The following is a 56,124-nucleotide window of genomic DNA, read 5'->3' as shown; positions in this document are numbered from 1 at the left end:
ATTTGGTCAATGAATATCCCATCTGGATGGTTTCGGCGCGAAATTCCGCCGTGTCGCGCGAAGCGATGAAACGCTCGCTCCAGCGCTGCACGGCGCACAAATCCTGCTGCTCGAACGCCTGCATCAAGCGCCAGCACAGCGGCGCTTCCCAGCGCGCCACCACCAAGGTCAGATGCTGGGCGATCCACGCGCGCGCCGTGGCCGCGTCGTGCACCAGGCTTGACTCCAGCGCCGCTTCCAGCCCCTGCGAATAGCTGTAGGCGCCGATCGGCAGGGCCGGGCTGGCGAACTGCAGCAGATGCAGCAGGGCCGAGGCCTGCATCATGCAGTGTCACCAGGGCGGTGGATTTTCTGCCGCAGCGGCACGGGTGCCAGCAAATGCTGGCCGTGGCCGTCGTGGTGACCATGGCCGCCGCCATACGCGCCCGCCTCCGGTTCGAACGGCGCGCTTTCCTCCGTCACCATCGCCTGCAAGCCTTGCAGCATTTCTTTTAAAACGGGGTCTGTGCGGATGCGCAAAAAGCCGTCGCCCACCTGCGCCTGCGTGTGGCGGTTCCCCAAATGGAAAGCGCAGCGCAGCAGGGTGTGCGCATCCGCGCAGCGCACCAGGTAGGTCGGTTCGCGCGCGGCGACGATCCGCACCACCTGCCCTTCCGGCCCCGTCATGCGCTCGCCGTCGCGCAGCACCGTGCCGCGCACGGTGAACACGGCCACCTCGTCGCCATTCGACAGCACGGCGCGCAGCCGGCATTTTTCGCGCTGGTCGTAGGGCAGCACCAGTTGGGCAACGGCGGCGCGAGTATCGTCAGCCGCCAGTTTGGTATGCAATGTGAGCATGATGTCTCCTGCTTAAAATAGAAAATAGCGCTGCGCCATGGGCAGCACGGTGGCCGCCTCGCACACGAGCAGTTGGCCGTCGGCGCGCACGGCGTAGGTTTCCGGGTCCACCTCCATGTGCGGCGTGGCGCTGTTATGGATCATGTCGTGCTTGCGCAAGCCGCGCATGTTTTTCACGGCGATGACGGATTTATTGAGTTTGAGCTGGTGCCCGATATCGAGGTCGTAGGCCGCCTGCGAGACAAACGTGAACGACTTTTTCAGGCCGCCGCCGAAGGCGCCGAACATCATGCGGTAATGCACGGGCTGCGGCGTGGGAATCGAGGCGTTCGGGTCGCCCATCTGCGCGGCGGCGATCATGCCGCCCTTGAGTATCATTGATGGTTTGACGCCGAAGAAGGCCGGCTTCCACAGCACGAGGTCGGCGATCTTGCCCGCCTCGATGGAACCGACCACGTGGGAAATCCCATGCGTGATGGCCGGGTTGATCGTGTACTTGGCGATATAGCGTTTGGCGCGGAAATTGTCGCTGCGCGCCGTGTCGGGCGCCAGCGGCCCCCGCTGCACCTTCATCTTGTGCGCCGTCTGCCAGGTGCGCATGATCACCTCGCCCACCCGCCCCATCGCTTGCGAGTCGGACGACATCATCGAGATGGCGCCGATATCGTGCAAAATATCCTCGGCGGCGATGGTCTCGCGGCGGATGCGCGACTCGGCAAACGCCACGTCTTCCGCGATGGCCGGGTCCAGGTGGTGGCACACCATCAGCATGTCCAGGTGCTCGTCGAGCGTGTTGACGGTAAACGGGCGCGTCGGGTTGGTCGACGACGGCAGTACGTTCGACTGCCCCACGGCGGCGATGATGTCGGGCGCATGGCCGCCGCCCGCCCCTTCCGTGTGAAACGTGTGGATGGTGCGGTCCTTGAAGGCGGCCAGCGTGTGTTCCAAAAATCCCCCTTCATTGAGGGTGTCGCTGTGCAGCGCCACCTGCACGTCCATGCGGTCCGCGACGGACAGGCAGTTGTCGATGGCGGCCGGCGTGCTGCCCCAGTCCTCGTGCAGTTTCAGGCCGATGGCGCCCGCCCGCACCTGTTCTTCCAGCGGCAGCGGCAGGCTGACGTTACCCTTGCCCATGAAGCCCAGGTTCATCGGGAAGGCGTCGGCGGCCGCCAGCATGGCGTGCAAGTGCCACGGTCCCGGCGTGCAGGTGGTGGCGGCCGTGCCCACGGCCGGTCCCGTGCCGCCGCCCAGCATGGTGGTCACGCCGCTCATCAGCGCTTCCTCGATCTGCTGCGGGCAGATGAAGTGGATGTGCGTGTCGACGCCGCCGGCCGTGACGATCAGGCCTTCGCCGGCAATGATCTCGGTGGCGCCGCCGATGGCCAAGGTCACGCCGGGCTGGATGTCCGGGTTGCCCGCCTTGCCGATGCCGAAGATCAGGCCATTTTTCAGGCCGATGTCGGCCTTCACGATGCCCCAGTGGTCGAGGATGACGGCATTCGTGATGACGGTATCCATCACCTCGGCCGCGCAGCGCTGCGACTGGCCCATGCCGTCGCGGATCACCTTGCCGCCGCCGAATTTCACTTCTTCGCCGTAGATCGCATAGTCATGCTCGATCTCGATGAACAGTTCCGTGTCGGCCAGGCGGATGCGGTCGCCCGTGGTGGGGCCGAACATCTCGGCATACGCGCTGCGGGGAATGCTGGCCATCTCAATCCTTTCCCGGGGGTGTGTCTTGCAGGTCGCCCATCACTGCGCCATTGAAGCCGTAGACCTTGCGTTCGCCCGCCAGCGCCACCAGTTCCACCGTGCGCTGCTGGCCAGGTTCGAAGCGCACGGCCGTGCCGGCAGTGATGTTCAGGCGCATGCCGTAGGCGCGCCAGCGCTCGAAAGCCAGCGCGGGATTGACTTCAAAAAAGTGAAAGTGCGAGCCCACCTGGATCGGCCGGTCGCCACGGTTGGCCACCACCACGGTGGCCGTGGCGCGGCCCGCATTGAGGCTGATTTCGCCTTCTTCCAATTTGTATTCGCCTGGGGTCATGAGCGGCTCCTGTCAATGTCGCTTGTGTGCTTACGGTATCGGATGGTGTACGGTCACCAGCTTGCTGCCATCGGGGAAGGTCGCTTCCACCTGGATATCGGGGATCATCTCGGCGATGCCGTCCATGACGTCGGCGCGCGAGAGTATTTTTGTACCGTCCGACATCAGCTGCGCCACCGACTTGCCATCGCGCGCGCCTTCCATGATGGCGGCGCTGATCAGGGCCACCGCTTCCGGATAATTCAATTTCAAACCGCGCGCCAGGCGCCGTTCGGCCAGCAGCGCGGCCGTAAAAATGAGCAGCTTGTCTTTTTCGCGGGGAGTCAGGTCCATGGTTTTCCTTGTGCGTCTTTCCTGTTCAAGTGTTCCAGATGCGGGGCACGACGGCGTCGCGTCCCAGCATGGCGGGGCGCAGCAGCAGCCAGGCGGCCAGCATGATGCGGCGCGCCGCCTCGCTGTCGCCGCACAGCAGGCGCACCACCACCAGCGCTTTCATGTGCGTGGCGCCAAACGCGGCGCCGGCAGGCACGGCGATCCCGCGCACGGCTGCCAGTACTGATGGAGAAACCGGTGTGCCGACGGCGATCAGGGTGGCGCATACCGTGTGGCCCCCCAGCCCCAGCGGGCTGGCCATCAGCGCGCCGCCGGCAGCCAGCACGCCCTGCTCCCACCACAGCAGCTTGCCGCCGCGGCGGATCCGCACTTGCTGGCTGATGCTGCCAGTGTTAAAAATTTCGCCCGAGGCGCTGCGGCCCAGGCAGACGATGTCGCAGCCGATGTAGCCGGCGTCCGGCGCCAGTTCCACCTCGTGGCGCAGGCGTACGCAAGCCTGGTCGAAGAAAATGCTTTCCTGCGGCAGCCACTCGATGGCGGCGCCGCTACCAGCGCGCAGCACGATGTGCTGACCCGAGACGTGACCATTCGCGCGGTACCACTTGGCCGCGCCCGGCGAGGTCAGCAAGGCGTGCGCGCCTGCGCCCACCGTGGCGTCGACGGCCAGCTGGTCGCCGCCCACCACGCCGCCGGGCGGATGGATGATGATGGCGTGGCAGACGGCATCGCCTTCCGGGTACAGGGGCTTTTGCACGCGCAAAGGGCCGCGATGCGTGCGTTCGACGAGGCGGCTGACGCCGTCGTGCAGTGCAAAGCCCAGGCGCAAATGCGCCTGCCAGGCGCCGTGCGCGCTGGGCTGTGAAGGCATGACTGGGTGGGTACTGTCTGGCATGCGGGGCAATCGCGTAAATAAGCGATTACCTAAGCAGGATATGTGCCAGCGTCAGGGGAAGGAAAGGTGAGAATCGCGCACCACGCTGCCGCGGACGCACCGGCATGGTGCATCGGCCGCACCGCGGCGTGTATGCTCAGGCCACGGCCAGGGTGCGCCGTTCGCGCAGCAAGACAGTGAATGGTGCGGCAGCCAGGGGCCGGCTGAAATAATAACCCTGCATTTCGTCGCAGCCGTGCTCCGTCAGGAAGTCCACCTGCTCGCGCGTTTCCACGCCTTCGGCGATGACGCGCATGTCCAGGTTGTGTGCCAGCGAGATGACGGAACGGGCGATGGCCGCGTCGCTGCTGCTGGTGGTGACGTCGTCGACGAAGGATTTGTCGATCTTCAGCACGTCGATGGGAAAGCGCTTCAGGTAGCCCAGGCTGGAATAGCCGGTGCCGAAGTCGTCGAGCGAAATGCCCACGCCGATATCCTTCAGGCGCGTCAGCGCCGCCACGGCCTTGTCCGGGTCGCCCATCACCGTGCTTTCCGTGATCTCGATGCCGAGGCAGGCGGGCGCGATGCCGTATTTGCGCAATACCGCCTCGACGAACGGCACCGTGCGGTCCTGCGCGAACTGTTTACCAGACAGGTTGACGGCCACCTTGATGCTGCCCAGGCCCGCGTCGTGCCAGGCGCGGATCTGCGCGCAGACGCTTTCCAGCACCCATTCGCCGATGGCCGTGATCAAGCCGTATTCCTCGGCCAGCGCGATGAACAGGCCGGGCGGCACCTTGCCCAGCACCGGGTTATCCCAGCGCAGCAAGGCTTCCGCGCCCAGCAAGGCGCCCGTGCGCAAACACATCTGCGGCTGGTAATGCACGGTGAATTCATCGCGGCCGATGGCGCCGCGCAGCTGCTGCTGCATGGCCAGGCGGGCGCGGATATCGCTGCCCATGCGCTCTGTGAAGAAGGCGTAATGGTCGCGCCCCATTTCCTTGGCGCGCACCAGGGCCGTGTCGGCGTGGCGCAGCACGTCGTCCAGGCTGTCGCCGTCGGCCGGGCACATGGCGATGCCGATGCTGGTGGTCAGCGCCAGGCGCTCGCCATCGACGCTGAGCTCTTCGCGCAAGCCGGCCAGGATGGTTTGCGCCAGCGCCAGCGTGCGCCCCAGCAGGGCATCGTCCTGCAGCAGGATCTGGAATTCGTCGCCGCCCTGGCGCACCACCGTGTCACCCTCGCGCACGCAGCCGGACAGGAAACGCGCCACCACTTGCAGCGCCTTGTCGCCCACGGCCTGGCCGTGCGAATCGTTGATGTTCTTGAAGCGGTCCAGGTCCAGGCACATCAGCACCACCTGCTGGCTGTCGCGCAGGGCATTCGCGCGCGCCTGTTCGAAGCGCTCGCGCAGCAGCACCCGGTTCGGCAAGCCCGTCAGCGCGTCGTGGTAGGAGAGGAAGTCGATCAGGTGCTGCTCGGCCTTGCGCTCGCTGATATCGAGGAAGACGCCCACGTAGTTGACGACGCCGCCGTCCGGGCCATGCACGGTGGAGACGCTGAGCAAACAGGGATAGGTGTCGCCGCTCTTGCGCCGCGTCTGTACTTCGCCCGACCAGCAGCCGCTGCTGCGCAAGCCCTGGCGCAGGGCCAGCAGCACCGCTTCGCCCGTGTATTCGGCGTGCAGGCGCATGATGTCCGTGCCCACCACTTCCTGCGCCGCGTAGCCGGTGATGCGTGTAAAGGCGGGATTGGCCGTGACGATGACGCCGGCCGGATCCGTGATCAGGATGGCGTCCTGGGTGGCTTCGAAGACCTGGCCGGACAGGCGCAGCAATTCCTCGTTGGCGCGGCGGATCTGCACTTCGCGCGCCAGGGTGCTGGCCACCTGTTCCAGTTCGGCCGTGCGTTCGGCCACGCGCCGTTCCAGGTTGGCGCGCTCCTGCGCCAGCTGCAGCTGCGCCCGCGCCAGGCGCACATGCGCATCGGTGCGGGCGAGGATTTCCTCGGCCTGGAAGGGTTTGGCGATGAAATCGACGGCGCCCAGCGCAAAGCCGCGCACCTTGTCGTCCGTATCGTACTGGGCCGACAGGAAAATCACCGGCACCTGGCGCAGGGACGGTATCTCCTTCAGGCGGCGGCACACTTCAAAGCCGTCGAGACCCGGCATGCGCACGTCGAGCAGGATCAGCTCCGGTGGGCGCGCCTGGGCCGTCCACAGAGCAAGTTCACCGTTCGGCGCCTGGCGCACCGCATAGCCGGCGCCGCCCAGCAAGTCGCTCAACAGCTTCAGTGAAGCCGGCGTATCTTCAACGATCAGTACTTCGCCCTTCGAATTCACTTCCGAAAAATCGCGGTGCATGTAGCAGTTCTCTCAGCTTTGGATGAGGCGCGGCGGTCGGTTGCCACGCTGGACAAGACATTTCTTTGCGATGAACTACGTACTATCATCATAATCTTTATTGCAATTTGGCACCATCCATCCACGGCACTTAGTCCGCCTTTTCATCGAATTCGATGTTGTCAGCCCACACTTTCATATATGCGCCAGCGCGCCCTCATTCTCCAGCAAGTCGCACAGCTGGCGGTACTGGTGCTGCTCGAGCATCGCCTGCAGCGGCACCAGCAACGGTGCAGCCGCCGCCGGCAAGGCCGCCAGCAGTTGCGCCACCCTGGCCAGGTTCAATTCGCGCAGCGCCACCAGCAAGGCGGCGCGCTCTGCCCCGGCCAGCAGCAGCAAGTCTTGCGCCTGCAGCGCCGGCGGCACTGCCGCCTGCGCCGACATGGCCGCTGGCACGGGGGCCGGCACTGGCGCCTGCGCCGCCTGCGCGGGTATGCTGAAACGGAAGGTGGCGCCCTGCCCCGGCAAGGACTCCAGCGTCAGCTCGCCTTTCATCAGCCGCACGAATTCGCGCGAGATGGCCAGGCCCAGGCCGGTGCCGTCCTTCGGTCCCGCGCTGTCGGCCTGCACGAAGGGTTCGAAGATGCGCTGCTGATCTTCCAGCGCGATGCCGATGCCCGTGTCGCTGACGGCGAACGACAGGCGCCATGTGGCGTCATCGCGCCGCTCGCCGCGCACGCGCAAGGTGACTTCGCCGCCGCCGGCGAACTTGACGGCATTCGACATCAGGTTCAGCAGCACCTGGCGCAGTCGCGTCGCGTCGAGCAGCACCGCCGCCGGCAGGTCCGCGCAATCGAGGCGCAGGGCCAGTCCCTGCTGCTCGGCGCGCATGCCCAGCATGTCCATCACTTCCTGCAACAGCGGTGCCAGCGCCACCACGGTCGCCTGCGCCTGCAAGCGCCCCGCCTCGCCCTTCGACAGTTCGAGGATTTCATTGATCAGGGTGAGCAAATGATTGCCGGAGCGGTGGATGATGGCCAGGTTGCGCTTTTCATCGTCCTGCATGTTGGGCGAGGCGGCCATCAGGCGCGAAAAGCCGATCACGGAATTCAAGGGCGTGCGCAGTTCATGGCTCATGTTGGCCAGGAAGGTGCTCTTGGCGCGGTTCGCCGCCTGCGCCTGGCTGACGGCCACCGACAGGGCGCTCGTGCGCTCGGCCACCAATTCTTCCAGGTGGTGACGGTGGCGCAGCAGTTCCATTTCAGCCTCGCGGTGCGCCGTGATATCGTAGTTCGAGCCTACCAGGCGCATGGGCTGGCCCCGCCCGTCGCGGAAGATCACGGCATCGGCCTTGATGTAGCGGATGGCGCCATCGGGCCACAGGATGCGGTACTCGTGCGTGAACGCCTGGCCGGCGCCCAGCGCGGCGCGCAGGGCCTCCTTGGTGGCCGGCACGTCGTCCGGCATCAGCGCCGCGCGCCAGATCGCCGCCGGCGACATGGTGCTGGCCGCATCGACCTTGAACTGCGCGTACATCTGTTCATCCCACTGCAAGGCGTCGCTGCTGACGTTCCAGTCCCAGATGCCGATGCTGGCCGCGCCGGTGGCCATCTGCACGCGCTCCTCGCTGCGCTGCAGGGCGCGGTAACGGCTGTCGAGCAGCGCCACCATGTCGCGGATGGAGCGGTACAGGGTGCGCAGCTCGCCCAGGAACCACGCTTTCGGCGGCGTGCCGAACGCTTCGCCCTGCCCCGCCTTGACGCCGGCCGCGTACTGGCCGATGGCCTTCAACGGCTTGAGCATCAGACACCACATGAGCAGCCAGATGCTGGCCACCAGGATCACGTCGAGCGCCACGATCATGGCGCCGATGCCCAGCGCGCGCTGCCGCAGCTGCGCGTCCAGCAGGGCCGGCGTCGCATACACGGCAACGCTGCCGATGACTTGTCCGCCCATCGTCACGGGGCGCCGCTGCACCAGCCAGCCCGGTTCGGCCGATAGCGCGGAGAGGCTGTCGATGGCGCCGTCCGCAGTCCGGCGCAGTACCAGCGCCTCCTTGCCGATGCCCGGCGTGAGGGAGCTGGCCACCAGGTCGCGCTTGCCCAGCATGCTGCGCATGATGGCCTGCATCTGCTTTTCATCCAGGTTCCACAATGGCAGTTCGATGGCCACGGCCAGCTGGTCCGCGCTGACGGCCAGGCTGCGATGCAGGTGCTGCCAGCGCTGCTCGCGTTCGGACTGGTAAAACAGCACGGCAAACGCCAGCAGCAGCACGGTGACGACACAGGTCAGCGCCACGCTGACGGCCAGCACGATGGACACGCCGCCCAGGCGGTCGCCTTTCGGTGCGTGAAAAATCATGCGTCTTCGCCCTGCGGTTCGCTGGCCAGCTGCGTCAGCAAGGCGCACAGCGGCTGGTATTGATGCTGTTCCAGCATGGCGGCGATGTGGGCGGACAGCTGCGGCAGGCCGGTCGCCACGCCGGCCAGCACGATGGCGCTGCGCCGCAAATCGAGGGCCTGCACGGATTCGAGCAGCGCCTGCCGTTCGGCCGCGCCCAGCTGGCCCAGCGCCTGCGACAGGTCAAAGGCTGGCGCCGGCACGCGCGGCGGCGCGCCGGCGGTGCGCTGAAAGCGCACGCCCAGTTGCTGCTCCAGCATGGCGAACAGGTGTTCCTGTTCGATCGGCTTGCGCAGGAAGCCGTCGGCGCCGGCCGCCAGCGCCTCCTGCTTTTCTTCTTCGAAGGCGGAAGCGGTCATGATCACCAGGCGCGGTTGCACCAGCGCCGGCTGCGCGCGCAGCCAGCGCGTCAGCGCCAGGCCATCCATGTCCGGCATGCGCCAGTCGCTCAGCACCATGTCATAGCGCTGCGCCGCCAGCATGGCTTGCGCCTGCGCGCCGCCCGCCGCTTCCCGCAGCTGGAAGCCCAGCGGCGCCAGCAAGCCGGCCAGCAGCTTGCGGCAGTTGTCGTCATCGTCGACCAGCAGCACCATGCGTCCGCGCTGGCCCGGCGGCAGGCGCGCCACGCGGCCCGGCGCCAGCGCCGCGATGGCCGGCTGCTGCAGCACCGGCGCGCGCAGGTCGAAACGGAATACGGAGCCCGCTCCCAAGGTGGAATCGACGCGCAGCTCGCCGCCCATCAGGCGCACGAATTCGCGCGAAATGGTCAGCCCCAGTCCCGTGCCGGCCTGCGCCACGGCGCTGTCGGCCTGCACGAACGGTTCAAAGATGCGTTCCAGATCCGCTTGCGCGATGCCGCTGCCCGTATCGCGCACGGCAAACGCCAGCGCCATCTGCCCACCTTCCGCCGCCTGGCACGCCAGCGACAGGGTCACGCTGCCCTGCTCGATGAACTTGAGCGCGTTCGACAGCAAATTGAGCAGCACCTGGCGCAGCTTGGCGCCATCGAGGCGCACCAGCGGCGGCACGCCGGAACGTTCGATCTGCAGCGCGATGCCCTGGTCGCTCGAGCGCATGCGCACCATTTCGAGCACTTCGTCGAGCAAGCCATTCAAGTCCACGGGTCCCGTTTGCAGCTGCATGCGGCCCGCTTCGATTTTCGACAATTCGAGGATGTCGTTGATCAAGGTCAGCAAATGATGGCCGGCGCGGTTGATGATGGCCAGGTTGTGCTTTTCTTCCTCGAACATGCTGCTCGAATCGGCCATCATCTGCGAAAAATCGATCACGGAATTCAAGGGCGTGCGCAATTCGTGGCTCATGTTGGCCAGGAAGACGCTTTTCGCGCGGTTCGCCGATTCGGCCTCGGTGACGGCCACCGACAGGGCCGCCGTGCGCTGCTGCACCAGTTCTTCCAGGTGGTCGCGGTAGCCGAGCAATTCCTGCTCGCTGTGCTTGCGCTCGGAGATGTCGACGATACCGCTGCGCACCAGGCGCCGCCCCTCCATGGGCAACTTGACCAGCCGCACCTCGCAGGGAAAAATGCTGCCGTCGGCACGCCGCACATTGCGTTCCACCAGGACAGGCTCGCCCAGCATGGCGCGGCGCAGATGCTCTTCCATCATCAGCCCCAGCGGCAAGCCATCGGGCTGCTTGCCGGCATACAGGTCGAACGGCCCGCGCGCCAGCAGCGCTGCGCGCGACAGGCCCAGCATGCGCTGCGCGCTGCTGTTGGCGTCGACGAAGCGGTCCAGGTCCAGGTCGTACACCAGGATGGCTTCCGGCGCATGCTCGACGAGGATGCGGAAGCGCTGCTCGCTCTCGCGCGCCTCGCTCTCGGCGCGCCGCAAACGCCGCCGCTGCAGCAGCAAGGCGCTCAGCAAGCCGGCCATCACGATGAAGACGCCGCCCACCAGCAGCACGGCAACGCGGTGCTCGTGCCACAGTTGCGGTGGCCGGTTGAAGAACAGCGTGTGCGGCGGCAGGCGGCTGATGTCGGCATCCCAGCGCTGCAACTGTTCCCAGTCATACATGGGCACCGGGCGAACCGGCGGCAGCAAGGCTCCCGGCGCGGCGGGCGCCTTGCCGTCCAACACGGCCAGCGACATCTGCGCCACCTGCTGCGCGGCCCGTTCGATGTGCAGGATGGAGCCACCGAGGATGCCCTTGCCGACCGTCGCGTTGTACATGCCAAAGGTGGGCACATTCGCCAGCCGCGCCAGCTGTACGGAAAACTGCACGGGCGTGGCGATATTGCCGGCCACGTCGCGGTTGACATTGCCCGCCACCAGCACGGTATCGGCGGGCAGGCGCGCCACCGCCGCGCGCATCTGCTCCAGGGTCAGGTCATCGAGGTAGCGCATGGCCACCTTGCCCTGCCATGCCAGCGCCGCCTGCTGCATGCTGCGCTTCAAGACCTGGTCGGCCTCGCTGGTGCCGACGGCCATGACGATGGTCTTGGTTTCCGGGAACAGCGCCATGGCTTGCGCAAGCGTGCCGGGAAAGTCGACATTCGCCTTTTGCTGCCAGATGGCAGGCGGACTGCCGGCAGGCAAGACCATGCCCGAGGTGTTAATCGCCAGCACGGGCACGCCGCGCGCCAGCGGCGCCAGGTCCGACAGCAAAAAATCGAGCGCCGGCTGCTGCATGGCGATGATCAGGTCGGCCTTGCGCCCCATCATCTGGGTGTATCTTAAAAGCAACAAATCGCGCATTTCGTTGCGCAGCGCCGGGTCGCCCTGGGTATTCAGGTTCAGGTGCTCGACCATGATGTCTTCGCTGGCCAGGCCCGCGGCGACCATGGCGGTCACATAGGTGCGCGTGTACGATTCCACGCCGGCGCGGCCATAGTCGTAGGCGTTCAGGAACAGCACGCGCTGGCCCTCGTGCGGCGGCGCGACGGCCGCTGCCGCTGCCGGCGATGCGGCGCAGGGCGCGGCGATACACAACGCCAGCAGCAATGCGCGGCAGCAGCGGCGCACCGCTGCCCTGCCCTGCCCACCGCCCGGCACATCACGCATCATTCGTCATGCCCACTCCCGCCTGTCACCATGTTTTACCCATGCGCTGGCTGATCAGCCACCGACACTTACAAAAACATGATAACGTCAACTGCAGGGGCAAGTCTATTCCTTAGGGCAATCTTTTGACAATCCACCCGCTCGCCACGCCACGCATCGTTACGCGGCGGTACCGCTGATACCGAACAATTCCAGCTTCAGCCCTTTTATGCCAGACGGCACATAAATCGCAATCGCCTGGGCCTTGATCATGCTGTCATAAATACTGCCCTTGCCATCGATGGAAAAATAATATGTGTTCGGCCGCACCGGCACTTCAGCAGGAACCTGGGCCATATGACGCAACTCGGCACCCGGAAGTGCCCGGCCCAGCAATAGTTCGATATTGTCCGGAGATGAAATCTTGAACTGCAACGGCACCGTGGCGACCAGTTCCAGCGCCGGCATATCGGCGTTTACGGCAAGACAGAGTTCGGTCTGACGGTCAATCCGCTTGGCATCGAGCAAGCCGTAATAGTGGGTGTTTTGTTGCGCGTCGTTGGACAGCGCAATCGGGAAGTAACGCGACAGGAGCACCGTATCGATCAGGTCGCGAATAATGCCATCGAGCTTGCCGAAACCGGGAGCCGCATCATCGTGGGAATAAGCCGGCAAGTCGCTCAACGTGTATTTTTTCGAAAACGTCATCAAGCCACCGGCCAACGCCATCAATTTTTCAAACAAATACACGGGATGGTGGCGCCGGTAACTGGCGCAATGACTGAGCGTGGCGCTGGCCGTGCTCAATGTATTGAGCATCCAGAACGAGGAAACATCGCCGCCATGAAATTCCACCGTATTGTTACCGGGCTGACGGTGGCGGCTGTACAGCGCTTCAATTTTCGCGCCCATGCGGTCGATCAGCGACTCGAGCATTTTCTGCAGCGAAGACTCGGCGCTGATGGTCAGGCCAGGTGGCATGAAGGAAGTATCGACTTCGAAGCCGCCGTTGCCGGCACGGTACAAACGAATCACCGGGATGGCAAGGTAATCATTCAGGGGGTCGAGTTGCGACAGCAGGTACACGCGCTTCTTCAAATAAGCCACCTCGATGCTGACTGCCTCGCTGTACAGATCCGGGGTCTCGATATCCGCCTGGACATAGCGCGCGCCTGCGGAGCTCACATTGCCGCCATGTGCCTGCAGCGCCGGCAGCGCGGCATAAAAAGTAAAACTATGTTCGCTGGAAGGCAGCTTGGACAGATCCACGGCACTGGGCAATACATCGCCAAGCGGCGCCTCAAACAGTTCTCCATCCTGAAAGACGAGCGACATGGCGTCCGCCCGCAAGCTATTGTTGGCCAGTGCATCCGCATTCCAGCTGACGCCATGCACGCCCCATAAATGGGGATTAATCAACGAGGCCAGACGTTGCAGGCGCGCTTCATGGTAGCGGTCCAGCTGCTGGAATTGCTGGGGGCCGATGGCCAGGCCTTCGGACCAAAGTAATTTGGATGGCAATGTCATGGCGTTCTCCATGTTGACCGTTGGAATCTTGCTGCTTTGCCAGTCTGATGTTGTTAGCGTGGAAGCCCTTGATGTCGCGCAGCACCCTGTTCAATTATTTGCGCAAACGCAATTTACCTTTGAGAAAACGCTCGGATACTGGCCATTCCGCCGCAAAGACACAGGAAAAGAAAGATGGAGGATTTGCTGCCGTATTTCGAGCGCGAGCTGGTGATGCTGCGGCGACATTGCCGTGAGTTTGCCGAGCGCTATCCGAGAGTCGCCGGAAAACTGCACATGTCCGGCGAAGCTTGCGAAGATCCGCACGTCGAACACCTGATCGAATCGGTGGCCATGCTGGCGGCACGTATTTCAAAACGGCTCGATGACGACTATCCGCAATTTACCGAAGCCTTGTTCGAAGCCCTGTTCCCCCATTATCTACGCCCCTTTCCATCGTGCAGCATCGTGCGCCAGCCCACCCCGGCGGCTGGCGCAGGCGTATCGCACCTGCCGGCCGGCAGTGAAATGGACGCAACGCCCGTGCGCGGCGTGCGCTGCCGTTTCAAGACGATCTACGATATGACGACAGGAGCATCGGTACTGGACAGCGCCGTTTACGATGCCATGATCAAGGCGCCGCCAGGCGTGCGCCTGCCAGCATCGGCAACTTCCTCGCTGAACATCGGCATCCGGCATCTCGACGCGGCGCCAGCATCGCTGCGCGTTTTCATCGATGGCGAAGCTTCTTTTTCCGCCGCATTGCGCGATGCCTTGTTCAGGCATACGGTCTGCGCTTTTGTGTCGATCGACGCGCTGCAATGGATGGCCTTGCCTGCCGTGCCTGTGACGCCCGTCGGCTTCGCCGACACGGATGCCTTGATACCGTTCGGTGCTCGCTCGCAGCCCGCGTACCGCATCCTGAGCGAGTATTTTGCGTATCCGGAAAAATTCAATTTCTTTGACATCGATATCGCGGCGCTGAGCGCGGCCCTGCCGCCTGGCAGCCAGCGCTTTACCCTGCATCTGTGCATGGCCGGCTTGCGGCCCGATTCCGCTGCGGCGCGCATGTTGTCCAGCATTTCCAGCGAAAACTTAAAGTTAGGCTGCAGTCCTGCGGTCAATCTCTTCCGCCAGGAAGGCGTGCCGATTTCCGTCACCCGGCAAAAAACCGACTACTCCGTGCTGGCCCATGCCACGCATGCGCATGGCTACGAAGTCGTTTCCGTCGATGCGGTGCGCTTGCTGCGCCAACGGGGAGGCGAAAGCACGCTGAGCGAATTTCGCCCCCTGTACAGCCTGCGCCATGGCGAGGGCACGGCGCAACAAGGCCATTACTGGGTCATGCGCCACGATACGGCGTTGGCCATCAACAGTCCTGGTCACGAAAAGAAAATCACGCTGGTCGACAGCGACTTCAATCCCTTGATCCATGAAAAGGCCAGCTTGTCGCTGTCGCTGACATGCAGCAACCGCGATCTTCCCCTTGCCCTCAAATACGGCCAGCCGCAAGGAGACCTGCAGCCATGCGCTGGCGGACCCGCGCTGCACATGCTGCGACGCCCCAGCCAGCCGCGCCGCTTTTCGCCGGGCGCGGGCCTGCACTGGCGCCTCATTTCGCACCTGGCGCTGAATCATCACGCGCTGGTCCAGGAAGGCCTGCCGGCGCTGCGCGAAATGCTGACGCTGTATGACCTGTCCCAATCGGCAAGCTCGCAACGCCAGATCGGCGGCATCGCCGCGCTGGCGCACGCGCCGACCACGACATGGCTGCGGCACAAGCGCGGAACCTCGCTGGCGCATGGCGTGGAGGTGCGCATCACGCTGGACGAGGAAGCGTTCGTCGGCAGCGGCATGCACCTGTTTGTGCAGGTGATCGATCACTTCCTTGGGCTGTATGTGCAAATCAACAGTTTCATCGAACTGGTGGTGCTGTCACAGCAAAGCGGAGAGGAGCTGATCCGATGCAAACCAAGAAGCGGACTGCAGAATCTGGTGTGATGCACCACTTGCTGGCCGAGCCATACCGCTACCAGTTCATCCAGGCGGTGCGTATTCTGCTGTGCTGGCTACGTCAGCAGAACGTGTCCCATGCACAAGCCTTCAGCCAGGTATTGCGCTTCAAAAACAGCTTGTCCTTGAGTTTTCCCGCCAGTGAAATCGAACAGCTCTCGCTCGACGAGCATGAACAACTGATCCTGACACCGACGTTCATGCGTTTTCTGGGCGTCGGCGGCACTTTGCCCTTGCATCACTCGGAACGCATCGCCGCCTACCGCTTGTCGAGCAAGGATGCCGGCGTCTCGGCCTTTCTCGATATCTTTTCGCACCGCATGGTCGCGCTGTATTACCAGACGTGGGAAAAGTATCGGCTGGAATCGACGCTCCAGACCCAGGCAAAAGATGCACAATTGCCTTTGCTGCTGGCACTGGGCGGCGTGCGGCGCACTGCGCTGCCGTCGAAGGCCGCACCGGATGCCGTGACGCAGGACGTCGCGGCCTGGTACGCGGGTCTGCTGCGCTGCCGTCCCGTCTCCGCGCAAGCGATTGGCCGCGTGCTGGCCGAATACTGCGGCGTACCCGTCACCTTGCAACAATTTGTCGGTGGCTGGGACTATCTGGAAAAAAACCGGCGCAGCCTGCTAGGCAGTGTCAACTTTACGCTGGCGCGCGGCGCAACCCTGGGCCTGCGGCTGTGGCGCCAGGACATGCGCATCTGCCTGCATATCGGCCCGCTGGATCCCGCCGGCCTGCAACGCTTCCTGCCACGCAGCGCGGGGGCGGCGGCACTGGCAAAGATGCTGACGCTGTTTGGCGTGCCGGACTTGCAATATGAAGTGCGGCTGATACTGAGTCCGCCATGCATTACCCCCCTGCTCCTGAGTGCCAATCCGTCAGAAAGACGACGCCTTGGCTGGACGACGTTCTTGCAAACCGCACAAGGCAAGGTACGCGGCGCCGAAGTGCGTTATCTGCTGCAACTGGCTTGAGCAACTCATCCATGGAAAGCGAGGCAAGCATGAAACATGCGGGACGCGGCGTTATCCGGCTCGGAGACGCAACCGATCATGGCGGCAAGGTCACCAGCGCATCATCCGGCACTACCGTGATGGGGAAGACGGCGGCGCTGGCCGATGACATGACTTTCTGCCCCAAATGCAAGGGCAACTTTCCCATCACGCCGGACGGCGCCGGCGCAAAACACCTGGGCAAGCCGTATGCCTATGACGGCGATGCCACCGCCTGCGGCGCCCACCTGATCACATCGCTATAACGGAGGCAGGCCATGCATGCAAGCATCCAGGCGGCACTATCGGCCTTCGACCTCGCCGCGCAAGAGCGGCGCTTGCTGAAGATCGAGTTCCCCCATGACGATGGCCCGGCCGGCGCCATCCTGCTGGTCAATTCGCTCACTGCCAGGGAAGAGGTATCGCGCGACTTCCGTTTCGAAGCCGAATTGCTGTCCGATGACGCGCACATTGCGCTCAAGGCCATGATGGGCCGCATGGTGAGCATTTCCATGCTGCGCGACGATGGCACGCTGCGCTACTTTAACGGCTATGTGGGCGAGTTTTGCCTGCTGCGCGCCGATGGCGGCTTTGCGTGGTACCGCATGGTGCTGCAACCGTGGCTGGCCTTTGCCCGGCTGCGCCAGGACAATGTGTCCTTTCATGGCCAAAGCGTGATACAGCTGACCGAAACAACGTTCGCGCACTACGGGCAGCGCGACTGGCAAACCAGCATCCATGGCGACGATCCACAGATCACTTGCGCCAACCAGCACAATGAAACCGACTACAACCACCTGCACCGGCGCTGGGAGGCGCTGGGCTGGCATTACTGGTACGCGCACCGCGCCGATGGGCATACGCTTTGGCTCGCGGACAACAGCATCCTGGCGGACATGATCGCCACGGCATCCGGCGACGGCGCCATGCGTTTTCACTCCGAGTCGGGTTCCATGGAAGACGATGGCTTGCAACAGTGGCAAGCCGTGCGCCGGATCGGCTCCGGGCAGCTGACCTTGGCCAGTTTCGACTATAAGAATCCGCAGCCACGCCTTGCCAGCGGCCACTCCCTGAATCGCCAGGGCGATGTATTTGCCCACGAACTGTACGAAAACACGGGCGCCTATGGCTACAGGAATGTCGATGATGGGGAATCGCTGGCACAACGCCGCATGGAAGAAAGCGACCATCTGCGCCAGTATTTCGAGGCGGCCGGCAATCATCGTGGCGCACAGCCCGGCCTTTGCTTCCGGCTCGATGGGCATTTCAGCGCCGAGGAAAAACACTACCAGCCTGGCCAGGAGCGCCCTGACAGTATTGCCGAACGCGAATACCTGATCCTGTCAGTGGTGCATAGCGCCAGCAATAATTATCAGGTTGGCCCCAGCGCGCCCTCCCACTATGTCAACAATATGGTGTGCGTGCGCCGGGACATCCGTTGGCGGCCGGGCCGTGGCTACAACAGCACGCCATGCATCGTTGCCGGCGTGCAGACGGCGCTGGTGGTCGGGCCGGCCGGGGAGGAAATCCATACCGATGCCCTGGGACGCATCCGCCTGCAATTTCACTGGGACCGCCTGGGCACATTCGATGAGCGCAGCTCGCCGTGGATAAGGGTCATGATGCCGATGGCGGGCCCGCAAATGGGGCAAATCGCCTTGCCCCGTGTAGGCCAGGAAGTCGTCGTGCAATTCCAGGACGGCAATATCGACCATCCCATCGTCATCGGCGTGGTCTACAACAGCGCCAATCCGCCGCCATGGCAACTGCCTCAGCAGCGTGCCCTGTCCGGCTTGCGCAGCCGCGAACTGGGCGCCCGCAGCGCCAACCACCTGGTGCTCGACGACACCAAGGGCTCGATCCAGGCACAGCTGCGCAGCGAGCACCAGGATAGCCGTCTGTCATTGGGCAACATCACCCGCATCGACGACAACGCCGGCCGCAAGGAGGCGCGCGGCGTGGGCTTTGAATTGGCCAGCAACGCCTGGGGCGCCCTGCGTGCCGCCAAAGGCATGCTGATCACCACCGAAACATCAACAGGAACGGGATCAGTCAAACAGCTCGACGAAACACAAGCTCGCCTGGCGCAGGCGCGCCAACTGCAAGAGGGACTGGCCGGCATGGCTGTCGACGCGGGTGCGCAAGACAGCGCCGCTCAACAGGGCGGCGTGGCCGAATCCATCCAGCGGCAAAACGCCGCCATCAAGGGCGCCGGCGGCGATTTCCCGGAGCTGTCCGAACCACATTTGCTGCTGGCCAGCCCGGCCGGCATCGAGCTGAGCACGGCCCAGTCCATCCACCTGGCCGCCAGCGAGCATGTGGCGCTCACCAGCAGCAAGCATATTTCACTCGCCAGCGGCGACAGCATGTTTGCCAGCATCGCCAGGAGCTTCAGCCTGTTCGTGCACAAGGCCGGCATGAAGCTGATCGCCGCCAGCGGCAAGGTGTCCATCCAGGCCCACAGCGACGAGGTGGAAATTCTCGCCCGGAAAGTCTTGTCGCAGATCAGCGAAGCGGACTGGGTCAACATCAAGGGCAAGAAAGGCATCCGCCTGCACGGCGCCAACCACATGCTGGAAATCAGCGACAAGGTGCAGTTCTTCACCTCATCCCCGGTGCTCTTCAACGGCAACCTGGAGACCCTGGCGCCGAAGAGCGTGTCGCAGGAATTTAATGAACGGCCACACAGCAGTTTTGATCAGGAAGTCTTGCTGGTGAATGTCGACGATACGCCAGCCGTCGGCGTTGCTTTTGAAATCCTGCGCGATGACGGCAACATGGCCGGCAAAAGCGCGGAAGACGGTTCCACGCAACTACAAAAATCCACCGGCATGGACAGCTACATCATTCGTTATAAGGGAGAACTGCCATGAGCAAATGTGAGGACTTGAATAACCGCGGCAATCATCCTGAAAAATTTAGTCAGGGCGTAGGAGGTTGGGCGGAACTCGCCGTTTCGATGACGGAAACAAAAGATACCGCGCGACATGACGTCACCCTACCGCCAGGCAAGGTAATTCCTGTCATTTTCCTGCCAGGCGTGATGGGCAGCAATCTACGGATGAGCAAGGTGCGCCAGGAAGAATTGGGCCGTCCAGACAATCGGGCTTGGCGGCCAGACGATATGATGGGTGCGGGAGGCAAGGCGGCTGTCCTCACAAACAATGGTTTGGGTGGCTGGTTCAAAGATGCGTCGCCACGGCAGCGTCAATTGGTGTTTGATCCCAATGAAACCGAAGTCGAGTACTACCATTACACCGAAAGCAACAGCCGCTTCGATCCAGACGGTGCGGAAACCAGAGCCGCAGATGCACGACATCAAAATGTGCCCGACAGCTTTACACCCATTCCTCCTTTAATGGGAACTAACAGGATCGCGACAACAACACGTCCGAATCAAGGTAAAGCCTGCTCCTACCAAAGCCCAGCACAAATAGCACGTTGGCGAGGATGGAGTGAAGTGTTATTTGCTGGTGCATACGGAACAATGTTGCGGGCTGCCGAACTGCATCTCAATAACATGATTTCCGACGGTAAGCCACATCCTGTCTGGCGTCAAACGAGTGGCCTTGGCGCACTGCTTTTGCAAGATCCAGAAAATTTTGGCGCGTCATCGGGCAAAGCCATTAGCGTCGGCGATTTAAAGAAAATTTCTCCTTGCTGGTATCCAGTGCATGCGATGGGTTACAACTTTATCAAGAGCAATGGGGTATCCGCCGTCACTATTGCAGAGCGACTGCGCGGTCTGGTCAAAGGCTACCAGCAACGCGGATTCAAATGCAACGAAGTCATCATCGTCACGCATAGCATGGGGGGCTTGCTGGCCCGTGCATTGATACACCCCAGCTATGGAAAGATGCTTGATGATAAAGATGTGAAAATTCTGGGAATTTATCACAACGTGATGCCAACCATTGGAGCCGCAGGGGCATATAAACGCATGCGTTTTGGCTTTCAGGAAAGAGAAGGTTCTATAGCAGAAATAGAAGCCAAAATTCTGGGCATCGACGGTATGCATGCTACCGCCATTCTGGCTAACGCACCAGCGCCACTGGAAATGTTGCCAGGTGCGGCATATGGCCAGAATTGGCTGAAAATTGTAGATGCACAGGATAAAGTTTTATGGAGCTGGCCTCGCGATAAGGCCACTGCACTGGAAAGCATTTACCTTCAACCCGCCAATGCGTGGTGGAGGCTAATCAACCCAAAATGGGTAAACCCCGCTGACCTCCCTCGTGAAAAAGGTGGCGGTATAGAAGAAACAATGAAGCGCATAAGAAAAGCCTCAGAATTTTTATCATCCATAGAGAAAACGTTTCACCCAAACACTTATGCAAGCTATTGCGCATCGAGGAATTTTTTAAGTTATGGCGATGTCGTATTTAAATTAATTAACGGTCTTCACAGCGGATCTAACGATCCATGGAATAAATTTGAGCCGCTACCTGAAAAATGGAAATTACTTGAAGATGATAGCAAGGGACAACTCCTCGTCCAAGCCGGAGGGAAAAACTTAAAATTAAAGCTACAGTCAGCCAGTGCACGCGGTGATGGGACGGTACCGTCAGACCGTTCTGCACGGCACATCACAGGCACACTGTTCATACATGGCATGGCGGAAGCGAACGGTTATGACCACCAGAACAGCTATGCCGATACAAATGTAATGGCATCCATGCTGTATTCCATCGTACAAATTGCCAAGACGGCAAAATGGGATTAAGCCATGAATAATAAGATAAAGAAAACAATTTTCCTCACGATCACAGTTATTGCGATGGCTTTCCTATCCGCCCACGCGAAAAAAAATGCAGACAAGGAGACCATAATGCTTGGGAATTTCAAACTTAGCAAACGTCTGGAAGTTCTCTTTTTAAAAACAAAAATTGTATGCTTCGGGCGCTATGCCCTGGAGGTTCCACAAGAAGCACAACTCATATCAGGAGGAACAACAATTCTTTCGGAAATCAAGAGCATACCAGGTGGAATAACAGAAAAAAAACGAACGCATTGAAGAAGAAATTGAAAAAATAAGAAAAAATGACCCAAACTCTGAAATTATATACAATGAAAAAGGTCCAGTAGAAAATAGCTGGCAACTTCAATATTACGATGGGAAATTTTCCAAGGAAGATGGCGATCTATTCTTCAAGACCTACGTTATAAAAGGAAACCACATATTTATTCTTGATGGATCAAAAAGAAAAGATGAAACAATAGCAGACTCCAAACGAAATCAAATGGTCCGCGCCAACAACTTACGTCTGCGCGATGAAAATGAAGTTCCCAAGGAACCTGGCTATTGCGTCAAAAATGGTTTCATGAGCGACAACAAATATAATAGTCAGGAAATGGCGGATGCAGGCTTGTATTTCCCCAGCTTTCCAGACGTGACTTTTTCCATCACTGCGAATAAAAATGCCTACGGTGACTATCCTCCTGCCGAATATGATGCAAAAGTACGTGGAAAATTATCATTACTTGCTCGTATCCAGGAAGCAAAAGACCAACAAGGCAAGAATTATCCCCCTCGTACTCTGCTACGCGAGGGCAAGCGTGACGTGCAGCACTGGCATGGCGAGGAATCGTTGATACGGCGTACCGATGGCGTGCATGATTTTGAATGGACACTGGTCGGTACGCCGCGCGATATCGCCTATCCAGCGGTATTGGAAGCATCCATGTACACCAAAGTCGCCCACAACATGGTCGGCGCCGCCGAAGCCGCATCGCTGACGGACGAAGAGGCCATTGCCTTGTGGGACAAGCTGCTGTCCGGCCTGAAGTTCCGGGTGAAAGTGCCGGGTGCGCCGCCTGGCTCGTACTACATCGATCCGGACAAGCCGGCGCAGTGACAAAAAGGCATGCTGGCGCAGTGCAAGCCATTGCGCTAGCATGGCCTTTTGCCCGGAAATCCCCCATGCCCATCACCGTGCGCCCCGCGCTGCCCTTCGACATCCACGCCCTGTGGGCCTTGCGCACGGTGGCCGTGCGCGTCGGTTGCGCCACGCACTATGCGCCGGAACAGATCGCCGTATGGACGGCCTCGCCCGTGCCGGACTCGTATGCCGCCATGCTGGCTGCCGGTGGCGGCATCGTGGCGCTGCAGGGAGATATCATTGCCGGCTACGCCATGCTCGATGCGGACAAGCAGGAAGTCGATGCCGTATTCGTCGATCCGGCCCGCGCGGGCCTGGGCATCGGCAAGCGCCTGCTGGCGGCGCTGGAGCAGCAGGCGCGCCAGCGCGGCATTGCGCGCCTGCACCTGTCCGCGTCGCTCAATGCGGAGCCGTTTTACGCTGCCGCCGGCTTCATCGCCTTGCGCGAGGAAGCGTATGCGCATCCCAGCGGCATCAGCCTGGCCAGCGTGGCGATGGAAAAGGCGCTGGCGGCCGCCTGAGCCGTCAGTCGTCTGTCGCAGCAGCTTCGGACTCGGCCAGGCAGTGCTGCAGCTTCGCGATCAGCGCGCGCACTTCGTCGTCGCTCAGGTCCAGCGGGTCGCCGTGCGCACCGACGGCGATCAGGCAGATGGCCGAGCCGTCGTACCAGGCGTCCAGGCGTTCATCTTGATGATTCATATGACTTGGTCGTCCCATACCCGCAGCTGCGGCGTGCACCAGCCTGTCACCATGTCGAGGGCATCCAGTATCACGTCTTCCAGCGGGCCCTCCTGCGTGGCTGGACGCAGTTCCTGCAGCAAGCCGGCCACCTGCGCCGCCGTCACGCCGCTGGCCTTGTAGCGCAGCAGGATGGCGCGCAGCGTCAATAAACCTGCCCTGGCGTCCAGCGCGGCCACCAGTTCACTGTCGATGTCGGCGATGATCGTTTGCGTGGTTTGCGGCATCTCAATCCGCCTCCCACGCGATGGCGGCCGGCCGCGCGCCGCCTGTCCTGAAAAACGCGACGAAGGCGCGCTGGCATTGCTCCACCTCCACGCACCAGGCTTCGGGATACTCATCCACCTGGCCATTCGACAGCAGGTAGCTGCAAACGCCGTCCGCCTCCTCGTCGCCCAGCGTATGAAAACTCAGCTCATCCTGCCCCGACAGATACATCAGCCAGGCGTTGCCGCCGTTGCGCAGCATGCACAGGGCCGGGCCCTGCTCCGCCTCGGTGGCCAGGGTCAGCCACAGCTCGCACTGCGCCAGCGCGCGCGCCTCCCGCAGCGCCTGTTCCAGCGCAGCGATGCTGTCAACGGCGCGTGCCTCGCCGTGCAGATTCAGTTCCATGTTCACGCGTTTCCCCCACTTAAATCAGCCGTCGCCAGCGCCGTGCTCAGGTACAGCTTGCCGCTCAGGTCATGCAGCAGGCTGCTCTGGCGCAGGCGGTCCATCACGGGGCCCTTCACTTCGGCCAGGTTCAGGCTGATGCCGCGCTTGGCCAGCGCGCTGTTGAGTTCGATCAAGCCCAGCAGGGCCGTGCTGTCGATCTGGTTAACGGCCGACAACACCAGCACCAGGTGGCGCGCCGTCGGGTGACCGCGCAATTCGTCTTCCACGCGCTCGGTGACGGCTTCCACATTGCCGAAGAACAGGCCCGCATCTATGCGCAGCAGCAAGACGTCCGGCAAGGTTTGCGCCTCGTAGCGCTCCACGTTGCGGAAGTGCTCGCTATTCGGGATACGCCCCAGCACGGCGATGTGCGGACGGCTGGCGCGCCAGATCAGGGTCCCCATCGACAGCAGCACGCCGATCACCACGCCCGCTTCCACGCCCAGCACCAGCACGCCGGCCGTGGTCGCCAGCAGGGCCAGCGCATCGCTGCGGTCGTAGCGCCACGACAGTTTCAAGGTATCCCAGTCCAGCAGGCTGGCCACGGCAAAGATGATGGTGGCCGCCAGGACCGGCAGCGGCAGCAGGGCCAGCCAGCCCGTGGGCGCCACCAGCGCCAGCGCCAGCAAGCCCGCCGTGATGATGCTGGCCAGCGGCGTGTTGGCGCCCGCCTGGAAATTGACGGCCGAGCGCGAGATGGAGCCGGTGACGGGAAAGCCGCCCGACAGCGCGCTGGCCACGTTGGCCGCGCCCAAGCCCAGCAGTTCACGGTTCGTGTGCAGTTTTTCACCGCGTTTTTGCGCCAGGGTCTGGGCGGCGGACATGCTCATCAAAAAGATGATGAAGGCGATCAGCAGCGCCGGCGACAGCAAGGTGCGCCAATGGGCGCCCGAGGTGGCCAGGTTCAGGCCCGGCAAGCCGCTGGGCACGTGGCCCGTCGTCTGCACGCCCATCGCGTCCAGGCCGCCATAGGCGACGAGCGCGATGCCGGCCAGCACCAGCGCCATCGGCGCCAGGCGCGCGCCCACATCGGCCGCCACCTGGTTCAAGCCGCAACGCTGCAGCAGGCGCGACGCGTAGCGTTTGGCCAGCCACAGGAACAGCAGGCCGGACAGCCCCAGCACGAGGCTGGGCGTATGCCAGTGGGGAATGCTGGCACCGAGCAAGGGCGTGATCTGGCCCCAGATGATCAGGATCGCGGCGCCATTGCTGAAGCCGCTAATCACGGGACGCGATAAAAAGCTGGCCATGAAGCCCAGGCGCAGCACGCCGCACAGCAGCAGGACCAGGCCGCTGATGAAGGCCAGCTGGGCGGCCAGCACGATATACAAGGAGGAGCCGGGGTCGGCCAGCGGTGCCAGGGCTGCGGCCGTCATCAGGGAAACGATGGCCATGGGCCCCACCGATTGCGTCATGCTGCTGCCGAACAAGGCGTACAGCACGGGCGGCAGGATGCTGGCATAGATGCCCACCACGGGCGGCAAGCCCGCCACCAGCGCGTAGGCCATGCCTTGCGGCACCATCATCATGGCGACAACGATACCGGCGGTGATGTCTCCGGCCAACAGAGGACGCCGGTATTGCCTGAGCCAGAGCAGCATGAATGATCCCGAAATCTGAAAACCGAAGCCTATCATGCGACGCGGCCGGCTGACAGGGGGATATGCTCAGTCTGGCAGCAATTGCGCCTTCACGGCCTCAAGGATTTCCGCCGACAGCGCCTCGTCATCGACGGAACGGGCCAGCACCATGGCGCCCACCATGGCGGCAAACGTGGCGATGGCCTGCTGGCGCCGCTCTTCTGGCCTGCCGTCCGGCAGCAAGCCTTCCAGCAGCGCAAACTGCTGCCGCGTCGCCTGCGCAAAGGCGGGACGCGCGCCGGGCGACATGCGCGCCACGTCGACGCCCATGGCCGCCGCCGGGCAGCCTGTGCCAGGCTGGTCGCGGTGGCGGGTGGTCAGGTAGCTATCGATGATGGCCGGCAGCGCCCGCTGCGGGTCGCTGGCGACCTTCGCCCGCCAGCCTTCCAGCGACTTATGCAAGGCATGCTGGCACGCTTCGATCATCAAATCTTCCTTGGACGCAAAATGGCCATAGAAGCCGCCATGCGTGAGGCCCGCGTTCTTCATCAGGTCGGCCACGCCGATGCCGTCGTAACCCTTCTCGCGGAACAATCTGGCCGCCACGTCGACGATGCGCTCGCGGTTCAGCGCCGCCTGCTCCCTGCTCACTTTCATGCTGCCTCCACTATGATGTCAATCATCATCTAATCTTACACCCGTTTGCGCCACTCTGTTAGCAAGCGCACCGTTTGATGGGGGTGCCGCGCCGATACTGGATCTTCGTTTCCACGGAGGCCAGCATGAACGAGAACAAGGACCAGTCCGCCGGTAACTTGCAGCGCGCCGTCCAGCCGGAGCAGCGCGATGCCGCCAAACCCGGCAGCGAAGCACAGATGCCATTGAAACCCCGCTTCCTGGCGCCCGACTACTGCGGCAGCGGCAAGCTGGCCGGCATGGTGGCCATCATCACGGGCGGTGATTCGGGCATCGGCCGCGCCGTGGCCGTGCTGTATGCGCGCGAAGGGGCCGATGTCGTCATCATTTACCTGAACGAACATGCGGACGCCAACGAAACGAAACGCTATGTGGAAGCGGAAGGCCAAAGCTGCCTGTTGATACCCGGCGACGTGCGCGAGCAGGGCTTTTGCCAGCAAGCCGTCAATCAGGTGCTGGAACGGTTCACGCACATCGACATACTGGTCAACAACGCCGCCTTCCAGGAACACGCCGCATCCTTGCTGGACCTGAGCGAGGAGCGCTTCGACCTCACCATGAAAACCAATGTCTACGGTTACTTTCACATGGCCAAGGCCGTGTTGCCCCATCTGCAGCGCGGTGCCTCCATCATCAACACGGGGTCCGTGACGGGTTTGCAAGGCTCGAAGTACTTGCTCGATTATTCCACCACCAAGGGCGCCATCCATGCGTTTACCATGGCACTGGCCGGCAACCTGCTGGACAAGGGCATCCGCGTCAACGCCATCGCGCCGGGACCCGTCTGGACGCCCCTCAACCCGGCCGACAAGTCGCCCGAGGACATCGCAAAATTCGGCGCCGACACCGACATGCGCCGCCCGGCCCAGCCCGAGGAACTGTCGCCCGCCTACGTCTTCCTGGCCTCGCCCGCCTGTTCCAGCTACATCACGGGCATCGTCCTGCCCGTCACCGGCAGCGTGGGGAACTAGGCCATGGCGCGCGCATTGTGGAAAGGCGCCATCAGCTTCGGCCTCGTGCACATCCCCGTCGAGCTGATTTCAGCCAGTCTCGACCATGAATTGGACTTATCCATGCTGGACCGGCGCGACTTCGCACCCATCGGCTACAAACGCTACAACAAGCAGACGGGCAAGGAAGTCGAGTGGGACGACATCATCAAGGGCTATGAATACAAGACGGACGAATACGTGGTGCTGTCCGACGAAGATTTGAGGCAGGCGAACGTGAAGGCCACGCAAACCATAGCCATATTGACCTTTGTCGATGCGACGGAAGTGCCGCTGACCTTTTACGCGCACCCGTATTACCTGCTGCCCGCCAAGGGCGGCGAGAAAGTCTATGCGCTGCTGCGCGAAACCTTGCGCAAGGCCGATAAAGTGGCTATCGCCAGCGTAGTCATGCGCACCAAGCAACATTTGTGCGCGCTCGCCTGCGTCGGCGACGCCATCGTGCTCAACACCCTGCGCTACGCCGATGAAATCCGCCCCACGGACGACCTGGACTTGCCCGCCAGCACCCTGAAGGGGGCGGGCATTACCGACAAGGAACTCAAAATGGCCCTGTCGCTGGTGGAGGGCATGAGCGAAACGTGGGAACCGGGGCAATACCACGACAGCTATCGCGAAGACGTGCTGGCGCTGGTCAAGAAAAAAATCAAGGCGAAACAGACCAAGACCATCACCGCGCCCGAGCCGGAAGCAGAGCACGGCAGCAACGTGATCGACCTGGTCGCCCTGCTGCAGCAAAGCCTGGGCAAGAAGGCGCGCGCGGCCTCGTCCGCCTCCCGCAAACCACCGCCCGCCAGGCGCAAGACGGCCTGATGCTCGCAGTCCGCCGCGGATAATCTTCAATAATATAAATGCATTGACTTTGATCAAGCTTCTCGCTAGCGTATGCACACAGCCTGCCGTCCGGCAAGCCCTGTCATGCGTGCGGGAAAACAATGGATGCCGAGTTAGATCAGCTTATCCTCAGCGGCGCCCCTGGCGGCGTTGTCATCACGAATGAAGACCATGTCGTCGTGCGCTGGACGATCGGCGCGCAGCGCATCTTCGGCTATGCCAGCGATGAGGCGCTGGGCCACCCGCTGTGGGAACTGATCTCGCTGCCGGGACAGGCCGAAGCAGCCCCGCTGATCGACGAGAAACTGGCGCTGCATGGCAGCTATGACCGCGAATCGATGCGGCGGCGCAAGGATGGCGAACTCATCTACATCGATGTGGCCTGCCAGTCCGCACGCGCCACGCCGGATGCCCCCTGCTACCTGATTTCCACCATGAAGGACACGACCTTGCTGAAAGCGGCGCGCGACGCCCAGTTTGTCGACGTGCGCTACCGGGTGCTGTTCGAATCGACGCCGGACAGCGTCATCATGGTCAACGCCACGGGCGCCATCGTGCTGGCCAACCAGCAGGCGCAGCGCCTGTTCGGCTATGCGGAAGGAGAATTGAGCGGCAGGCAAATCGATACCCTGTTGCCGCAACGCCTGCGCCACGCGCACGTGGGACACCGCGCGCGCTATTTCGACCAGCCCCGCACGCGCACCATGGGCGCCGACCTGGAATTGCTGGGTTTGCGCAAGGACAACGTCGAGTTCCCCGTCGAAATCAGCCTCTCGCCCATCCAGACGGAGATCGGCACCTTCGTCATCAGCGCCATCCGCGACGTCAGCGACCGGCGCCGGGCCGAGCAAAAGTTCCGCGGCCTGCTCGAATCGGCGCCGGACGCCATCGTCATCGTCAATGGTGATGGCGAGATCGTGCTCGTCAACTCGCAAACGGAACGCCTGTTCGGCTATTCGCGCGCGGAGCTGCTGGGACGCAATGTGGAAGTGCTGATCCCGGCCCGCTACGCGCATGATCATCCGCACCACCGGCAAGCCTTTTCCAAAGCGCCACGCGCCCGCTCCATGGGTGCGGGCCTGGAACTGTACGGCTTGCGCCGCGACGGCACCGAGTTTCCCGTCGAAATCAGCCTGTCGCCGCTGGAGACGGACGAAGGCGTGCTGGTTTCGTCAGCCATCCGCGACATCACGGAACGCAAGCGCATCGAACACACGCTCAATGAACAGAAAATCGAACTGGAGCGGGCCAGCCAGGCAAAGGACCGCTTTCTCACCAGCATGTCGCACGAATTGCGCACGCCGCTCAATGCCATCCTCGGCTTTGCCCAGCTGCTGGCCAACGAATCGTTGCCCGCGACCGTGCAGCAAAAACGCGCCTTCGTGCAAAACATCGTCACCTCGGGCCGCCACCTGCTCACCCTGATCAATGAAATCCTCGACCTGGCGAAGATCGAGTCAGGCAGCCTGAGCCTGTCGATCGAGGCGGTGGCGCTGCCCGCGCTGATCGAGGAAGTGCGCGTGATGGTGGAAGAACAGGCGCAGCAGCGCCAGCTCGAGATGGTCTTTTCGGTCTGCGGGCCGCTGACAGTCAGGGCCGACCATACGCGCCTCAAGCAAGTGCTGTTGAACCTGCTGTCGAACGCCATCAAGTACAACCGCCCGGCCGGCAAGGTGGCGCTGGAAATCTCGCAACCGGCTGCGCAGCGCGTGCGCATCGCCATCCGCGACACGGGCAAGGGCCTGGACGACACGCAGATGGCGGAACTGTTCCAGCCGTTTAACCGCCTGGGCCAAGAGGCGGGCAGCGAGGAAGGCACGGGCATCGGCCTGGTCGTCACCAAGCGCTTGATCGAGCTGATGGGCGGTGCCATGGGCGTGCACAGCTGCGTCGGCGTGGGCAGCGTCTTCTGGATCGAACTCGACACCATGGCCACGCCGCCCGCCAGGATGCCGCTGGACACGGAGGGGCTGGCCGAACCTGCTGGCGACGCCGCCGACGATGCCGGCGGCCAGGCCCTGCTGCTGTACGTGGAAGACAATCCGGCCAGCCTGCGGCTGGTGGAAGACATCATCAGCTTCCTGCCCCATCTGCGCATGATCTCGGCCACCGACGCGCGCCATGGCATCGCGCTGGCGCTGGAGCGCCGCCCCGATGTGATCTTGATGGATATCAACCTGCCCGGCATGAATGGCAACCAGGCGCAGCGCATCCTGCGCAACGATCCGCGCACGGCGCACATCCCCGTCATCGCGCTGACGGCCAATGCCATGAAAGGCGACATCCATCACGGCCTGGCCGCGGGCTTTTTCCGCTACCTGACCAAACCCGTCGAGATTCCCCAGCTCAACGTTGCCATCGACGAAGCCCTGCAACTGGTGCGCGCCAGCCTGCCGCTCAAGCCGCCGCAGTGAAACCCAGTTTCTGCATGGCCCCATCGATGCCCCTGGCGCTGCGCGCATAGCCAGCCCACGGCGCATTGCCCACGTCGAGGCGGCTGTGGACGTTGTTCACCGTCCATTGATCGCCCGCCTTCAGCTGCTCGAGTTCCTCCCAGGCCAGCGGCACGGAAATGCCCAGCCCGGAGCGCGTGCGGGCCGACCACGCGCACACGGTGGTGGCGCCCCGTCCGTTGCGCAAATAATCGATGAAGATCTTGCCGACGCGGTTAGCCGGCCCGCTCTTGACGACAAAACGCGCCGGTATATGCTGCGCCATGTGCGCCACGATGGCTTGCGAAAACGCCTTGACCGTATCCCAGTCGTGTTTCGGGCGGATCGGCACGACTACGTGCAAGCCCTTGCCGCCGCTGGTTTTCAACCAGGCGGGCAGCCCCAGCTCCGTCAGGAAGGCGCGCAGCAGCACGGCCGCTTCGCGAATGGCGGGCCAGGCCACGCCCTTGCCCGGGTCCAGGTCGAACACCAGGCGGTTCGGCGTGTCGTAGGCGCTGGCCAGCGCGTTTTGCGTATGAAACTCCACCACATTCCACTGCGCCGCCGATAACAGGCCCTGTACGCTGGCCACTTCCAGCATGGAAGCATGCTCGGGATCGAGGCCGGGATCGAGCTCTCTGACGCCGGGCATGGTCGACGTATCCGCATGCTTCTGGAAAAACAGCTCGCCGCCCACGCCGCCCGGCGCACGCACCAGCGACACGGGCCGGCCCCGCAAATGCACGAGCATCAGCTTGCCCACGAGCGCGTAATAGCGCACCAGGTCGATCTTGCGCGCGCCGCTGTCCTGGTCGATCACCCGGTCCGCATGGCTGACCTTGAAACTGGCCGGCAAGACGCCGTCCGGCGTGGCTTGATTTTGCATCGTCTTCTCCCTGTCGATCCGCTGTGCCCGCTCGCGCACGATGGCGACCGGTTTTTTATCATTGCGCAAGCCGTGAAACACGGCATGGCGCACGGCGCCGCCACGGGTCCATTGCGCAAAACCAACCTCGGCCACCAGTTGCGGCTGGACCCAGATGGGCTGGCGCACGCCGCCCGCCTTGCCTGCGAACGGGCTGGCATCAACGGCCAACGCATCGAGGCGGCGCCGCAAGTCGCGCAGGACCGCATCGTCAAAGCCGCTGCCCACATTGCCCGCGTAGCGCAGCTTGCCCTGCTCATCGTGCACGCCCAGCAGCAGCGACCCGATCCCCTCGCGCGCGCCCTGCGGCGCCGTATAGCCGCCGATGACGAATTCCTGGCGCAGCCCGCATTTGAGCTTGATCCAGTCGCCGGAGCGCCGCGTGACGTAGGGCGAGCCGCGCCGCTTGCCGATCACCCCTTCCAGCCCCAGGCGGCAGGCGTGGGCCAGCAGTTGCCGGGGTTCGGCGTCGAGCGCGCCGCTGAAACGCACCAGCGGCGAGGCGGGCAATTGTTCCAGCAGCCCCTGCAGCAGAGCGCTGCGCGCCTCGACGGGCTGGCCCCGTAGATCATGGCCGTCGAAATACGGCACGTCGAACAAGTAATACACGATCGCGCTGGTGCTGTCCGCATCGAACGCGCGCTGCAAGGCACCGAAGTCAGGGTGGCCGCCGGCATCGTTGACGACGATTTCACCGTCATACCAGCCTGGCGGCAAGCCCATCTGTTCCAGCGCCTGCCGCAGCGGCGGCAATTTGGCCGTCCAGTCATTGCCATTGCGCGTGATCAGGGCGACCTGATCGCCATCGCAACGCGCGAGCAGGCGGTAACCGTCGAATTTCGCCTCGAAAATCCAGTCTTGCGCGGCTGGCGGCGGCGTATCGACCAGGGTGGCCAGCTGGGGCGACAGGGTGGAGGGCAAAGCGGCATCGGGCGGTGCGGCAGCCAACTTGCGCGCGGACAAGGCCTTGTGCTTGACGCTGCCGGGGAACTCGTCGACAACGGAAAATTCGGCGGCCGGCCGGGCAAACGCGTCTTTTTCCTTGATCAGCAGCCAGGCCGGTTTCTTTTCATCCTTGCCCTGCATGCGCACCAGCACACAGTTGCCCTGCATCTTGTGGCCACGCACAGTGAATTTCAGTTCGCCGGCCGCCAGCGCGGCGCGCGCATCGGGCGTGGCTGGCTGCGGCTGCCACGTTCCTTTATCCCAGATGATGACCTTGCCCGCGCCATACTGTTTTTCCGGGATCGTGCCTTCAAAACTGGCGTAGGCCAGGGGATGGTCTTCCACCTGCACGGCCATGCGCTTGTCGCGCGGGTCGTAGCTGGGGCCTTTCGGCACGGCCCAGCTTTTCAGCGTGCCATCGAGTTCCAGGCGAAAATCATAGTGCAAACGACTGGCCCAATGCTTCTGGATGACGAAGGTGAGCACCTCGCCCGCGTCCTCGCCGCCGCCTGCCGGCTCGGGCGTGACGGCGAAATTGCGCTTGGCCTGATAGGTTTTCAAAGCGGTTTTCAAGTCGGCTTTCATGGCGGACCCATGCGGTGAGGATGGCATCGAGTCTAGGCCGCCAGGGGCTGGCGCGCGGTACGCCAGCTAACAGAGTGCGTCGACGCGCGCAGGCCGTGCGGCAAGGTGCTTACGCGGCAAGTGTAAGTATTTGTAATGGCGTGTCAACGCAATTGCCGCACGGCGCGTTTTTGGCTCAGTGACAGGGGAAATGCATCTCCTGAACTACAACCCACTTCTCGAGGAACTGCACCATGAAAAAAGTAATCGCTACTCTGATCGCCGGCTTGTTCGCTACCGCAGCCTTTGCTCAAACCCCAGCACCAGCAGCGCCGGCCAAGGCCGAAGCCAAGCACACCAAGGAAGTGGCCAAAGCAGAAGCAAAAGAAACCAAGGCCGTCGTGAAAGCCGATGCGAAAGAAGCCGTCGTCGCTGCAGACGCCAAAGCCGATGTCGCCAGCGCCAAGGCTGACGCCAAAGCCACCAAGGCCAAAGCCCATCACAAAGCGAAAAAAGCCAAGGCCAAGGCTGACGAAGCCAAAACTGAAGCGACCGCGGCAGCAGCCAAATAATCGCTTCCGCGCGTTTTCCGCGCCACAAGAAAAGACAGCTTCGGCTGTCTTTTTTCGTTTTCACCACCACATCATGCAGCAACATCTTTTAAAAAACCTGATTGTAAGAAAGTGTAAACAAGGTCAACGGTAAGCTTCCGGGGCGCGTTTTATGCTCAGTGACACGGGAATCATCCCGGCACCCACAGACATACCAGACAAACCACCACCGAGGACTGCACCATGAAAAAAGCAATTGTTACCCTGATCGCCGGCCTGTTCGCTACCGCTGCCTTTGCCCAAACGCCTGCAGCGCCAGCAGCCTCGGTTCCTGCCAAAGTGGAAGCGGCCCACACCAAGGCCGTCGTGAAAGCGGACGCCAAGGAAGCGCAAGCCGTCGTGAAAGCCGATGCGAAAGAAGCGAAAGCCGTCGTCGCCGCGAAAACGGACGTGGCCAGCGCCAAAACGGAAGCGGCCAGCACGAAAGCCAAGGCCCACCACAAGGCCAAGCACACCAAGGCCAAGGCCGATGCAAAACTGGCTTCGGCCACCGCTGAAGCGGCACCAGCAGCCGCCAAGTAATCCTCGACACACCATCACTTACCACTTGCCAGGAAAATAAAATGAAAAAAGTTATCGCCACCCTCGTCGCCAGCCTGTTCGCTACCGCAGCCTTCGCCCAAACCCCTGCAGCCCCGGCTCCGGCCAAGGCGGAAGCGGCCCACACGAAAGCCGTGGTCAAGGCGGAAGCCAAGGAAACCAAGGCTGTCGTGAAAGCCGATGCCAAGGAAGCGGTCGTCGCCGCCGATGCGAAAGCCGATGTCGCCAGCGCCAAGGCCGATGCCAAAGCCACCAAGGCCAAGGCCCATCACAAGGCCAGCAAGGCCAAAGTGAAAGCGGATGCAGCGAAAGCGGCAGAAACCGTTCCGGCAACGCCAGCACCAGCGAAGTAATCGCGAACACAGTCACGGGAGCGCGTCCGCCGGGTCTGCGCTAACGTGGCCAATTCGCCTGCAATACCAGGGACAGCTTCGGCTGTCCTTTTTGCATGTTGCCTCTTGCACTGCGCCTTCATGCAAACTTCATCGAACAGGCCAGCTTGTGCGCGACAAAGCGGCGCACATGAGGGACACTGGCAATCCCACCATCGCCGCGAAGCCTATCCCATGCGTCACCTGCCCTTGCTCCTGCTTGCCGCCCTGTCCCTGCCCTGCGCCGCCAATGCGCAAGACGCCCCCGCCACCCTGGAACAAGTCCTGCAAGCCCGGGACCGCGACAGCCATGGCGACTTGCGCGCCGTCGTCGTGCTGCGCGATGGCGTTATCGTGGCCGAACGCTATTACAACGGCGAGACGGCCGACACCCTGCACGACATCCGCTCGGCCGGCAAGAGCATCACCGCTCTGCTGGTGGGCGCCGCCGTGGCGCGGGAACAACTGGCGACAACAAAAACCGTGGGCGATTACTGGCCCGAAATCGCTGGCAGCCCCGCCGGCAAGGTCGTCCTCGACGACTTGCTGACCATGCGCTCGGGCCTGGCCGCCTTCGACGAAGACGAGCAGTCGCCCGGCAATGAAGACAAGCTCGATGCCGCGTCCGACCCCGCCGCCTTCGTGCGCGGCGTGCCGGCGGCAACAAAGCCGGGCAGCACCTATCGCTACAACTCGTTGGGTTCGTACATTGCCGGACGCGTGGTGGAAAACGCCAGCGGCACCGACCTCGAAGATTTCGCCGCCAAGGTGCTGTTCGCGCCGCTGGGCATCACGCGCTGGAGCTGGGGCCGCGACGTGGCACACCACCCGAAAGGACAGGGCAATCTGTCGCTGCGCGCACGCGATACGGCGAAAATCGGCCAGATGGTGCTCGACGACGGCGTGTTTGATGGGCGGAGAGTGATCGACGCCGCCTGGCTGCAAGCCGCGCTGGCGCCGCGCGTGGCCATCGGCGCCGTCGACCGCTACGCCGACAGCTACGGTTATTTCTGGTATGCGAAGACGCAGGACATCGACGGACAGCAGATTGCCGTGCATTTCGCCTCGGGCAATGGCGGCAACAAGATCTATGTGATACCGGCGCGTCGCATGGTCGTCAGCATCGCATCGAGCGCCTACGGCAAGGCGCATGGGCAGCGCCGTTCGGAAGACATCCTCAAAGCCATCCTGAAGGCGGATGCAACGCAGATGTAAGCGTTTGTAATGACCGTCAACGCAAGCGTCCCGGAGCGCGTTTTATGCTCAGTGACACGGGAATCATCCCGGCACCAACAGACTTACCAGACAAACCACCACTGAGGACTGCACCATGAAAAAAGTTATCGCTACCCTGATCGCCGGCCTGTTCGCAACTGCAGCCTTCGCCCAAACGCCTGCAGCTCCGGCAGCACATGCTACCGCAGCAGCCTCGGTTCCCGCCAAAGTGGAAGCGGCCCACACCAAGGCCGTCGTGAAAGCGGACGCCAAGGAAGCGCAAACGGTCGTCAAAGCGGACGCGAAAGAAGCGAAAGCAGTCGTCGCCGCGAAAACGGACGTCGCCAGCGCCAAAGCGGAAGCGGCCACCACCAAGGCCAAGGCCCACCACAAAGCCAAGAAAACCAAGGCCAAGGCTGACGAAAAGCTGGCATCGGCCACCGCCGAAGCGGCTCCAGCCAAGTAATTCCGACACACGTTACTGACCACACATACCAAGGATATTAAAATGAAAAAAGTTATCGCCACCCTGATCGCCAGCCTGTTCGCCACCGCCGCTTTCGCCCAGACGCCAGCCGTCGCGCCAGTCGCACCAGTGGCACCGATTCCTGTCGTCGCCCCTGTCGTCAAGGCCGAAGCGCCGGCAGCCGCCGTCAAGCCGGCAACGCACAAGAAAGCCAAGCATCACAAGGCAAAGAAAGCCGCACCGGCAACGCCAGCAGCTCCGGCCGCGGCAGCAGCTTCCGCACCGGCAGCAGCGCCAGCCAAGTAATCAAGGCCGCGCAAGCCAAAAAGACAGGGTTTTCCCTGTCTTTTTTTTCGTCCGCTTTTTCGTGTCTTTATTTCGGCATCAGTACCGTGTCGATCACATTGATCACGCCATTCGACTGGTACACATCATAGGTGCTGATGTTGGCGCTGTTGCCGCCCTCGTCCATCACCACGATATTGTGCATGCCATTCATGGCGAACATCAGCTTGCCCCCGCTGGCCGTGGGCAAAGTGGCTTTACCATCATGCATCTTGATTTCCCTGGCCAGCGCCTTGAAGTCGTATTTGCCGGGAACCACGTGGTAGGTGAGGATTTTCGTCAGCGTCGCCTTGCTTTCCGGCTTGACCAGGGTCTCGACGGTGCCGGCCGGCAGTTTGCCAAACGCCGCATTCGTCGGCGCGAACACGGTAAACGGCCCCTTGCCTTTCAGGGTATCGACCAGACCGGCTGCCTTGACGGCGGCGACCAGGGTCGTGTGGTCGGCCGAATTGACGGCGTTATCGACGATGTCCCTGGACGGATACATGCTCTGGCCACCCACCATGGTCGTCATGTCGGCGGAAAAAGAGGTGCTGGCGGCCAGCATGGAAGTGAGGAACAATGCTGCGGGGATGAAGGTGCGCATGATGATATCTCCTGGATGACTGCGTTTGCGTGATTGCAGGAGTACTTACGCGGTCTGTCCGCAAACGGATTCAACTGATTGTCTACGCAAGCTATAAAAAAACGGCGCCGTGCAAGCGCACGACGCCGTTCCCGATATGCATCCCTTGCCGCGGGCCGGACACTCCAGCCCGCGGTGCCGGGAAACTAGTTGGCCGCGACCTGCGGCTCCGTCTCGCCCCAGCCGCCGCCCAGGGCGCGGATCAGCGCCACCGTGGTGACGGCGCGGTTGCCACGCAGTTGCACGGCATTGCGCTCGATGGCAGCCAGGTTGCGCTGCGCGTCGAGCAGATCGAGGTAGCTGGAACGGCCCGCGTCGTACAGCTTTTGCGCCAGGTCGGCCGAACGGCGCGCCGAGACGACGGCTTCGTCGATCTGCTGCGTCTGGCCCGACAGGATGCGCAGGCCGGCCAGGTTGTCTTCCACCTCGGCGAAGGCCACCAGCACGCTCTGGCGATACGTCGCCACCGACTCTTCCAGCTGCGCTTCGCTGCGACTCACGGCAGCTTTATTACGTCCGCCGTCGATGATCGGCATCGACATCAGGGCGCCCAGCAGCCAGGAGCGGCTGCTCCACTTGAAGATGTCCGAGAAGGTATCGGACGCGCCGCCGCCGGAAGCGTTCAGGCTCAAGGCGGGGAACATGGCCGATTTCGCCACGCCGATGCGCGCATTCGACGCTTCCATGGTGCGCTGCGCCGACGCGATGTCGGGACGGCGCTCCAGCAGGGACGACGGCATGCCGGCCGGGATCACGGGCAGGAAGCCGCTGTCCTGCAGCGGGTTGACGCTCGCCGTGAAGCTGGCGGCCGGTTTGCCCAGCAGGACGGCCAGCGCATGCTCGCCGGTGGCGCGCTGGCGCTGCAGGCCGATGGCTTCGGCGCGCACGGTCGACAGCTCCGTGCGGGCACGCGACAAATCGAATTCGCCGATGTCGCCCAGGTCGTAGCGGCGCTGGTTCACATGCACGCTCTCCTCGCGCAGGCGCACCGTCTGTTCCAGGGTCGCCAGCTCGGCATCCGTGGCCCGCAGCTGGAAGTAGGTTTGCGCCACGTCGGCCTGCAGCGACAACAGCACGGAACGGTACGTCGCTTCCACGGCCAGCGCATCGCTGCGCGAGGCGCTGACGTTAGCCGCCACCCTGCCGAACAGATCGACTTCGTAGCTGGCCGTCAGGCTGGCCTGGTAGACGTTGGTGGCCGCCACCGGCGCGCCGTTCGGCAAGCCGAGCGACACGGCCGAAGCGCGGTTGCGCTGGCCGCCCACGTTCACGCCCACCTGCGGAATGCGGTCCGCTTCGGCGATGCCGGCAATCGCCCTCGCCTGCTTGACGCGGGCGGCGGCCACCGCCAGGTTGGCATTCGCCTGCGTGGCTTCGTTGATCAGGCTGGTCAGGGCCGGATCATTGAACGCCAGCCACCATTCGCCGCGCGCCTGGCGCTCGGCGGGCACGCCCTGCTTCCAGCGCGTGCCGTCGGCCGCCGTCTGCACGGCAGGCGCTGGCGCTTCCTTGAACGCCGTGGGCGTCTCGATCTGCGGCTGCTTGAACTCGGGCGCCGCGCAGGCGGCCAGCAGGACTGCGGCGGCCATGGCGCTCAAGACGGGCGCCGCGCGCCGGATGATTGCATTGGTTTTCAATATATATCTCCTTCCAGGTCCAGCGCTGGCGCAGCGCTTGGCTTGGCGACAGCGACGGCTGGTTTTTTCTCAAAACGCTGCGCCAGGGTGCGCAGCAGGACGTAGAACACGGGCGTCAGGAACAGGCCGAAGAAGGTCACGCCCAGCATGCCGGCGAACACCGCCACGCCCATCGCATGGCGCATTTCGGAGCCGGCGCCGTGCGAGAACACCAGGGGCACCACGCCCATGATGAAGGCGATCGACGTCATCAGGATCGGACGCAGACGCAGACGGCACGCTTCCAGCGCCGCTTGCACGACGGTGCGGCCATGCTCTTCCAGTTCGCGGGCAAATTCCACGATCAGGATGGCATTTTTTGACGCTAGCCCCACCAGCACGAACAGCGCGATCTGGGTAAACACGTTGTTGTCGCCGCCGGTCAGTTTCACGCCAAGCAAGGCGCAGAGGATCGACATCGGCACGATCAGGATCACGGCCAACGGCAGGGTCCAGCTTTCGTACTGGGCGGCCAGCACCAGGAACACCAGCAGCACGCACAGCGGGAAAACATAAATCATCGTATTGCCGGACAAGATGTCCTGGTAGGTCAGCTCCGTCCATTCATACGAAATCCCTTGCGGCAGCACTTCCTTGGCGATGCGCTCCAGCGCGGCTTGCGCCTGGCCGCTCGACACGCCAGGGGCGGCGCCGCCATTGAAGTCGGCTGCGGCGTAAGCGTTGTAGCGCTGCACGCGGTCGGGACCATAGCTGTCCTTGACGCGCATCAGCGACGACAGCGGGATCATTTCGCCTTTGTTGCTACGCACCTTCAGCTGCGCGATATCCTGCGCATGCGAACGGAACACCGCATCGGCTTGCACGCGCACCTGATAGGTGCGGCCAAACTGGTTGAAGTCGTTCACGTACAGCGAACCGAGGTTGATCTGCAAGGTCTGGTAAATGGTCGCCAGCGGCACGCCCATCTGCTTGGCCTTCACGCGGTCGACGTCGGCGAACAGCTGCGGCACGTTGATCTGGTAGCCCGAGAACACGCCCGCCAGTTCCGGCGTCTGGTAGGCCTTGGCGGCCAGTGCCTGGGTGGCGTTGTACAGCGCGTCGTAACCGAGGTTGCCGCGGTCTTCGATCATCATCTTGAAGCCGCCGATGGTACCGAGGCCGTTGACCGGTGGTGGCGGGAAGACCATGATGAAAGCGTCCTGGATGCCGCCCAGGCGCTTGTTGATCTCGGCCGCGATGGCGCCGCCCGACAATTCCTTGCTGGTGCGTTCGTCGAACGGCTTCAAGGTGGCGAACACGATGCCGGCGTTCGGCGCATTGGTGAAGTCGTTGATCGACAGGCCGGGGAAGGCAATGGTCGATTCGACGCCGGGCACCGACTTGATGACGTCGGACATGCGGCGCACGACATCTTCCGTGCGGTCCAGCGAAGCGGCGTCGGGCAATTGCGCAAAACCCACCAGGTATTGCTTGTCCTGCGCTGGCACGAAGCCGGCCGGCACGGACTTGAAGGTGAAGATGGCGGCGACGACCAGCAGCGCATACACGCCCAGCGAGGCGCTCTTGCGGCCCAACACGCCCTTCACGCCCGATTCATAACGGTGCGAAGCGCGGCCGAAGAAGCGGTTGAACCAGGCGAAGAAGCGGCCGAAGACCATGTCCATGCCGCGCGTCAGCGCGTCTTTCGGCGCATCGTGCGGTTTCAACAGCGCGGCCGACAGGGCTGGCGCCAGGGTCAGCGAGCTGAAAGCGGAAATCACGGTCGAAATGGCGATCGTCAGCGCGAACTGGCGGTAGAACTCGCCCGACAAACCTGGCACGAAGGCGATCGGCACAAACACGGCGCACAGCACCAGGGCGATGGCGACGATGGGACCGCTGACCTCTTTCATGGCCTGGATGGTGGCGTCGCGCGGCGACAGCCCTTCCTCGATGTTGCGCTCGACGTTTTCCACCACCACGATGGCGTCATCGACGACGATACCGATGGCCAGCACGAGACCGAACAGTGACAGCGTGTTGATCGAGAAGCCAAAGCCCAGCATCACGGCAAAGGTACCGACGATCGACACGGGAACGGCCAAGAGCGGAATGATGGAGGCGCGCCAGGTTTGCAGGAAGATGATCACCACCAGCACCACCAGGGCGATGGCCTCTAACAGGGTGTGGATCACGGCTTCGATGGACGAGCGCACGAACTGCGTCGGGTCGTACTCGATGCGGTATTCCACGCCTTGCGGGAAGTCTTTTTTCAGTTCCTCCATCTTGGAACGCACGTCGGACGACAATTGCAGCGCGTTGGCATTCGGTGCCTCGAAAATACCCATGCCGACGGCCGGATTATTGTTCAGCAGTGAACGCAGCGAGTAGCTGTTGGCGCCCATTTCCACGCGCGCCACGTCTTTCAGGTGCGTGATGGCGCCGTCGGCATTGGTGCGCACGATGATGGCGCCGAATTCCTCGGGCGTCTGCAGACGGCCCTGAGTATTGACGGTCAGCTGGAAGTCCGAGTTCTTCGCTGGCGAGGCGCCGATCACGCCGGCGGCCACCTGCACGTTCTGCTCGCGAATCGCGTCGACGACGTCATTGGCCGTCATGCCGCGCGCCGCCACTTTTTGCGGGTCGAGCCAGATGCGCATGGCATAGTCGCCGGCGCCGAAGATCTGAATATCGCCCATGCCGGGCAAACGGGCCAGTTGATCCTTGACGTTCAGCACCGCGTAATTGCGCAGGTACATATCGTCATAACGCTTGTTCGGCGAGACCAGGTGCACCACCATGGTCAGATTCGGCGAGGACTTGACGGTCGTCACGCCGATCTGGCGCACTTCCTCGGGCAGGCGCGGCAAGGCGCGCTGCACGCGGTTCTGCACCTGCGTCTCGGCCTGCTCGACGTTGGTGCCGATCTTGAAGGTCACGGTCAGCATCATCGAACCATCGGATGTGTTTTGCGAGGACATGTAGAGCATGTTCTCGACGCCGTTGATCTGCTCTTCGAGCGGCGCGGCGACGGTTTCGGCGATCACTTTCGGGTTGGCGCCCGGGTATTGCGCGCGCACCACCACGGATGGCGGCACGACGTCGGGATATTCGGAGATGGGCAGGCCGAATATCGACAGCAGCCCGGCCACGAATATGACGATCGACAGCACCGCCGCGAAAATCGGCTTGTCGATGAAAAAGCGGGAAAAGTTCATGTTTATTCCTTGGAAGTCGATGCCGCCTTGGCGGCGATCTTGGCGTCTTTTACTTCAGGTTTCGCGGGGGCGACGGGCGCGGTCGGATCGAAATCCATGGCCACCATCTGCGGCGTCACGGGCGCGCCGGGGCGCACGCGCTGCAAGCCGTTGACGACGATCTTTTCGCCCGCTTTCAAGCCTTCGCGCACCACGCGCAAGCCGTCCGAGTTCGGGCCCAGCTTGACGGCGCGGTATTCGGCCTTGTTGTCAGCGCCTACCACGTAGACGTATTTGCGGCTCTGGTCCGTGCCGACGGCGCGGTCGCTGATCAACAGCGCCGTGTTTTGCGCGTGCGGGCCGTTGCCGCCGTCGAGCAAGATGCGCGCGAACAGGCCGGGCACCAACTGGCGCTCGGCGTTGGCGAAGGTGGCGCGCATGCGCACGCTGCCCGTGGCCGGGTCGAGCTGGTTGTCGACGAATTCCAGCTTGCCTTCGTGCGGGAAGCCCGTTTCGTTGGCCAGGCCCACCTTGACGGTGACGGGCGTGCCCTTTTGCGCCGTGCCGGCCACGCGCAGATACGTATCTTCATCGCCGTCGAAGCTGGCGTAGATGCGGTCCGTCGACACCACCGAAGTGAGGATGGCGGAAGCGTCGATCAGGTTGCCGACGGTGATTTCCGCCTTGCTGACACGGCCGCTGATCGGTGCCTGTACCTGCGTGTACGACAGGTTCAGCCTGGCCGCTTCATACGCGGCTTGCGCCGAGCGGGCGTTCGCGTCCAGCTCTTTCAGGCCCGAGGCCTTTTCGTCGAATTCACGCTGGGCGATGGCTTTTTCGGCCAGCAGCTTTTCAGCACGCGACAGTTCCAGCTTGGCCAGTTCGGCCTTGGCGCGGGCCGAGGCGGCAGTGCCTTCGGCGCGCGACACTTCGGCCTGGAACGGGCGTGGATCGATGACGAACAACACCTCGCCCTTTTTCACTTCGCTGCCCGGCTTGAAATTGACGGCGGTGATGAAGCCGCCGACTCTCGAGCGGATTTCCACGCGCTCGATCGCTTCCAGGCGACCCGAGAATTCCTGCGTTTCCGTGATCTGTTTTTCCACCACGGCGGCGGCCGAGACGGGTGGGCCGCCGGCCGCTGGCGCGTCGGGCACCTTGCTGTTGGCCGAATCGCAGCCGGCCAGGCTCACGGCCACCAGTCCTGCCAGCGCGAGCGAGGCAGCCAGGGGCTTCAGCAGAGTGGAAAATTGTTGAACGTTTTTCATTTTATTTCCCTGTTTTATGAAAATTTCTAATGGTATGGGCGGCAAGAAGCAACCCAACTGAAAAAGTGAATGGTGGTGCCATGGCGCCCGACGGCGCTCGATCAAAGGTAAACAGGCCGCCAGCAGCGTAAAAGCGGACGGGGACGACGAAGCCGGCTGTGCGAGCGCACAACGCAGACAAGATGGGAACTACACTGCGTAGTGTAGCAACCGAAACTCAAAAAGTAAACTAATTAGTGTAAGTTTTTTTGCGGTACCGCAGATGGCGGCCTCATGACTCGGGCTCTTGCCCCAGTCCGGCGACAAAGCTGGCGATTTCACTCAATACCTGCACCTTGCACGCGCACTCATTGCGCGCGCCAGCGTCTTGCAGCGGCGCGGCGGCCATGCGCCGCACGGTGGTCTTGATGCCGCAGGCGATCAGTTTGCTGCCGTATTGTTCAGCCTCGTCGCGCAATGGGTCATCTTCGCTGGACAAGATCAAGGCTGGCGGCAGGTTCTTCAGGCGGCTCGACTGCAATGGCGACGCGTACGGATGGGTACGGTCAGCGGCATTCGGCAAGTAGCCGCGGTAGGCGGCGGCGCACTGGTCGGCCACTTCCGCCAGGTCGGGGCATGTGGGCAAGCTGCGCATCGAGCAGGTCGACAGGCCGGGGTCGAGCATGGGCATGATCAGCACCTGGCCCGCGAGGGGCGGTCCGCCCCGGTCGCGCGACATCATGGCGCACACGGCGGCCAGGTTGGCGCCCGCTTCGATGCCCGACACCACCATCTGCTTGCCCGTCCAGCCCAGCTTGGACTTGTTCTTTTTTGCCCACAGCAACACGGCATGCGCGTCTTCCACGGCGGCGGGGAATGGCCGCACCTTCGCCAAGGTATAGTTCGCGGCCAGCACCACGTGGTCCGGGTTGCTCAGCACGAGGCAGCGCAGGAAGTCGTCCGCGTCCTCCAGGTCGCCGGCGACGAAGCCGCCGCCATGGAAGAAGACGATCAGGCTCGATTGCCTGGCGCCCGGCACGCCGGCCGTGTAGACGCGCGCGGCGAGCGCATCCTGCGCGCCCTGCACCTCGATGTCGCGTATCTTCAGCGCCTGGCCAGGTGCCAGCTCGGCCGTGGTGTCGGCAACGCTCATTGCGCCACCATCGGCTGCACCGCAACATCGAGCACCGTGTCGTTCAGGCACAACAGGGCGACGCCGCCCACTTCATGGGTCACGGCGCTATACGCACTGGCTTCGCTTTGCGCCGCCAACGAGTAGGCATCCGTCGATACCATCGCGGCCAGAGCGAGCGAGCTCATAGCGAGAGCAAGCACTGCAAAGATTCCATTCCGATGACCCATGATTTTTCTCCTGTTGTACTTCCTGCGGCATCACATTTATGCTGCAGTACAACAACTATAGACTTGATCTACAATCTGATAAAGAGTGCAATGACGAATTGATTGTTCAGAATTACGAACAATCGCGCATAACATGATAAGGAATCAAGTGAACAAGCTGCAAGCCATGGAAGTTTTCATCCAAGTCGTCGATGCGGGCGGCTTTACGCGCGCGGCGGAAAACATGCAGTTGCCGAAAGCCACCGTATCGACCTTGATCCAGGCGCTGGAAGCGAGCCTGTCGGTCAAGTTGCTCAACCGCACCACGCGCCACGTCAGCATCACCTCCGACGGCGCCGCGTATTACGAGCGCTGCGTGCGCATCCTGTCCGACGTGCGCGAAGCGGAGGAGTCGCTGTCGCGCACGCGCTTGAGCCCCAGCGGACGGTTGCGCGTGGATGCGCCCACGGCCCTGGCCAGCGAACTGATCATCCCCGCCCTGCCCGACTTCTTTGCCCGCTACCCCGACATCTCGCTGGAACTCGGTTGCAGCGACCGGCCCGTCGACCTGATCGAGGAAGGCGTCGACTGCGCCGTGCGCGGCGGAGAATTGGGCGACCTGAACCTGATCGCGCGCCGGGTCGGCGTGCTGCATTTCATCACCTGCGCCGCGCCCGGCTATCTGGCACGCTATGGCACGCCGCTGCATCCGAACGACCTGGCGCAGCACCGGGGCGTGAATTTTTTCTCCGCCAAGACGGGCAAGACGTTTGACTGGGATTTCACGCGCGCCGGCGAACGCATCCAGATGTCCATGCCCAGCCATATCGCCCTGAACGACTCGAACGCCTACGCGGCGGCCGGCCTGGCGGGCCTGGGCATCGTGCAAATGACGCATTTCATGCTTGCGCCCCTGATGGAACAGGGCAAAATGGTGGAATTGCTGGGCGATTGGGAATCCGACCCGCTGCCCATCCACGTGATCTATCCGCCCAACCGCCACCTGTCCGCCAAGGTGCGCGTGTTTGTCGAGTGGGTCGCCGACATGTTTACCAACCACCCGGCCACGCAACTGAAGGGCAAGAGCAACCTTCCCGCGCGTACCGTCCAGACCGAGGCCCAGCCATGACCGCAGCAAGCACATCGTCCCACCGCATCGTCTTTCTCGACCGCGACAGCCTGATCGCCACTGTGCGTCCGCCCGCCTTCGCCCACAGCTGGGAAGAGTTTCCGCACACCAAGGGCAGCGAACAGACGGTGTCCCGCCTGCAAGGCGCCACCATCGCCATCACGAACAAGGTGCCGCTGCGCGCGGCCGAGCTGGCCCAGTTGCCGGATTTAAAAATGATCGCCGTGGCCGCCACCGGCACGGATATCCTCGACCTGGCCGCCTGCCGCGAACGGGGCATCGTCGTCGCAAATATCCGCGACTATGCGCGCGCCACCGTGCCCGAGCATACGCTGGCCCTGATGCTGGCCCTACGCCGCCAGCTGGTCGCCTACCGGGCCGACGTGGAAGCAGGCCTGTGGCAGGCATCGGAGCGCTTCTGCCTGTTCGGCCACCCGATCCGCGACCTGGCCGGCAGCCGCCTGGGTTTGCTCGGTTACGGCGCGCTGGGCAAGTCCGTGGCCCAGCTGGGGCGCGCCTTCGGCATGCACGTCATCGTGCACAACCGCTCGCCCATCGAGGACGACGGCGTGACGCAGGTGAGCTTCGACGAATTGCTGGCCACTTCCGACGTACTGAGCCTGCACCTGCCCCTGACGGACAAGACGCGCAACATCATCGGAGCAAAAGAACTGGCGCGCATGCAGCCGACTTCGCTCTTGATCAACACGGCGCGGGGCGGCCTGGTCGACGAAGCGGCGCTGGCCGAGGCGTTGACGCAGGGCGTGATCGCCGGCGCCGGTTTCGACGTGTTATCAAAGGAGCCGCCGCCGCCCGACAACCCGCTTTTAAATTTGCGCCTGCCCAACTTCATCCTCACCCCGCACACGGCCTGGGCCAGTGGCGAGGCCATGCAAAAGCTGGCCGATATCCTGATCGGCAACATCGAAGCGTTCGAACGCGGTGCTCCCGTGAACGTGGTGGCATGAGCGTCTGGCACGAACTCGACGATTTGCTGGGACTGGACGACGATGAATACGACCGCCTCGACCTGTTTCAGGAGGCGGACGAGCTGATCGGGCAGCTGCGCACCGCCGATGTGCCCGCGCTGCTGGCCCTGTGGCAGACGCGCAGCCTGTGCTGGCAGCAGCGTTTCACGCAAGCAAGTACCAACATCGACGGCGCCGTACTGCGCGCTCTGCTGGCCGGTTTGCTGCAGATCAGGGAGACGACCCACGGCGTGTTCGAACTGATGTCGCGCCTGCCGGCGACAGCCGACCATTCCCCGCTCAGCGATGCGCTGCTCGCTTACGCCGAGCAAGCCTGGCATGCGCAGGGGCCGGCAAGCCACCGGCAAATCCAGATCAGTTGCTGGAGCTGCGGACTGTCGGGCCGGCTGCTGAAACGGCTGGGGTTTTCTGCATGGAAGGATGCGGGCTTGTAACCACTACGGCGCGGCGGGACGCTCAAAGCTGAAACCCGGCGCGTAAGCGTGATAGCCGTCGAAATCGCCCTTGCCGATGGCCGCACCGCTGCTGCGGGCGATCGCATACGCCATGCTGAAGTGAAAATAGAAATTCGGCAGGATGTACAGATTCACATACTCGCCGGCCGGCAAGGCGATGTCGGCGAAACCGGCGCGGTCGCGGCAGAGGCGGTCAGGCGGCCCGTCAAAGCGCTCTACGGGAATCGCCTGGAGGTAGCGCATGGTCTGCGCGATCTGCTCCTGCAGGGTGGCGGCGGCGCTGAAATCGGCCACCTCCAGCCCTGCCAGCGGGCAGCAGCCGCGCAGGGAAAAACTCGCGGCCGCGCGCACTTGCTGGGCGAACGGCAGCATGTCCGGGTGCAAACGCGCCGCCAGCAGTTGCGGCGCCGTGCCGGTCTTGTCGAGCATGGCGGACAGCTGCGCCAGCGAGCGGCAAAAGATGGTGGCGGGGTGGATCTGCATCACGTCCTTCATGACTGGCCTTCTTGCGCGGCGACCTTCTTCAGCACGCGGATCAGCCTGCGTTCGTGGCGGCCCACGGCGTCCCAGTCCCAGGCATCGGGCGAACCGAATGCCGGGTAATGGGCTTGCCATTTTTCCGCGCGTTTCCGCGAATTGGCGCCCACGTTCGAGTTCAGGCCCTTGCCGCTGGACAGGCGCAGGTAGACGCGGATGACGCCCCAGCCTTCGCACACATAACGATACGTGAGGCCGCCGCACTGGGCCGGGTCGAGCGCGATGCGGGTCGGGGCAAACTGCCCGCCCATGTCGGGGTAATGCACGGCCAGCAGCACCTCGCTGGCCCCTGCGGCCTCCAGCCTGGCCGCATACGCGCACAGCTCGCCAGGCGAGTGGAAATGCAGCGTTTCCCGTTCCGGCGCCGAATACACCTCTGCCACGGCCGCGCCGGGCTTGGCGAAGATTGCCTCGGCCATGGCCGCGATACCTGCTGTTGATAATCCCACTGTGCCTGCCTTTCCTGTTGGGTTACGCCATGCGCCGCCATCCTAGCATGGCGTCAACGGCGATGGCGGCTGAAAAATTCCCACATCACCTCATTCGCATCGATGGCGCGCGTGGTCTTGCCGATGGGTAGGCCAACATTGAAGGCGTCGGCGCCGGGCCACGTGTGGCCGCCGTCCTTGACGGTGAGCAAGGCCACCTGCTGCGCGCCATTGCCCTGCTCCACATGCGTCACTTGCGTATCGTCACCTGGCACGGTGGCTAGCATGCGCGCCGGTGGCGCGGCGCCTTCGAGGCGGTTTTGCTTGCGCCAGTAGGCAAACGTGTCCTCGGCGGATAGATAGCCGCCATCCTTGCCCCCATACAAGACCACCTGGTCAGCCGTGCCCTGTATCAACAGCATGCCCACCGGCGATAGCACGGTATGGTGGGTGATGACGGGCACGGGCATCGGCGCGCCCACGGAAGCGACGGCCGCGAACTGCTGCGGCAGCTCGGCCGCCAGGCGCAAGGCAAAGAAGCCGCCGCGCGACAGGCCCGTCGCATACACGCGTTTGTCATCGATGCGGTAATCCTGTTTGAGCTTGCTTAGCATCGCTTGCGTAAAACCGACGTCATCCGTACCGGCCAGGTAATCCATGCCAAAGCCCACGTTCCAGTCCTGCTTGATACCTTGCGGATACACAACGATGAACTGGTGCCGCTCGGCCGCCTTGTTCATCTGGGTGTACAGCATCTGTTCCGCCATGCTCATGCCGCCGCCATGGAAATTGAAGACGACGGGAAACGCTTGCTGCGGCTGGCGTTGATAAGCGGCGGGCGTATAGACGATGTAGCGGCGTTTTTCGTCTTTGTGAACGAGGCTGGTCACTTGCGCCAGCGCAGGAATGCACGTGCAGGCCAGCACCAGCAGGCTGATAAACAATTTCATGCGGCTTTCTCCGTTGATCAAGAGCTTGCAGCTTACGCAAGCGCCGGTGAAATCGCGGTGAAATCCGGCGCCTTTATTGCACCACCATGATGGCGACACGGTACTCCCTCTCGCCGGGATGGAAAGCAATGTCCCAGCGCATGGCTTGTGCCAGGCGCAGCAGCAGGTTCTGTCCATGCGCAAAGCCCTGGACGCGCCGTGGCCGCCCCGCCGGCAGCGTATTGCCGATGCTCAGGCAGCCTTGCGCAAACGTAATACTGATGCGGCAGGCCGGGCCGCCATGGAACAGGGCATTGGCCAGGCAATTATTGATGAGCAACATCGTCAGCTGTCCGTTGCCGAGCACCTCCAGCCGCTCGGGCAGCTCCAGGGTCAGCAGGCTGGCATCCCAGGGATGGTCGTCCAGCAGGCGCAGCAGGCATTGCTCTATGCAGCCGCGCAACTCCACCACCTCGCCGGGCAGCTGCTCGGCCCGTGCCAGCGCGAACAACACCTCGATGGTGGCGCGCATGTCGTCCGTCGATTGCTGCAGCTGCGCCTGCCCCTGCCCGCCCAGGGGCTGCGCATTCGCCAGCGCCAGCGTGTTGTGCATCAGGGTCAGCGGCGTGCGCAGTTCGTGGCTGACGTCGCGCGCGAAGGCCTGTTCGCGCTGCAAGACCGCCTGCAGTTCGGCAAAGGTGGTTTCCAGGCGGCGCGCCAGGAAACCGATCTCGTCGGGGCGATCGCGCGCGCTGAAATGCACGGCGCTGCCGGGCGCCAGCTGGCGCGCTTCCTGGGCCAGTCTCTGCAAGGGCCGCACGAGACGCCGCGCCAGCCAGTAGGCCAACAGCAGGGCCAGGGCGATCAGCGCCAGCGCCATGCCAGCGACGACACCGCCCACTTCCTGCGCCAGGCGCGACACCACCAGCACGGCTGCCACGTCAGCCAGCAGATACACGCGCTGCGGCTGGCCAGCGGCAACGTGGTCCAGCGCCAGCACGTGATAATGCTGGCCCGTCGTCGTGAACACCTCCCCGCGCGGGGCGGACGGCGGCACTTGCGCACGTACCGCTTGAGGCAATGCAAGGTAGCTGCCATAAACTGTGATGAGGTCGCTGCCAGACGGCGTCAGCTCACCTTGCTGGCGCCAGCGCTGGCTGATGGCCGCCGCTTCGCGCTCCAGCAGGCGCTGCACCAGCATGTCTTCCGTCACATAGGCGATCACCAGCGCCAGGCCCGTGTAGCACAGGCACAGCAGGACGGTGAAGCCGGCCAGGGCGGCGAACAGCTGGTGGCGGATCGACTGGCTCACGGAGATGCCGCAGAGTCGAAGGCAAGGCGGTAGCCCAGCTGCGGGATGGTCACCAGCATGCCCGCCGCGCCAACCCCGCCAAGCAACCCCACAGCTGCTGCAGCAAGGCCGAGCGCGATACGGCGTGCGGATGTTCACGGCACAGCAGCAGCAAGATTTTAAAGCCCGTCTGCGTCAGTGGCAGCGCCGCATCGCCAAGCAGGGCGCGTCCTGCGCGCGTCTGCAAGGTGAAGGGCCCCACGCGCATTTCCTGGTGCACGTGCAACTGGTGGCGGCGCGCCAGCGCTTCGCAGCGCAAGACCAGTTCGCGCAAGTCGAAGGGCTTGGTCAAATAGTCGTCGGCGCCATCGCGAAAGCCGAGCGCCTTGTCTTCATAGGCGTCGCGTGCCGTCAGCATCAGAATCGGCACATTGCTGGGCGCGCCCACCTTGATGGCGCGGCACACTTGCAAGCCATCGATGTCGGGCAGGTTCAGGTCCAGCAGCACCACGTCATAATTGTTGCGCGTGGCCAATTGCACCGCCAGCGCGCCCGTGCCCGCATGGTCCGTCTGCCAGCCCAAGCCGTCGAGGAAGTCGAGCACCTGGCGCGCGATGGCCAGGTGGTCTTCCACCAGCAGGATGCTCAAGGGAAGCTTGTTCATGGAACGCCGGCAAGGCGCGCATACAGCCAGAAGTTGCCGGATCTTCCGCGAATCTGCCGGTAGCAGCGCAAATAACCTTCCCGCTCGAAAGCGCAGCGTTCGAGCACGCGGATCGAACGTGCATTGCTCTCCAGCACAGTCGCCTGGATGCGCAGCAAGCCCAGACGCTGGAAACCCCAGTCCACGACAGCGTTCACGATGGCCGTGGCCACGCCCTGCCCCCAGACGGCAGGCGCCAGGTCGTAGGCGATTTCGGCCGTGCGGTGCGGCGGGGAAATCGCATTCAAGCCGATGGTGCCCACCAGTTGGCCGCCGTCGCGCAGCACGACGGCCAGACGGATGGGCGAAGACGGCTGGGCCGATGCATAGTCATCGAAATTGGCCTGCAGGTCGTCGATGCTGCGCAAGTCCCAGCTCGTGTGCTCGACGACGACAGGGTCGGCCAGGTAGGCATACCAGGCGGGCACGTCGCTGCGTTCCAGGCGGCGCAAGATCACGAGGGGATGGGTGGAACAGGGCAAGTCAGCCGGTTTCATCGTTTGCTCATGGAGTAATCAATCGACGGGGCAATCGGCGGCCAGCCAGGCGGCGAAATCATCGGCGGCCCGCTCGAAATCGTCGCGCTGCATCGATCCATGGCCCACCAGGTACACGGCGCGGTCAACGCCATCGAGCGCCAGCATGACGGCGCGCCCGCCGCTGTCGTCGCCGATGGTGAGGTAGCCGGGGCAGGATTGCTGCGTGTCATATGTTTCGTTGCGCTCCATCAAACTTTCTGCGCCGTACAGCAATACCTGCTCGCCCCGCATGCCCTCTTGCCAGTGCTGCAGAAAGCCCTTGTAGTACGCTGGCAAGGCGTGGCCCAGTGCTTGCTGGAAATCTTCGATTCTTTGCATCAGTCTTAATCCTGTCTACATTCCCTGTCGTGCTCAATAAAAGCCACGCGGCTTACCGGCACTGGCATTCTGCCGGGCCTTTGCCGCGCATACCTGCAGTTTGCGCGGCACCGTAGACATACACCAGATAACCCGTCTGATTGTTCTTCGCACAAGCGATGGTGCACGCATGTTGATCATTTGGCATATCGCGCAGCAAATAAATGCCCAGCAAATTTCCGCCAATGATGGCGGCAAGGCACAGCGCCAGGATGAGCGGGATGGAAAATGTCTTCCGCTGCCCCATGATTATCCTGCTTGCAAACGCCGCGCTTCCCACTCGCGCCGCAGCAAGCCGTACAGCGCCGAATCGCTGACGTGGCCCCCCACGATCCAGCGTTCGGGCAGGAAGCCTTCCTTGTTGAAACCCTGGCGCTCCAGGGCGCTGGCCGAACCGGCGTTATGCGGGTCGATGTCGGCTTCCAGGCGGTTCAGGTCGCGCTCGACGAAGGCGAATTCGAGCAGCGCCGACAAGGCTTCGTGCATATAGCCACGGCCCCAGTACGGACGGCCCAGCGCGTAGCCGATTTCGGCGCGGCGGTTCTGCCGGTGTTCGGAAAACAGGCTGCAGCTGCCCAGGTATTCGCCCGTCGCTTTCAGCTCGACGGCGAAGCGGAAGAATTCCTCTTTCTCGAAAGCGGCGCTGTCTTCGGCAATCTGGCGCGTGGCGCGGCTGGCATCGGTCCACGGCGGCTCGCTGAAATAGCGCATCACTTCGGGGTCGGCATGCATGGCGAATTGGGCCGCTTCATCGGATGGCTGCGGCTTGCGCAGGATCAGGCGTTCAGTGGTGAGGATTTTCGTGTAAGCCATACAACTCCAATCGAAGGTTGAGACGAGCAATGCTTATTATTCCATGCAATTGTAATGATGTGGCAACTTTGCAGCGCGGCTTTTAATGTACTATGGCAATGTTTATCCATATCATAGATGCAACTTCATGATCCGCTCATGCACGCAGTAAACGATGCAGCACACACCGAAGCCGACCATGTCCATCCCCAGAATCCACCTCACCATGCCGCTCGCCATCGGCGCACTGGCCATCTGGCTGGCCCTGAGCATGGGCGGCCGCTGGCTGGAAGCGGCCGGCTACGCCTTGCCGGGCGCAGCCGTCACCGGCCGTATCGGCCTGTCGTGGGCGCTGGCCGCCGTGTTCGCACTGGCGCTGCTGCTGGCGTCCGGCCAGCGCCGCGCGGCGGGCCTGTGCGCGCCGCAGCCATGGAAAAGCACGTGGCTGGTCTGGCCACCGCTGCTGTATGCCTTGCTGATGTTGCTGCTGGCCTGGGCGGGCGGCTGGCCGCAGCCGCGCGTGCTGCTGATCGTGGCGTGCAATGCGGCGCTGGTGGCCATCTCGGAAGAACTGATGTTCCGCGCCATCTTGCTGCAGGGCATGCTGGACCGCTACGCCGTCTGGCCCGCCGTTTTGATGTCCTCGGCGCTGTTCGGCCTGGCCCACTTGGCCAACGGCCTGGCCACGGGCGACGTCAGCGGCGCCGTGTGGCAAGCCGTCGCCGCCACCCTGCAAGGCGTCGGCTATGCGGCCATCCGCCTGCGCACCCGCTCGGTATGGCCGATGGTCCTCGTGCATGGACTATGGGACTACGCGCTGGTGACGGCCACCTTGCCCAACCCGGCCGAAGACGGCGCATCGATCCTGCCGACTATCGCCCTGCTGGCCGTGCTGCCCCTGTGCCTGTATGGCGTCTACCTGCTGCGCCCCAGCCAGCGGGCGGCCATATCTGAACTGCAACGATAAGGAAGGTAGATGGCGTTTTTTTCACGTGAGTACGAAGTGTTCCTGCTGCTGGCCGCGCCCGATGCCGCGCCGCTGTGGCAGGCGGCGCAATGGACGCCGTTTGCCGCCAGCCTCGATGGCCTGATGGCGCAAGCGCGGGGCAAGGCCGGCGTGCGCAGCCATCAATACAACCCCAAGGGCAAGCCGATTCCCTTTGGCCGCCTGGGCTGGGATGAAAAATCGCACGCGAAGTGGACGCACACGGCGGCCACGACGCAAGCGCGCTTCATGACCCTGGAAGCCTGGGCGCCCACCTGGACCGTCTGCGAAAAAGACGACCAGGCGCCCGATGTGTTCCTCGCGCTGGCCAACGAATCGCTGCTGGGACTGGCAGGCAAGCCCCTGCAATTCGGCCAGCGCCTAGTGTACGCCATCGCCACGGACATGGGCCCGGAAGGGGCCGCCACCTTGCGGCAAGCGCTGGCGCAACTGGCGGCGCAGCAAGGTGCCGTCGTCTTCGCCCACACGCGCCGCCAGTGGGGCCGCGCAGCGTATGGCGGCTTCACGGGCGCCATCCAGGATATGCTGATCGGCGGCCTGTTCCAGCCCGACGACCCGCATGCGCGGCCGCTCGATGCGGCCACGTTCCGTGAAACCTGGACCTTGCTCGACCTCCCCCACTCCTGAACGGACTCCGATGCCACGCCTGACCTTCGCCATCCTGCTGTGCTGGAGCGCCCATGCGGGCGCCTTCGAACTGAGCGGCACCATCCGCAGCAACGGCCCGCCGTTGCCGCCAGTCATCACCATCGTTGCCGAGCGCATGCACGGCGAGCCGCGGATACATGGCACGGTCGAAAATGGCCGCTACCGCATTGACGTACCGGAAGGCGCCACACTGGTACTGCTCTTGCAATCGCCCGACTGGGAAGCGGAACCCAAGCTCATCTTCAGCGCGGCCACGGCGGGCGCGCTGGACTTCCTGCTGTATCCGGCCGCGGTGCCCGAAGCGGCGCTGGCAGCGGAATTACGGACCATGGAACAGGAAGACCAGGCCCTGCGCCCGGGATTCCCGCCAACGGGGCCGGACCTGGCCACACGCCAGCGCATGCTGGCCACGGATAAGGCACGTGAGCAACGCTTGCGGCAAATCATCGCCAGCAAGGGCTGGCCCACGCAAACGATGGTGGGCTACAAGGCGGCGGGCAGCGCCTGGCTGATCGCCCAGCATGGCTCGGAACTTTTTCTGAAAAGCAGTCTGCCACTGATGCGCGCAGCAGCGGCACGGGGGGAGATCACGCCATCGAAGCTCGCACTGGCGATCGACCGCGACTTGAGCAATGACAAGCTGCCGCAGCTGTACGGCAGCCAGTTCCGCACGGATAGCACCGGCAAGACGGTCCCCTTCCCCATCGACGATCCGCAGCGGCTGGAGCAGCGCCGCGCCAGCATGGGCATGGAACCGTATGCGCAGTACCGGCAATTGTTCGAGTAAAGACCAAGCATTGACAACGCCATCCATCGCATGGCATTGTTGCTCCATGCCATCGTCATTCCCGCCCCTGCCATCGATTATTGCCGCCATTTTACACATGGTGGCTGGACAGGAATGACATTGACCAAGCCGCCTGCAAGGCGGCTTGGATACGCAACAAACAATCAAGACGTCTCGCAGGCTTTGTTTTACTCACCTGAGCGAGCGACCATGCAAACCACTTCCAGCACCCCCGTTACCCCCACCCTGCACCTCGTGTGCGGCAAGATTGCGTCCGGCAAATCCACCCTGACGGCCCGGCTGGCCAGCGCACCGCACACGGTGCGCATCAGCGAAGACAGCCTGCTGGCGCAGCTGTATCCGGGCCAGATCGCCAGCCTGGCCGACTATGTGGCCTGCGCGGCGCGGCTGCGCGCGGCCATCGCGCCTCTGGCCCTGCAACTGCTGCGGGCGGGCGTGTCCGTCGTGCTCGATTTCCCCGCGAATACGCCCGCCAGCCGCGCCTGGATGCGCGAGCTGTTCCAGCAGGCGGGCGCACCGCACGTGCTGCATTACTTGGACGTGCCAGACGACGCATGCAAGGCGCGCTTGCGCCAGCGCAATGCCAGCGGGCTGCACCCGTTTTCCACCAGCGACGCGCAATTTGATGAGATTACTCGCCACTTCGTGCCGCCCGCCGCATCGGAAGGTTTTAACCTCGTGCGGGTGACGGCTTAAAACGTGCCCGGCAGCAGGATTTTTTTATCCACCTGTTGCAAGTCGCGCAAGCCGCAAAACGCCATCGTCAGGTCGAGCTCATTGCGGATAATGTCCAGGCATTTGCTCACGCCCGGGCCGCCCATGGCGCCCAGGCCGTATAAAAACGGGCGGCCGATGTAGACGCCCTTGGCGCCCAGCGCCACGGCCTTGATCACGTCCTGGCCCGAGCGGATGCCGCCGTCCATGTGCACTTCGATCTGGCAGCCGACGGCGTCGACGATGGCGGGCAAGGCTTCGATCGACGATTGCGCGCCGTCGAGCTGGCGCCCACCGTGGTTCGAGACGATCAGCGCGTCGGCGCCGCTGTTGACGGCCAGGCGCGCGTCTTCCGGGTCCATGATGCCCTTGATGATGAGTTTGCCACCCCAGCGCTGCTTGATCCATTCCACGTCGGCCCACGACAGGCTCAGGTCGAACTGCTGCTGCGTCCAGGCCGACAGCGACGACATGTCCGACACGGACGTGGCGTGGCCGACGATGTTGCCGAAGCCGCGCCGTTTCGTGCCCAGCATGCCCGCCACCCAGCGCGGCTTGGTGGCCATGTTGAGGATGTTCGGAATGGTCAGCTTGGGCGGCGCGGACAGGCCGTTGCGCAAGTCCTTGTG

56 protein-coding genes (2 of these 56 only partly in view) are annotated in these 56,124 nt (G+C 63.2%); 24 read left to right on the top strand and 32 right to left on the bottom strand.

The genetic code is table 11. The features are described 5' to 3' along the window. From KY494_RS28280 to tssK, 10 genes are all read right to left on the bottom strand, one after another. Nucleotides 1-322: the 5' end (the start) of an urease accessory protein UreF gene (locus tag KY494_RS28280; RefSeq protein ID WP_219891774.1), read on the bottom strand. Its footprint begins 359 nt before the window's first position; only the first 322 of its 681 coding nucleotides appear in the window; it begins with the start codon at nucleotides 320-322; its stop codon lies beyond the left edge, outside the window. Beyond that, entirely contained in the window at nucleotides 322-837 is a 516-nt protein-coding gene (gene ureE / locus KY494_RS28275) for an urease accessory protein UreE (protein ID WP_219889178.1), read from the bottom strand. The genes KY494_RS28280 and ureE overlap by 1 nt, the downstream gene beginning before the upstream one ends. A 12-nt stretch (nucleotides 838-849) precedes the next feature. Next, nucleotides 850-2,550 (bottom strand): urease subunit alpha, encoded by a 1,701-nt coding sequence (gene ureC / locus KY494_RS28270; protein WP_219889176.1) that lies wholly within the window; start codon nucleotides 2,548-2,550, stop codon nucleotides 850-852. Nucleotide 2,551: 1 nt separating this feature from the next. Further along, the gene (locus KY494_RS28265) at nucleotides 2,552-2,881 is read right to left on the bottom strand and encodes an urease subunit beta (protein WP_071076649.1); all 330 of its coding nucleotides are present in this window, start codon (nucleotides 2,879-2,881) and stop codon (nucleotides 2,552-2,554) included. A 30-nt stretch (nucleotides 2,882-2,911) separates the two neighbouring features. Then, nucleotides 2,912-3,214 carry an urease subunit gamma gene (locus KY494_RS28260; protein ID WP_034751936.1) on the bottom strand — a complete coding sequence of 101 codons (303 nt, stop codon included), beginning with the start codon at nucleotides 3,212-3,214 and terminating at the stop codon, nucleotides 2,912-2,914. Nucleotides 3,215-3,239: 25 nt separating this feature from the next. Then, complete coding sequence (locus KY494_RS28255; protein ID WP_258194522.1) at nucleotides 3,240-4,082, bottom strand: urease accessory protein UreD; 843 nt, start codon at nucleotides 4,080-4,082, stop codon at nucleotides 3,240-3,242. Nucleotides 4,083-4,242: 160 nt separating this feature from the next. After that, nucleotides 4,243-6,447, bottom strand: coding sequence for a GGDEF domain-containing response regulator (locus tag KY494_RS28250; RefSeq protein WP_219889172.1), 2,205 nt, complete (start codon nucleotides 6,445-6,447; stop codon nucleotides 4,243-4,245). A 174-nt stretch (nucleotides 6,448-6,621) separates the two neighbouring features. After that, the gene (locus KY494_RS28245; protein WP_219889171.1) at nucleotides 6,622-8,787 is read right to left on the bottom strand and encodes a HAMP domain-containing sensor histidine kinase; all 2,166 of its coding nucleotides are present in this window, start codon (nucleotides 8,785-8,787) and stop codon (nucleotides 6,622-6,624) included. Further along, nucleotides 8,784-11,849, bottom strand: coding sequence for a PAS domain-containing hybrid sensor histidine kinase/response regulator (locus KY494_RS28240; RefSeq protein WP_219889170.1), 3,066 nt, complete (start codon nucleotides 11,847-11,849; stop codon nucleotides 8,784-8,786). Before KY494_RS28240 ends, KY494_RS28245 begins: the two co-directional genes overlap by 4 nt. Nucleotides 11,850-12,005: 156 nt before the next feature. Further along, the gene (gene tssK / locus KY494_RS28235) at nucleotides 12,006-13,364 is read right to left on the bottom strand and encodes a type VI secretion system baseplate subunit TssK (protein ID WP_258194521.1); all 1,359 of its coding nucleotides are present in this window, start codon (nucleotides 13,362-13,364) and stop codon (nucleotides 12,006-12,008) included. A 162-nt stretch (nucleotides 13,365-13,526) separates the two neighbouring features. On the opposite strand from tssK, the gene tssF reads away from it, so the two are divergent. The 8 genes from tssF to KY494_RS28195 all read left to right on the top strand — a co-directional run bounded on the left by tssF (nucleotide 13,527) and on the right by KY494_RS28195 (nucleotide 22,739). Then, nucleotides 13,527-15,332: a type VI secretion system baseplate subunit TssF gene (tssF, locus tag KY494_RS28230; RefSeq protein WP_219889168.1), complete on the top strand. Its 1,806-nt coding sequence runs from the start codon at nucleotides 13,527-13,529 to the stop codon at nucleotides 15,330-15,332. Further along, nucleotides 15,332-16,321, top strand: coding sequence for a type VI secretion system baseplate subunit TssG (gene tssG / locus KY494_RS28225; protein ID WP_219889166.1), 990 nt, complete (start codon nucleotides 15,332-15,334; stop codon nucleotides 16,319-16,321). Before tssF ends, tssG begins: the two co-directional genes overlap by 1 nt. Before the next feature lie 29 nt (nucleotides 16,322-16,350). Beyond that, nucleotides 16,351-16,605: a PAAR domain-containing protein gene (locus tag KY494_RS28220; protein WP_219891772.1), complete on the top strand. Its 255-nt coding sequence runs from the start codon at nucleotides 16,351-16,353 to the stop codon at nucleotides 16,603-16,605. A gap of 12 nt (nucleotides 16,606-16,617) precedes the next feature. After that, nucleotides 16,618-19,212 carry a type VI secretion system Vgr family protein gene (locus KY494_RS28215; protein ID WP_219889165.1) on the top strand — a complete coding sequence of 865 codons (2,595 nt, stop codon included), beginning with the start codon at nucleotides 16,618-16,620 and terminating at the stop codon, nucleotides 19,210-19,212. Then, the gene (locus tag KY494_RS28210) at nucleotides 19,209-21,062 is read left to right on the top strand and encodes a triacylglycerol lipase (RefSeq protein ID WP_219889163.1); all 1,854 of its coding nucleotides are present in this window, start codon (nucleotides 19,209-19,211) and stop codon (nucleotides 21,060-21,062) included. Before KY494_RS28215 ends, KY494_RS28210 begins: the two co-directional genes overlap by 4 nt. 3 nt (nucleotides 21,063-21,065) lie before the next feature. Further along, the gene (locus tag KY494_RS28205; RefSeq protein WP_219889162.1) at nucleotides 21,066-21,353 is read left to right on the top strand and encodes a hypothetical protein; all 288 of its coding nucleotides are present in this window, start codon (nucleotides 21,066-21,068) and stop codon (nucleotides 21,351-21,353) included. A gap of 226 nt (nucleotides 21,354-21,579) precedes the next feature. Continuing rightward, nucleotides 21,580-22,194, top strand: a complete 615-nt coding sequence (locus KY494_RS28200) for a T6SS immunity protein Tli4 family protein (RefSeq protein WP_219889160.1) — start codon at nucleotides 21,580-21,582, stop codon at nucleotides 22,192-22,194. 65 nt (nucleotides 22,195-22,259) lie between these two features. Next, a complete protein-coding gene (locus KY494_RS28195) occupies nucleotides 22,260-22,739 on the top strand; it encodes a GNAT family N-acetyltransferase (RefSeq protein ID WP_219889158.1) in 480 nt (159 codons plus the stop codon). Nucleotides 22,740-22,743: 4 nt separating this feature from the next. On the opposite strand, the gene KY494_RS28190 is transcribed toward KY494_RS28195, so the two are convergent. The 5 genes from KY494_RS28190 to KY494_RS28170 form a co-directional block, all read right to left on the bottom strand. After that, complete coding sequence (locus KY494_RS28190; RefSeq protein ID WP_219889156.1) at nucleotides 22,744-22,917, bottom strand: hypothetical protein; 174 nt, start codon at nucleotides 22,915-22,917, stop codon at nucleotides 22,744-22,746. Continuing rightward, nucleotides 22,914-23,183: a hypothetical protein gene (locus KY494_RS28185; protein ID WP_219889154.1), complete on the bottom strand. Its 270-nt coding sequence runs from the start codon at nucleotides 23,181-23,183 to the stop codon at nucleotides 22,914-22,916. The genes KY494_RS28190 and KY494_RS28185 overlap by 4 nt, the downstream gene beginning before the upstream one ends. 1 nt (nucleotide 23,184) lies before the next feature. Next, a complete protein-coding gene (locus KY494_RS28180; RefSeq protein ID WP_219889152.1) occupies nucleotides 23,185-23,568 on the bottom strand; it encodes an Imm1 family immunity protein in 384 nt (127 codons plus the stop codon). A 2-nt stretch (nucleotides 23,569-23,570) separates the two neighbouring features. Continuing rightward, nucleotides 23,571-25,211 carry a SulP family inorganic anion transporter gene (locus KY494_RS28175; RefSeq protein WP_219889150.1) on the bottom strand — a complete coding sequence of 547 codons (1,641 nt, stop codon included), beginning with the start codon at nucleotides 25,209-25,211 and terminating at the stop codon, nucleotides 23,571-23,573. Between the two features lie 66 nt (nucleotides 25,212-25,277). Beyond that, complete coding sequence (locus KY494_RS28170) at nucleotides 25,278-25,847, bottom strand: TetR/AcrR family transcriptional regulator (RefSeq protein WP_219889148.1); 570 nt, start codon at nucleotides 25,845-25,847, stop codon at nucleotides 25,278-25,280. A gap of 77 nt (nucleotides 25,848-25,924) precedes the next feature. On the opposite strand from KY494_RS28170, the gene KY494_RS28165 reads away from it, so the two are divergent. From KY494_RS28165 to KY494_RS28155, 3 genes are all read left to right on the top strand, one after another. After that, nucleotides 25,925-26,857 (top strand): SDR family oxidoreductase, encoded by a 933-nt coding sequence (locus tag KY494_RS28165; RefSeq protein WP_375143432.1) that lies wholly within the window; start codon nucleotides 25,925-25,927, stop codon nucleotides 26,855-26,857. Between the two features lie 3 nt (nucleotides 26,858-26,860). Then, on the top strand, nucleotides 26,861-27,709 hold the full coding sequence (locus tag KY494_RS28160; protein WP_219889144.1) for a Ku protein: 849 nt from the start codon (nucleotides 26,861-26,863) through the stop codon (nucleotides 27,707-27,709). A gap of 122 nt (nucleotides 27,710-27,831) precedes the next feature. Next, complete coding sequence (locus KY494_RS28155) at nucleotides 27,832-30,144, top strand: PAS domain S-box protein (RefSeq protein WP_219889142.1); 2,313 nt, start codon at nucleotides 27,832-27,834, stop codon at nucleotides 30,142-30,144. Here the strand turns inward: KY494_RS28155 and ligD are convergent. Beyond that, the gene (gene ligD / locus KY494_RS28150) at nucleotides 30,128-32,617 is read right to left on the bottom strand and encodes a DNA ligase D (RefSeq protein WP_258194518.1); all 2,490 of its coding nucleotides are present in this window, start codon (nucleotides 32,615-32,617) and stop codon (nucleotides 30,128-30,130) included. The two genes, KY494_RS28155 and ligD, sit on opposite strands and share 17 nt — an antisense overlap. A gap of 233 nt (nucleotides 32,618-32,850) precedes the next feature. Between ligD and KY494_RS28145 the strand changes: the two genes are divergently transcribed. From KY494_RS28145 to KY494_RS28120, 6 genes are all read left to right on the top strand, one after another. Next, complete coding sequence (locus KY494_RS28145; protein ID WP_141169928.1) at nucleotides 32,851-33,168, top strand: hypothetical protein; 318 nt, start codon at nucleotides 32,851-32,853, stop codon at nucleotides 33,166-33,168. A 222-nt stretch (nucleotides 33,169-33,390) separates the two neighbouring features. Next, nucleotides 33,391-33,729, top strand: coding sequence for a hypothetical protein (locus KY494_RS28140; protein ID WP_219889141.1), 339 nt, complete (start codon nucleotides 33,391-33,393; stop codon nucleotides 33,727-33,729). A 41-nt stretch (nucleotides 33,730-33,770) separates the two neighbouring features. Beyond that, entirely contained in the window at nucleotides 33,771-34,100 is a 330-nt protein-coding gene (locus KY494_RS28135; RefSeq protein WP_219889139.1) for a hypothetical protein, read from the top strand. A gap of 213 nt (nucleotides 34,101-34,313) precedes the next feature. Further along, nucleotides 34,314-35,333 carry a serine hydrolase gene (locus tag KY494_RS28130; RefSeq protein WP_219889137.1) on the top strand — a complete coding sequence of 340 codons (1,020 nt, stop codon included), beginning with the start codon at nucleotides 34,314-34,316 and terminating at the stop codon, nucleotides 35,331-35,333. A gap of 115 nt (nucleotides 35,334-35,448) precedes the next feature. After that, entirely contained in the window at nucleotides 35,449-35,799 is a 351-nt protein-coding gene (locus KY494_RS28125) for a hypothetical protein (protein ID WP_219134637.1), read from the top strand. Between the two features lie 42 nt (nucleotides 35,800-35,841). Beyond that, complete coding sequence (locus tag KY494_RS28120; protein ID WP_219134636.1) at nucleotides 35,842-36,105, top strand: hypothetical protein; 264 nt, start codon at nucleotides 35,842-35,844, stop codon at nucleotides 36,103-36,105. Nucleotides 36,106-36,172: 67 nt separating this feature from the next. Here KY494_RS28120 and KY494_RS28115 read toward each other — a convergent pair whose 3' ends face one another. From KY494_RS28115 to KY494_RS28090, 6 genes are all read right to left on the bottom strand, one after another. Continuing rightward, nucleotides 36,173-36,730 (bottom strand): fasciclin domain-containing protein, encoded by a 558-nt coding sequence (locus KY494_RS28115; RefSeq protein WP_219889135.1) that lies wholly within the window; start codon nucleotides 36,728-36,730, stop codon nucleotides 36,173-36,175. Between the two features lie 185 nt (nucleotides 36,731-36,915). Then, complete coding sequence (locus KY494_RS28110; protein ID WP_258194993.1) at nucleotides 36,916-38,358, bottom strand: efflux transporter outer membrane subunit; 1,443 nt, start codon at nucleotides 38,356-38,358, stop codon at nucleotides 36,916-36,918. Nucleotides 38,359-38,402: 44 nt separating this feature from the next. After that, nucleotides 38,403-41,603 (bottom strand): efflux RND transporter permease subunit, encoded by a 3,201-nt coding sequence (locus tag KY494_RS28105; protein WP_219889133.1) that lies wholly within the window; start codon nucleotides 41,601-41,603, stop codon nucleotides 38,403-38,405. Nucleotides 41,604-41,605: 2 nt separating this feature from the next. Further along, the gene (locus tag KY494_RS28100) at nucleotides 41,606-42,850 is read right to left on the bottom strand and encodes an efflux RND transporter periplasmic adaptor subunit (protein WP_219889132.1); all 1,245 of its coding nucleotides are present in this window, start codon (nucleotides 42,848-42,850) and stop codon (nucleotides 41,606-41,608) included. Between the two features lie 271 nt (nucleotides 42,851-43,121). After that, complete coding sequence (locus KY494_RS28095) at nucleotides 43,122-43,982, bottom strand: alpha/beta hydrolase (RefSeq protein WP_219134631.1); 861 nt, start codon at nucleotides 43,980-43,982, stop codon at nucleotides 43,122-43,124. Continuing rightward, entirely contained in the window at nucleotides 43,979-44,149 is a 171-nt protein-coding gene (locus KY494_RS28090) for a hypothetical protein (RefSeq protein ID WP_219889131.1), read from the bottom strand. The genes KY494_RS28095 and KY494_RS28090 overlap by 4 nt, the downstream gene beginning before the upstream one ends. Nucleotides 44,150-44,339: 190 nt before the next feature. Between KY494_RS28090 and KY494_RS28085 the strand changes: the two genes are divergently transcribed. From KY494_RS28085 to KY494_RS28075, 3 genes are read left to right on the top strand one after another with little or no spacing between them, the layout of a single operon-like run. Further along, complete coding sequence (locus tag KY494_RS28085; protein ID WP_219889130.1) at nucleotides 44,340-45,299, top strand: LysR family transcriptional regulator; 960 nt, start codon at nucleotides 44,340-44,342, stop codon at nucleotides 45,297-45,299. Next, the gene (locus tag KY494_RS28080) at nucleotides 45,296-46,267 is read left to right on the top strand and encodes a D-2-hydroxyacid dehydrogenase (protein WP_219889129.1); all 972 of its coding nucleotides are present in this window, start codon (nucleotides 45,296-45,298) and stop codon (nucleotides 46,265-46,267) included. Before KY494_RS28085 ends, KY494_RS28080 begins: the two co-directional genes overlap by 4 nt. Next, entirely contained in the window at nucleotides 46,264-46,722 is a 459-nt protein-coding gene (locus KY494_RS28075) for a hypothetical protein (protein ID WP_219889128.1), read from the top strand. The genes KY494_RS28080 and KY494_RS28075 overlap by 4 nt, the downstream gene beginning before the upstream one ends. Nucleotides 46,723-46,725: 3 nt before the next feature. Here the strand turns inward: KY494_RS28075 and KY494_RS28070 are convergent, their stop codons facing one another. The 9 genes from KY494_RS28070 to KY494_RS28030 form a co-directional block, all read right to left on the bottom strand. Further along, nucleotides 46,726-47,238, bottom strand: a complete 513-nt coding sequence (locus KY494_RS28070; RefSeq protein WP_258194517.1) for a DUF1993 domain-containing protein — start codon at nucleotides 47,236-47,238, stop codon at nucleotides 46,726-46,728. Continuing rightward, a complete protein-coding gene (locus KY494_RS28065; RefSeq protein ID WP_219889127.1) occupies nucleotides 47,235-47,699 on the bottom strand; it encodes a hypothetical protein in 465 nt (154 codons plus the stop codon). Before KY494_RS28065 ends, KY494_RS28070 begins: the two co-directional genes overlap by 4 nt. An 83-nt stretch (nucleotides 47,700-47,782) precedes the next feature. Continuing rightward, nucleotides 47,783-48,658, bottom strand: a complete 876-nt coding sequence (locus KY494_RS28060) for a PHB depolymerase family esterase (protein ID WP_219889125.1) — start codon at nucleotides 48,656-48,658, stop codon at nucleotides 47,783-47,785. Nucleotides 48,659-48,731: 73 nt separating this feature from the next. After that, entirely contained in the window at nucleotides 48,732-49,949 is a 1,218-nt protein-coding gene (locus KY494_RS28055; protein WP_219889124.1) for a HAMP domain-containing sensor histidine kinase, read from the bottom strand. A 49-nt stretch (nucleotides 49,950-49,998) separates the two neighbouring features. Beyond that, entirely contained in the window at nucleotides 49,999-50,592 is a 594-nt protein-coding gene (locus KY494_RS28050) for a response regulator transcription factor (protein ID WP_219889122.1), read from the bottom strand. After that, nucleotides 50,589-51,128 carry a GNAT family N-acetyltransferase gene (locus tag KY494_RS28045; RefSeq protein ID WP_219889121.1) on the bottom strand — a complete coding sequence of 180 codons (540 nt, stop codon included), beginning with the start codon at nucleotides 51,126-51,128 and terminating at the stop codon, nucleotides 50,589-50,591. Before KY494_RS28045 ends, KY494_RS28050 begins: the two co-directional genes overlap by 4 nt. 18 nt (nucleotides 51,129-51,146) lie before the next feature. Next, on the bottom strand, nucleotides 51,147-51,488 hold the full coding sequence (locus tag KY494_RS28040; protein ID WP_219889119.1) for an SMI1/KNR4 family protein: 342 nt from the start codon (nucleotides 51,486-51,488) through the stop codon (nucleotides 51,147-51,149). A gap of 52 nt (nucleotides 51,489-51,540) precedes the next feature. Further along, entirely contained in the window at nucleotides 51,541-51,774 is a 234-nt protein-coding gene (locus tag KY494_RS28035) for a hypothetical protein (protein WP_219889117.1), read from the bottom strand. A gap of 2 nt (nucleotides 51,775-51,776) precedes the next feature. After that, on the bottom strand, nucleotides 51,777-52,340 hold the full coding sequence (locus tag KY494_RS28030; RefSeq protein ID WP_219889116.1) for a GNAT family N-acetyltransferase: 564 nt from the start codon (nucleotides 52,338-52,340) through the stop codon (nucleotides 51,777-51,779). Nucleotides 52,341-52,518: 178 nt separating this feature from the next. Between KY494_RS28030 and KY494_RS28025 the strand changes: the two genes are divergently transcribed. The 4 genes from KY494_RS28025 to KY494_RS28010 all read left to right on the top strand — a co-directional run bounded on the left by KY494_RS28025 (nucleotide 52,519) and on the right by KY494_RS28010 (nucleotide 55,477). Then, nucleotides 52,519-53,286, top strand: coding sequence for a CPBP family intramembrane glutamic endopeptidase (locus tag KY494_RS28025; RefSeq protein WP_219889114.1), 768 nt, complete (start codon nucleotides 52,519-52,521; stop codon nucleotides 53,284-53,286). A gap of 9 nt (nucleotides 53,287-53,295) precedes the next feature. Then, nucleotides 53,296-53,952 (top strand): hypothetical protein, encoded by a 657-nt coding sequence (locus tag KY494_RS28020; protein WP_219889113.1) that lies wholly within the window; start codon nucleotides 53,296-53,298, stop codon nucleotides 53,950-53,952. A 10-nt stretch (nucleotides 53,953-53,962) separates the two neighbouring features. Then, entirely contained in the window at nucleotides 53,963-54,760 is a 798-nt protein-coding gene (locus KY494_RS28015; RefSeq protein ID WP_219889112.1) for a DUF6624 domain-containing protein, read from the top strand. 210 nt (nucleotides 54,761-54,970) lie between these two features. Continuing rightward, nucleotides 54,971-55,477: an ATP-binding protein gene (locus tag KY494_RS28010; protein ID WP_219889110.1), complete on the top strand. Its 507-nt coding sequence runs from the start codon at nucleotides 54,971-54,973 to the stop codon at nucleotides 55,475-55,477. Here the strand turns inward: KY494_RS28010 and KY494_RS28005 are convergent. Next, nucleotides 55,474-56,124: the 3' portion of an alpha-hydroxy acid oxidase gene (locus tag KY494_RS28005; RefSeq protein ID WP_219889108.1), read on the bottom strand. It continues 495 nt past the right edge of the window; 651 of the gene's 1,146 nt are visible here — the last part of the coding sequence; its start codon lies off the right edge, out of view; the stop codon is at nucleotides 55,474-55,476. The genes KY494_RS28010 and KY494_RS28005 overlap by 4 nt on opposite strands.

This window comes from Janthinobacterium sp. PAMC25594, assembly GCF_019443505.1.
In the GTDB taxonomy this organism is placed as follows: Bacteria; Pseudomonadota; Gammaproteobacteria; order Burkholderiales; family Burkholderiaceae_D; genus Janthinobacterium.
Note: the sequence above shows the minus strand (reverse complement) of the source record. Positions and strands in the feature narration are given on the sequence as shown.

Bases quoted from the DNA above. Each gene is read 5' to 3' on its own strand.
- KY494_RS28210 (WP_219889163.1), top strand. From the start codon at position 19,209: ATGAGCAAATGTGAGGACTTGAATAACCGCGGCAATCATCCTGAAAAA.
- KY494_RS28220 (WP_219891772.1), top strand. From the start codon at position 16,351: ATGAAACATGCGGGACGCGGCGTTATCCGGCTCGGAGACGCAACCGAT.
- KY494_RS28035 (WP_219889117.1), bottom strand. From the start codon at position 51,774: ATGGGGCAGCGGAAGACATTTTCCATCCCGCTCATCCTGGCGCTGTGC.
- KY494_RS28215 (WP_219889165.1), top strand. From the start codon at position 16,618: ATGCATGCAAGCATCCAGGCGGCACTATCGGCCTTCGACCTCGCCGCG.
- KY494_RS28140 (WP_219889141.1), top strand. From the start codon at position 33,391: ATGAAAAAAGCAATTGTTACCCTGATCGCCGGCCTGTTCGCTACCGCT.
- KY494_RS28100 (WP_219889132.1), bottom strand. From the start codon at position 42,850: ATGAAAAACGTTCAACAATTTTCCACTCTGCTGAAGCCCCTGGCTGCC.
- KY494_RS28065 (WP_219889127.1), bottom strand. From the start codon at position 47,699: ATGGCCGAGGCAATCTTCGCCAAGCCCGGCGCGGCCGTGGCAGAGGTG.
- KY494_RS28060 (WP_219889125.1), bottom strand. From the start codon at position 48,658: ATGAAATTGTTTATCAGCCTGCTGGTGCTGGCCTGCACGTGCATTCCT.
- tssK (WP_258194521.1), bottom strand. From the start codon at position 13,364: ATGGAGAACGCCATGACATTGCCATCCAAATTACTTTGGTCCGAAGGC.
- KY494_RS28165 (WP_375143432.1), top strand. From the start codon at position 25,925: ATGGGGGTGCCGCGCCGATACTGGATCTTCGTTTCCACGGAGGCCAGC.
- KY494_RS28130 (WP_219889137.1), top strand. From the start codon at position 34,314: ATGCGTCACCTGCCCTTGCTCCTGCTTGCCGCCCTGTCCCTGCCCTGC.
- ureE (WP_219889178.1), bottom strand. From the start codon at position 837: ATGCTCACATTGCATACCAAACTGGCGGCTGACGATACTCGCGCCGCC.
- KY494_RS28170 (WP_219889148.1), bottom strand. From the start codon at position 25,847: ATGAAAGTGAGCAGGGAGCAGGCGGCGCTGAACCGCGAGCGCATCGTC.
- KY494_RS28015 (WP_219889112.1), top strand. From the start codon at position 53,963: ATGCCACGCCTGACCTTCGCCATCCTGCTGTGCTGGAGCGCCCATGCG.
- KY494_RS28025 (WP_219889114.1), top strand. From the start codon at position 52,519: ATGTCCATCCCCAGAATCCACCTCACCATGCCGCTCGCCATCGGCGCA.
- KY494_RS28125 (WP_219134637.1), top strand. From the start codon at position 35,449: ATGAAAAAAGTTATCGCTACCCTGATCGCCGGCCTGTTCGCAACTGCA.
- ureC (WP_219889176.1), bottom strand. From the start codon at position 2,550: ATGGCCAGCATTCCCCGCAGCGCGTATGCCGAGATGTTCGGCCCCACC.
- tssG (WP_219889166.1), top strand. From the start codon at position 15,332: ATGCACCACTTGCTGGCCGAGCCATACCGCTACCAGTTCATCCAGGCG.
- KY494_RS28205 (WP_219889162.1), top strand. From the start codon at position 21,066: ATGAATAATAAGATAAAGAAAACAATTTTCCTCACGATCACAGTTATT.
- KY494_RS28200 (WP_219889160.1), top strand. From the start codon at position 21,580: ATGGTCCGCGCCAACAACTTACGTCTGCGCGATGAAAATGAAGTTCCC.
- KY494_RS28195 (WP_219889158.1), top strand. From the start codon at position 22,260: ATGCCCATCACCGTGCGCCCCGCGCTGCCCTTCGACATCCACGCCCTG.
- KY494_RS28175 (WP_219889150.1), bottom strand. From the start codon at position 25,211: ATGCTGCTCTGGCTCAGGCAATACCGGCGTCCTCTGTTGGCCGGAGAC.
- KY494_RS28155 (WP_219889142.1), top strand. From the start codon at position 27,832: ATGGATGCCGAGTTAGATCAGCTTATCCTCAGCGGCGCCCCTGGCGGC.
- KY494_RS28045 (WP_219889121.1), bottom strand. From the start codon at position 51,128: ATGAAACCGGCTGACTTGCCCTGTTCCACCCATCCCCTCGTGATCTTG.
- KY494_RS28180 (WP_219889152.1), bottom strand. From the start codon at position 23,568: ATGGAACTGAATCTGCACGGCGAGGCACGCGCCGTTGACAGCATCGCT.
- KY494_RS28250 (WP_219889172.1), bottom strand. From the start codon at position 6,447: ATGCACCGCGATTTTTCGGAAGTGAATTCGAAGGGCGAAGTACTGATC.
- KY494_RS28070 (WP_258194517.1), bottom strand. From the start codon at position 47,238: ATGAAGGACGTGATGCAGATCCACCCCGCCACCATCTTTTGCCGCTCG.
- KY494_RS28265 (WP_071076649.1), bottom strand. From the start codon at position 2,881: ATGACCCCAGGCGAATACAAATTGGAAGAAGGCGAAATCAGCCTCAAT.
- KY494_RS28040 (WP_219889119.1), bottom strand. From the start codon at position 51,488: ATGCAAAGAATCGAAGATTTCCAGCAAGCACTGGGCCACGCCTTGCCA.
- KY494_RS28090 (WP_219889131.1), bottom strand. From the start codon at position 44,149: ATGAGCTCGCTCGCTCTGGCCGCGATGGTATCGACGGATGCCTACTCG.
- KY494_RS28110 (WP_258194993.1), bottom strand. From the start codon at position 38,358: ATGGCCGCCGCAGTCCTGCTGGCCGCCTGCGCGGCGCCCGAGTTCAAG.
- KY494_RS28050 (WP_219889122.1), bottom strand. From the start codon at position 50,592: ATGAACAAGCTTCCCTTGAGCATCCTGCTGGTGGAAGACCACCTGGCC.
- KY494_RS28120 (WP_219134636.1), top strand. From the start codon at position 35,842: ATGAAAAAAGTTATCGCCACCCTGATCGCCAGCCTGTTCGCCACCGCC.
- KY494_RS28145 (WP_141169928.1), top strand. From the start codon at position 32,851: ATGAAAAAAGTAATCGCTACTCTGATCGCCGGCTTGTTCGCTACCGCA.
- KY494_RS28160 (WP_219889144.1), top strand. From the start codon at position 26,861: ATGGCGCGCGCATTGTGGAAAGGCGCCATCAGCTTCGGCCTCGTGCAC.
- KY494_RS28240 (WP_219889170.1), bottom strand. From the start codon at position 11,849: ATGATGCGTGATGTGCCGGGCGGTGGGCAGGGCAGGGCAGCGGTGCGC.
- KY494_RS28020 (WP_219889113.1), top strand. From the start codon at position 53,296: ATGGCGTTTTTTTCACGTGAGTACGAAGTGTTCCTGCTGCTGGCCGCG.
- KY494_RS28075 (WP_219889128.1), top strand. From the start codon at position 46,264: ATGAGCGTCTGGCACGAACTCGACGATTTGCTGGGACTGGACGACGAT.
- KY494_RS28105 (WP_219889133.1), bottom strand. From the start codon at position 41,603: ATGAACTTTTCCCGCTTTTTCATCGACAAGCCGATTTTCGCGGCGGTG.
- KY494_RS28010 (WP_219889110.1), top strand. From the start codon at position 54,971: ATGCAAACCACTTCCAGCACCCCCGTTACCCCCACCCTGCACCTCGTG.
- KY494_RS28245 (WP_219889171.1), bottom strand. From the start codon at position 8,787: ATGATTTTTCACGCACCGAAAGGCGACCGCCTGGGCGGCGTGTCCATC.
- KY494_RS28190 (WP_219889156.1), bottom strand. From the start codon at position 22,917: ATGAATCATCAAGATGAACGCCTGGACGCCTGGTACGACGGCTCGGCC.
- tssF (WP_219889168.1), top strand. From the start codon at position 13,527: ATGGAGGATTTGCTGCCGTATTTCGAGCGCGAGCTGGTGATGCTGCGG.
- KY494_RS28255 (WP_258194522.1), bottom strand. From the start codon at position 4,082: ATGCCTTCACAGCCCAGCGCGCACGGCGCCTGGCAGGCGCATTTGCGC.
- KY494_RS28095 (WP_219134631.1), bottom strand. From the start codon at position 43,982: ATGAGCGTTGCCGACACCACGGCCGAGCTGGCACCTGGCCAGGCGCTG.
- KY494_RS28080 (WP_219889129.1), top strand. From the start codon at position 45,296: ATGACCGCAGCAAGCACATCGTCCCACCGCATCGTCTTTCTCGACCGC.
- KY494_RS28260 (WP_034751936.1), bottom strand. From the start codon at position 3,214: ATGGACCTGACTCCCCGCGAAAAAGACAAGCTGCTCATTTTTACGGCC.
- KY494_RS28135 (WP_219889139.1), top strand. From the start codon at position 33,771: ATGAAAAAAGTTATCGCCACCCTCGTCGCCAGCCTGTTCGCTACCGCA.
- KY494_RS28115 (WP_219889135.1), bottom strand. From the start codon at position 36,730: ATGCGCACCTTCATCCCCGCAGCATTGTTCCTCACTTCCATGCTGGCC.
- KY494_RS28185 (WP_219889154.1), bottom strand. From the start codon at position 23,183: ATGCCGCAAACCACGCAAACGATCATCGCCGACATCGACAGTGAACTG.
- ligD (WP_258194518.1), bottom strand. From the start codon at position 32,617: ATGAAAGCCGACTTGAAAACCGCTTTGAAAACCTATCAGGCCAAGCGC.
- KY494_RS28030 (WP_219889116.1), bottom strand. From the start codon at position 52,340: ATGGCTTACACGAAAATCCTCACCACTGAACGCCTGATCCTGCGCAAG.